Annotated in this window: 46 protein-coding genes, 1 tRNA gene and 1 pseudogene (1 of these 48 running past the window's edge); 28 read left to right on the top strand and 20 right to left on the bottom strand. The window is 67.3% G+C overall.

Translation table 11 applies throughout. The features are described from left to right. Both AC3WXD_RS00240 and AC3WXD_RS00235 read right to left on the bottom strand, forming a co-directional pair. Positions 1 to 148, bottom strand: the beginning of a protein-coding gene (locus AC3WXD_RS00240) for an efflux RND transporter periplasmic adaptor subunit (protein ID WP_492322740.1). Its footprint begins 1109 nt before the window's first position; the window shows 148 of its 1257 coding nt (coding positions 1–148); the start codon lies at positions 146 to 148; the stop codon falls past the left edge of the window. After that, complete coding sequence (locus AC3WXD_RS00235; RefSeq protein WP_492322739.1) at positions 145 to 3414, bottom strand: efflux RND transporter permease subunit; 3270 nt, start codon at positions 3412 to 3414, stop codon at positions 145 to 147. Before AC3WXD_RS00235 ends, AC3WXD_RS00240 begins: the two co-directional genes overlap by 4 nt. 193 nt (positions 3415 to 3607) lie before the next feature. Here AC3WXD_RS00235 and AC3WXD_RS00230 point away from each other — a divergent pair, with 193 nt between their 5' ends. After that, positions 3608 to 4282: a heavy metal response regulator transcription factor gene (locus AC3WXD_RS00230; protein WP_020204896.1), complete on the top strand. Its 675-nt coding sequence runs from the start codon at positions 3608 to 3610 to the stop codon at positions 4280 to 4282. Continuing rightward, positions 4282 to 5700: a heavy metal sensor histidine kinase gene (locus tag AC3WXD_RS00225; RefSeq protein ID WP_020204895.1), complete on the top strand. Its 1419-nt coding sequence runs from the start codon at positions 4282 to 4284 to the stop codon at positions 5698 to 5700. Before AC3WXD_RS00230 ends, AC3WXD_RS00225 begins: the two co-directional genes overlap by 1 nt. Before the next feature lie 152 nt (positions 5701 to 5852). Here AC3WXD_RS00225 and AC3WXD_RS00220 read toward each other — a convergent pair whose 3' ends face one another. Further along, positions 5853 to 7256, bottom strand: coding sequence for an aminotransferase-like domain-containing protein (locus AC3WXD_RS00220; protein ID WP_020204894.1), 1404 nt, complete (start codon positions 7254 to 7256; stop codon positions 5853 to 5855). 401 nt (positions 7257 to 7657) lie between these two features. Here AC3WXD_RS00220 and AC3WXD_RS00215 point away from each other — a divergent pair, with 401 nt between their 5' ends. Both AC3WXD_RS00215 and dapA read left to right on the top strand, forming a co-directional pair. Continuing rightward, positions 7658 to 8905 (top strand): acetylornithine/succinyldiaminopimelate transaminase, encoded by a 1248-nt coding sequence (locus AC3WXD_RS00215; RefSeq protein ID WP_059415268.1) that lies wholly within the window; start codon positions 7658 to 7660, stop codon positions 8903 to 8905. Between the two features lies 1 nt (position 8906). Then, positions 8907 to 9833 (top strand): 4-hydroxy-tetrahydrodipicolinate synthase, encoded by a 927-nt coding sequence (dapA, locus tag AC3WXD_RS00210; protein WP_492322738.1) that lies wholly within the window; start codon positions 8907 to 8909, stop codon positions 9831 to 9833. 60 nt (positions 9834 to 9893) lie between these two features. On the opposite strand, the gene AC3WXD_RS00205 is transcribed toward dapA, so the two are convergent. Then, entirely contained in the window at positions 9894 to 10874 is a 981-nt protein-coding gene (locus AC3WXD_RS00205; RefSeq protein ID WP_020204891.1) for a carbon-nitrogen hydrolase family protein, read from the bottom strand. Positions 10875 to 11318: 444 nt separating this feature from the next. Between AC3WXD_RS00205 and cyoA the strand changes: the two genes are divergently transcribed. Genes cyoA through cyoE form a run of 5 tightly spaced genes read left to right on the top strand, consistent with a single transcriptional unit; the run spans position 11319 to position 16152 of the window. Next, on the top strand, positions 11319 to 12257 hold the full coding sequence (gene cyoA, locus AC3WXD_RS00200) for a ubiquinol oxidase subunit II (protein WP_492322737.1): 939 nt from the start codon (positions 11319 to 11321) through the stop codon (positions 12255 to 12257). A 7-nt stretch (positions 12258 to 12264) separates the two neighbouring features. Then, a complete protein-coding gene (gene cyoB / locus AC3WXD_RS00195) occupies positions 12265 to 14241 on the top strand; it encodes a cytochrome o ubiquinol oxidase subunit I (RefSeq protein ID WP_492322736.1) in 1977 nt (658 codons plus the stop codon). A 2-nt stretch (positions 14242 to 14243) separates the two neighbouring features. After that, positions 14244 to 14891 (top strand): cytochrome o ubiquinol oxidase subunit III, encoded by a 648-nt coding sequence (gene cyoC / locus AC3WXD_RS00190; protein ID WP_020204888.1) that lies wholly within the window; start codon positions 14244 to 14246, stop codon positions 14889 to 14891. Between the two features lie 2 nt (positions 14892 to 14893). After that, complete coding sequence (gene cyoD / locus AC3WXD_RS00185; RefSeq protein ID WP_029044009.1) at positions 14894 to 15226, top strand: cytochrome o ubiquinol oxidase subunit IV; 333 nt, start codon at positions 14894 to 14896, stop codon at positions 15224 to 15226. 38 nt (positions 15227 to 15264) lie between these two features. After that, on the top strand, positions 15265 to 16152 hold the full coding sequence (gene cyoE, locus AC3WXD_RS00180; RefSeq protein WP_492322735.1) for a heme o synthase: 888 nt from the start codon (positions 15265 to 15267) through the stop codon (positions 16150 to 16152). Here cyoE and AC3WXD_RS00175 read toward each other — a convergent pair. Genes AC3WXD_RS00175 through AC3WXD_RS00165 form a run of 3 tightly spaced genes read right to left on the bottom strand, consistent with a single transcriptional unit; the run spans position 16113 to position 18748 of the window. Continuing rightward, entirely contained in the window at positions 16113 to 16754 is a 642-nt protein-coding gene (locus tag AC3WXD_RS00175; RefSeq protein ID WP_492322734.1) for a DUF6436 domain-containing protein, read from the bottom strand. The two genes, cyoE and AC3WXD_RS00175, sit on opposite strands and share 40 nt — an antisense overlap. A gap of 27 nt (positions 16755 to 16781) precedes the next feature. Next, positions 16782 to 17117 (bottom strand): hypothetical protein, encoded by a 336-nt coding sequence (locus tag AC3WXD_RS00170; RefSeq protein ID WP_492322733.1) that lies wholly within the window; start codon positions 17115 to 17117, stop codon positions 16782 to 16784. Positions 17118 to 17143: 26 nt separating this feature from the next. Beyond that, positions 17144 to 18748 carry a methyl-accepting chemotaxis protein gene (locus AC3WXD_RS00165; RefSeq protein WP_020204883.1) on the bottom strand — a complete coding sequence of 535 codons (1605 nt, stop codon included), beginning with the start codon at positions 18746 to 18748 and terminating at the stop codon, positions 17144 to 17146. A gap of 662 nt (positions 18749 to 19410) precedes the next feature. On the opposite strand from AC3WXD_RS00165, the gene fdnG reads away from it, so the two are divergent. From fdnG to AC3WXD_RS00115, 10 genes are all read left to right on the top strand, one after another. After that, positions 19411 to 22506, top strand: a complete 3096-nt coding sequence (gene fdnG / locus AC3WXD_RS00160) for a formate dehydrogenase-N subunit alpha (protein WP_492322732.1) — start codon at positions 19411 to 19413, stop codon at positions 22504 to 22506. A 5-nt stretch (positions 22507 to 22511) separates the two neighbouring features. Continuing rightward, positions 22512 to 23435, top strand: a complete 924-nt coding sequence (fdxH, locus tag AC3WXD_RS00155) for a formate dehydrogenase subunit beta (RefSeq protein ID WP_020204881.1) — start codon at positions 22512 to 22514, stop codon at positions 23433 to 23435. A 4-nt stretch (positions 23436 to 23439) separates the two neighbouring features. After that, complete coding sequence (locus tag AC3WXD_RS00150) at positions 23440 to 24090, top strand: formate dehydrogenase subunit gamma (RefSeq protein ID WP_492322731.1); 651 nt, start codon at positions 23440 to 23442, stop codon at positions 24088 to 24090. Continuing rightward, positions 24087 to 25004 (top strand): formate dehydrogenase accessory protein FdhE, encoded by a 918-nt coding sequence (gene fdhE / locus AC3WXD_RS00145; RefSeq protein WP_492322730.1) that lies wholly within the window; start codon positions 24087 to 24089, stop codon positions 25002 to 25004. Before AC3WXD_RS00150 ends, fdhE begins: the two co-directional genes overlap by 4 nt. A 703-nt stretch (positions 25005 to 25707) precedes the next feature. Then, on the top strand, positions 25708 to 25938 hold the full coding sequence (locus AC3WXD_RS00140) for an HVO_A0114 family putative DNA-binding protein (protein WP_492322729.1): 231 nt from the start codon (positions 25708 to 25710) through the stop codon (positions 25936 to 25938). Continuing rightward, positions 25935 to 27125 (top strand): DUF6361 family protein, encoded by a 1191-nt coding sequence (locus AC3WXD_RS00135; protein WP_492322728.1) that lies wholly within the window; start codon positions 25935 to 25937, stop codon positions 27123 to 27125. Before AC3WXD_RS00140 ends, AC3WXD_RS00135 begins: the two co-directional genes overlap by 4 nt. 2 nt (positions 27126 to 27127) lie before the next feature. Beyond that, on the top strand, positions 27128 to 28939 hold the full coding sequence (locus AC3WXD_RS00130) for a phospholipase D-like domain-containing protein (protein ID WP_492322727.1): 1812 nt from the start codon (positions 27128 to 27130) through the stop codon (positions 28937 to 28939). Continuing rightward, positions 28936 to 32082, top strand: coding sequence for a DEAD/DEAH box helicase family protein (locus AC3WXD_RS00125; protein WP_492322726.1), 3147 nt, complete (start codon positions 28936 to 28938; stop codon positions 32080 to 32082). Before AC3WXD_RS00130 ends, AC3WXD_RS00125 begins: the two co-directional genes overlap by 4 nt. Before the next feature lie 22 nt (positions 32083 to 32104). Further along, positions 32105 to 32587 carry an AlbA family DNA-binding domain-containing protein gene (locus tag AC3WXD_RS00120; protein ID WP_492323342.1) on the top strand — a complete coding sequence of 161 codons (483 nt, stop codon included), beginning with the start codon at positions 32105 to 32107 and terminating at the stop codon, positions 32585 to 32587. Then, positions 32556 to 33008 carry a hypothetical protein gene (locus AC3WXD_RS00115; protein WP_492322725.1) on the top strand — a complete coding sequence of 151 codons (453 nt, stop codon included), beginning with the start codon at positions 32556 to 32558 and terminating at the stop codon, positions 33006 to 33008. The genes AC3WXD_RS00120 and AC3WXD_RS00115 overlap by 32 nt, the downstream gene beginning before the upstream one ends. On the opposite strand, the pseudogene AC3WXD_RS00110 reads toward AC3WXD_RS00115, so the two are convergent. The 7 genes and pseudogenes from AC3WXD_RS00110 to AC3WXD_RS00080 form a co-directional block, all read right to left on the bottom strand. Further along, positions 33002 to 33688: pseudogene (locus tag AC3WXD_RS00110) on the bottom strand (site-specific integrase family protein); the annotation flags it as partial. The gene AC3WXD_RS00115 and the pseudogene AC3WXD_RS00110 overlap by 7 nt on opposite strands. 222 nt (positions 33689 to 33910) lie before the next feature. Beyond that, positions 33911 to 33986, bottom strand: a tRNA-Asn gene (locus AC3WXD_RS00105). 169 nt (positions 33987 to 34155) lie between these two features. Further along, positions 34156 to 37275 carry an efflux RND transporter permease subunit gene (locus tag AC3WXD_RS00100; RefSeq protein ID WP_492322724.1) on the bottom strand — a complete coding sequence of 1040 codons (3120 nt, stop codon included), beginning with the start codon at positions 37273 to 37275 and terminating at the stop codon, positions 34156 to 34158. Between the two features lie 6 nt (positions 37276 to 37281). Beyond that, positions 37282 to 38442, bottom strand: coding sequence for an efflux RND transporter periplasmic adaptor subunit (locus AC3WXD_RS00095; RefSeq protein ID WP_020204877.1), 1161 nt, complete (start codon positions 38440 to 38442; stop codon positions 37282 to 37284). Between the two features lie 2 nt (positions 38443 to 38444). After that, positions 38445 to 39791 (bottom strand): TolC family protein, encoded by a 1347-nt coding sequence (locus tag AC3WXD_RS00090; RefSeq protein WP_492322723.1) that lies wholly within the window; start codon positions 39789 to 39791, stop codon positions 38445 to 38447. 161 nt (positions 39792 to 39952) lie between these two features. Beyond that, entirely contained in the window at positions 39953 to 40399 is a 447-nt protein-coding gene (locus AC3WXD_RS00085; protein WP_492322722.1) for a cobalt-zinc-cadmium resistance protein, read from the bottom strand. Between the two features lie 284 nt (positions 40400 to 40683). Further along, on the bottom strand, positions 40684 to 41568 hold the full coding sequence (locus tag AC3WXD_RS00080) for a LysR family transcriptional regulator (protein ID WP_029044317.1): 885 nt from the start codon (positions 41566 to 41568) through the stop codon (positions 40684 to 40686). A gap of 159 nt (positions 41569 to 41727) precedes the next feature. Between AC3WXD_RS00080 and AC3WXD_RS00075 the strand changes: the two genes are divergently transcribed. The 4 genes from AC3WXD_RS00075 to AC3WXD_RS00060 all read left to right on the top strand — a co-directional run bounded on the left by AC3WXD_RS00075 (position 41728) and on the right by AC3WXD_RS00060 (position 46698). Further along, the gene (locus tag AC3WXD_RS00075) at positions 41728 to 42744 is read left to right on the top strand and encodes a TRAP transporter substrate-binding protein (protein WP_029044318.1); all 1017 of its coding nucleotides are present in this window, start codon (positions 41728 to 41730) and stop codon (positions 42742 to 42744) included. After that, on the top strand, positions 42741 to 44618 hold the full coding sequence (locus AC3WXD_RS00070) for a TRAP transporter large permease (protein WP_492322721.1): 1878 nt from the start codon (positions 42741 to 42743) through the stop codon (positions 44616 to 44618). Before AC3WXD_RS00075 ends, AC3WXD_RS00070 begins: the two co-directional genes overlap by 4 nt. 57 nt (positions 44619 to 44675) lie before the next feature. Continuing rightward, positions 44676 to 45530 (top strand): isocitrate lyase/PEP mutase family protein, encoded by an 855-nt coding sequence (locus AC3WXD_RS00065; protein WP_492322720.1) that lies wholly within the window; start codon positions 44676 to 44678, stop codon positions 45528 to 45530. Positions 45531 to 45720: 190 nt separating this feature from the next. Further along, positions 45721 to 46698: a LysR substrate-binding domain-containing protein gene (locus AC3WXD_RS00060; protein ID WP_492322719.1), complete on the top strand. Its 978-nt coding sequence runs from the start codon at positions 45721 to 45723 to the stop codon at positions 46696 to 46698. Positions 46699 to 46739: 41 nt separating this feature from the next. On the opposite strand, the gene AC3WXD_RS00055 is transcribed toward AC3WXD_RS00060, so the two are convergent. The 6 genes from AC3WXD_RS00055 to AC3WXD_RS00030 form a co-directional block, all read right to left on the bottom strand. Further along, the gene (locus tag AC3WXD_RS00055; protein WP_492322718.1) at positions 46740 to 47882 is read right to left on the bottom strand and encodes an enolase C-terminal domain-like protein; all 1143 of its coding nucleotides are present in this window, start codon (positions 47880 to 47882) and stop codon (positions 46740 to 46742) included. 2 nt (positions 47883 to 47884) lie between these two features. Next, entirely contained in the window at positions 47885 to 48886 is a 1002-nt protein-coding gene (locus AC3WXD_RS00050) for an ABC transporter substrate-binding protein (protein ID WP_020206385.1), read from the bottom strand. Positions 48887 to 48949: 63 nt separating this feature from the next. Then, positions 48950 to 50002, bottom strand: a complete 1053-nt coding sequence (locus AC3WXD_RS00045; protein WP_020206386.1) for a carbon-nitrogen hydrolase family protein — start codon at positions 50000 to 50002, stop codon at positions 48950 to 48952. A gap of 130 nt (positions 50003 to 50132) precedes the next feature. Then, the gene (locus AC3WXD_RS00040) at positions 50133 to 51125 is read right to left on the bottom strand and encodes an ABC transporter substrate-binding protein (RefSeq protein WP_492322717.1); all 993 of its coding nucleotides are present in this window, start codon (positions 51123 to 51125) and stop codon (positions 50133 to 50135) included. Positions 51126 to 51168: 43 nt separating this feature from the next. Then, a complete protein-coding gene (locus tag AC3WXD_RS00035) occupies positions 51169 to 52023 on the bottom strand; it encodes an ABC transporter permease (RefSeq protein WP_020206388.1) in 855 nt (284 codons plus the stop codon). 22 nt (positions 52024 to 52045) lie between these two features. Further along, positions 52046 to 52816 carry an ABC transporter ATP-binding protein gene (locus AC3WXD_RS00030; RefSeq protein ID WP_059415221.1) on the bottom strand — a complete coding sequence of 257 codons (771 nt, stop codon included), beginning with the start codon at positions 52814 to 52816 and terminating at the stop codon, positions 52046 to 52048. 324 nt (positions 52817 to 53140) lie between these two features. Between AC3WXD_RS00030 and AC3WXD_RS00025 the strand changes: the two genes are divergently transcribed. From AC3WXD_RS00025 to AC3WXD_RS00005, 5 genes are all read left to right on the top strand, one after another. Next, on the top strand, positions 53141 to 53614 hold the full coding sequence (locus tag AC3WXD_RS00025) for a DUF305 domain-containing protein (protein ID WP_492322716.1): 474 nt from the start codon (positions 53141 to 53143) through the stop codon (positions 53612 to 53614). Between the two features lie 16 nt (positions 53615 to 53630). Then, complete coding sequence (locus AC3WXD_RS00020) at positions 53631 to 55112, top strand: YncE family protein (protein WP_059415217.1); 1482 nt, start codon at positions 53631 to 53633, stop codon at positions 55110 to 55112. A 110-nt stretch (positions 55113 to 55222) separates the two neighbouring features. After that, entirely contained in the window at positions 55223 to 55744 is a 522-nt protein-coding gene (locus AC3WXD_RS00015; RefSeq protein ID WP_020206392.1) for a sigma-70 family RNA polymerase sigma factor, read from the top strand. After that, complete coding sequence (locus AC3WXD_RS00010) at positions 55741 to 56580, top strand: anti-sigma factor family protein (protein WP_492322715.1); 840 nt, start codon at positions 55741 to 55743, stop codon at positions 56578 to 56580. Before AC3WXD_RS00015 ends, AC3WXD_RS00010 begins: the two co-directional genes overlap by 4 nt. Before the next feature lie 147 nt (positions 56581 to 56727). Beyond that, positions 56728 to 57671: malic enzyme-like NAD(P)-binding protein (locus AC3WXD_RS00005; protein WP_492322714.1), on the top strand; the 944-nt coding region annotated here is incomplete at its 3' end.

The following is a 57671-nucleotide window of genomic DNA, read 5'->3' as shown; positions in this document are numbered from 1 at the left end:
CGGCGCGGGCCTGCAGCCGGGGCAGGATGCCGGCGGCCAGCGCCGCGCCCAGCAGCGCCAGGGCCAGCAGGCCGGCGCGCAGGCGCCGCCCGCGCCGGGCGGAGGACGCCGGCAGCGGCGCGGGATCGGATTGTGGTTTGGGGGTCATGACTGGCCTTTCTGGTCGAATTTCAGGGCGGAGGGCGCGGCGGCGGACGCGGGGGAAGACCCGCTGGCCGCGCGGCGCGCGAGCCATTGATGCAGCAGCCCGAACAGGGTCGGCACCAGCACCAGCGTCGCCACCGTGCCGAATGCCAGGCCGCCGATCACCGCGCGGCCGAGGGGCGCGTTCTGCGCGCCGGCGTCGCCGGTGCCCAGCGCCATCGGGATCATGCCGATCAGCATCGCCAGCGCCGTCATCACGACCGGGCGGAAGCGCCCGATGCCGGCCTGCAGCGCGGCCTCGAAGGGCGCCATGCCGGCGGCGCGCAGTTCGCGGGCGAGGCTGATCACCAGGATGCTGTTGGCGGTGGCGATGCCGATGCACATGATGGCGCCGGTCAGCGCCGGCACGCTGACCGTGGTCTGGCTGACGAACAGCATCCAGGCCATGCCGGCCAGCGCGCCCGGCAGGCCGCCGATGATCGCCAGCGGGTCCAGCCACGACTGGAAGTTCACCACCATCAGCAGGTAGACCAGCACCACGGCGATGGCCAGCCCGCCGAGCAGGCCCGAGAACGAGTCGCGCATGGTCTGCACCTGCCCGCGCACCACGAGCTCGGACCCCGCCGGCAGCTCGCCGCGCGCGGCGTCGACGATGCGGTGGATGTCGCCGGCCACCGCGCCCAGGTCGCGCCCGCGCACCGCGCCGAAGATGTCGATCACGGGCTGCACGTTGTAGTGCGACACCACGCCCTGCTGGGCGGTGCGCTCGATGCTGCCGAGCGAGCCGAGCAGGTCGCCGCCACCGCCGCCAGGAAAGCCGGCGCCCAGGCCGAGCGGGATGTTCGACAGCGCCTGCAGCGAGCCCATCGCGTGCTGCGGCACCGACACCATCAGCGGGTAGCTGACGCCGTTGCGCGGATTGAGCCAGAAGTTGGGCGAGGTCTGGCCGCTGCCGGACAGCGAGATCAGCAGGTTCTGCGCCACGTCGCGCTGCGACAGGCCGGCCTGCAGCGCGCGCGTGCGGTCCACGTTCACGGTCAGCGCGGGCTGGTCGTCGGGCTGCTGGATATGGACGTCCACCAGGCCCGGCACCGCGCGCAACTGCCCGGCGAGCTTGCGCGCCAGCGCGCGATTGGCGTCGAGCCGGTTCCCCACCACCTGGATGTCGATCGGGGCCGGCAGGCCGAAGTTGAGGATCTGGCTGATGATGTCGGCCGGCAGGAAGGAGAAGCTCACGCCCGGGAACGCCTGCGGCAGCAGCTTGCCGAGCTGGTCCACGTAACCGGCGCCGGGCGCGTGGCCGGGCTTGAGCGACACCAGGATCTCCGCGTCGCCGGTGCCGATGGGCAGCGCCGAATCGTAGGTCAGGTTGATGCCGCTGACCGGCAGGCCGATGTTGTCGACGATGCCGGCCACGTTGCCCGCGCCGATCACCTCGCGGATGCGGCTCTCCACGGCGTCGGCGATGCGCGCCGTTTCCTCTATGCGGGTGCCGGTGCGCGCGCGCATGTGCAGGCGGATCTCGCCGCTGTCCACGCTGGGGAAGAAGTCCTGGCCCAGGAACGGCACCAGCGTCATGGACAGCGCGCAGCACGCCAGGAAACCGGCGGCGAAGCGCCCGGGACGGCGCAGCACCGCGCCCAGCAACGCGGCGTAGCGCGCGCGCAGCCCCTCGAATGCCTGCTCGAAGCGCGCCTGCATCCCGGCGCAGGCGCGGCGCACGCCGGCGAGGCGGGCGGCGAAGCGGGCGGCAAGGCGACCGGCGGGGCGCGCCGCCTCCCGCGCGCCCTCCTCGCCGCGCATCAGGTAGTGCGCCAGCGTGGGAATCAGCGTGCGCGACAGGAAATACGAGGCGGCCATCGCGAACACCACGGCTTCGGCCATCGGCACGAACAGGTAGCGCGCCACGCCGGACAGCAGGAACATCGGCAGGAACACGATGCAGATCGACAGCGTGGACACCAGCGTGGGAACCGCGATCTGGGCCGAGCCCTCCAGGATGGCCTGTTCCAGCGGCTTGCCCAGCTCGCGGTGGTGGGTGATGTTCTCGATGGCCACGGTGGCGTCGTCGACCAGCACGCCCACCGCCAGCGCCAGGCCGCCGAGCGTCATGATGTTGATGGTCTCGCCGAGCGCGGACAGCGCCATCAGCGAAGCCAGCACCGAGAGCGGGATCGAGATGGCGATGATCAGCGTGGCGCGCCAGCTGCCCAGGAACAGCAGGATCATCAGCGCCGTCAGGCAGGCCGCCACCAGGGCTTCGTGCAGCACCCCCTGCACGGCGCCGGTGACGAACACGGACTGGTCGGACACCGGCTGCACGCGCAGCGCGGCCGGCAGGCCCGCCATCATGCGGGGCAGCATCGCCTTGACCTGCGCGATGATCGCCAGCGTGGAGGTGTTGCCGCTCTTCTCGATCTCCAGCAGCGCCGAGCGCTTGCCGTCGCGGCGCACCACGTTGGTCTGCGGCGCGTAGCCGTCGCGCACCTGCGCGACGTCGCGCACGTAGACCACGCCGTCCGGGCCGCTCCTGACCGGCAGGTCGTTGAGGCCGGCCACGGTAGCCGTGCTGCCGTTCAGGTCCACGCGGTATTCGAGCGCGCCGACCTTCGCGGTGCCGCCGGGCAGCACCAGGTTCTGCGCGTTGACCGCGTTGACCACGTCCAGCGCGGTCAGGCCGCGCGCCTGCAGCGCGCGGGCGTCGAGGTCCACCATCACCTGGCGCACCTTGCCGCCGTAGGGAAGCGGCACCGAGGCGCCCTGCACGGTGGCGAGCTGGGTGCGGATGAAGTTGTTGCCGAGGTCGTAGAGCTGCTGCTCGGGCAGCGAGTCGCTGCCCAGCGCCAGCCGCAGGATCGGCACGGTCGAGGCGCTGTAGCTCAGGATCAGCGGCGGCGTGGTGCCCGGCGGCATGCTGCGCAGCATCGACTGCGCGCCCGAGGACGTCTGCGCGATCGCGCGGTTGATGTCGGCGCCAGGGTGGAAGAACACCTTGATCACGGCCACCCCGGCGAGCGACTGCGACTCGATGTGCTCGATGTCGTCGACGCTGTTGGTCAGCGAGCGCTCGTAGCCCGTCACGATGCGCCGCGACATGTCCTCGGCGGACAGCCCGTTGTAGTTCCACACGATGCTCACCACCGGAATGTCGATGGCCGGGAAGATGTCGGTCGGCGTGCGCATCAAGACCAGCGGGCCGGCCAGCAGCAGGCACAGCGCCAGCACCACGAAGGTGTAGGGGCGGCTCAACGCGAGCCTTACTATCCACATGGCAGGATTCCTGAATCGATTGGAGCACGATGCCCATGCGCGGAAATCGCGCGATGGGCCGGATTCTAGGGAGCCGATGGGCATGCAAACGCTATCAGTTCGATTACGGATTTGTCATGTGGGGCGGGTTGCCGGGCCGGTATCATGCGAGCCATCAACCGAGGACGCTGCGCGAGCAGGAGGGACGGCGATCATGAAGATACTGGTGGTGGAGGACGAGCCCAAGACGGGGGAATACCTGCGCAAGGGGCTGGCCGAATCGGGCTTCGTGGTGGACCTGGCCGTGACCGGCGCCGACGGCCTGCACCAGGGCATGGAGGGCGAATACGACCTGATGATCCTCGACGTGATGCTGCCCGGCATGAACGGCCTGGAAGTGCTGCGCCAACTGCGCGAGCGCAAGGACACGCCGGTGCTGATCCTGACCGCGCGGGACGAGGTGGAAGACCGCGTGCGCGGGCTGGAGCTGGGCGGCGACGACTATCTCACCAAGCCCTTCGCCTTCGTCGAGCTGCTGGCGCGGGTGCGCACGCTGCTGCGCCGCGGGCCCATCCGCGAGGCCGAGCGCATCGAGGTCGACGACCTCGTGATCGACCTGATCCGCCATCGCGTGATGCGCGCCGGGCGCCGCATCGACCTGACCCAGCGCGAGTTCTCGCTGCTGCATTTCCTGGCGCGGCGCGCGGGCGAGGTATTGAGCCGCACCCAGATCGCCTCGCACGTGTGGGACATGAACTTCGACAGCGACACCAACGTGGTCGACGTGGCCGTGCGCCGGCTGCGCGCCAAGATGGACGACGAGTTCCAGCGCAAGCTGATCCACACCGTGCGCGGCATGGGCTACGTGCTGGAAAGCCGGGGCGGCTGATGCGCAGGATCTCGCTGACCGCGCGGCTGGCGCTGGCCTTCGGCGTGGCTGCGCTGCTGGTGCTGGGCGGCGTGGGCGCCTACCTGTACCGCGCGCTGGCCACCCAGGTGATCGAGCGCGACGACGCCGAGCTGCTGCGCAAGGCCGCGCGCGTGCGCGACGAGCTGGCCGACTCCGGCGCCGCGGGCGCCGAGTACTGGCGCGATGTCGGCGGCGTGGTGTCCGGCAACGAGGAATTCGCGCTGCTCGTGCGCGCGCCCGACGGCGCCCTGCTGCTCGCGGCCAACGCCACCCGGGACGCCGTTCCCGAGGTCGCGCCGCTGGCGCTCGCGGCCGCCATCGGCCCCGGCGCCATCCACGCATGGAGCACGCCCGCCGGCTATCCGGTGCGCGGCGTCACCGCGCTGGCCCGCGCCGGCAACGCGCGGGAGCCGCTGCGCTTCACCCTCTACCAGACCGCCGTGGGGCGCGTGACGCTGTTGCGCGCCTACCGCGACAAGGTGCTGGCCGCCACCGTGCTCGGCGCGCTGATCGCCGCTTGCCTGGGCTACCTGCTGCTGCGCATCGGCATGGCGCCGCTGCGCAGGATCGCCGCCGGCGCCTCGGCCGTGACCGTGACCCGCCTGCAATTGCCGCTCGATCCCGCCCGGTTGCCGCCCGAGCTGGAAGAACTGGCGTCCGCCCTGCAGCAGATGATGCAGCGGCTGCACGAAGGCTTCGAGCGGCTCTCGCAGTTCTCCGCCGACCTCGCGCACGACTTCCGCACGCCGATCGGCAATCTGCTGGGCCAGACCCAGGTGGCGCTTGGCGCCGAGCGCAGCGCCGACGAATACCAGGCGCTGCTGGCCTCGAACATCGAGGAGTACGAGCGCCTTGCCCGCATGATCGAGAACATGCTGTTCATCGCGCGCGCCGAGAATGCGCGCGTGGCGGTGAACCCGGTGACGCTGGACCTGGCGCGCGAGCTGCACGGATTGTCGGACTACTTCGAGGGGCTGGCCGAGACCGGCGGCGTGACCATCGCCGTGGCCGGCTCGGGCAGCGTATTGGCCGACCCGCTGCTGCTGCGGCGCGCCGTCAGCAACCTGGTGGCCAACGCCATCCGCTACACCCCGGCCGGGCAGACCATCACCATGCGCGGCGCGCAGACCGCCGCGGGCGCCAGCATCGAGGTCAGCAATCCGGGGCCCGGCATCGCCCCCGAGCACATGCCGAAGCTGTTCGACCGCTTCTTCCGCGGCGACGCGGCGCGCGCCAACTCGGGAGAGTCGTCGGGGGTCGGGCTGGCCATCGTCAGGTCGATCATGGACCTGCACCACGGCACGGTGGAGGTGGAGTCCGAAGTCGGGGGCGTGACGGTGTTCCGGCTGCGGTTTCCGGCGGGCGACGACACGGCCAGGACCCGCGGGAGCGCGTGAAGGCAGCCGGGCACGCCGATGCCTGAAGCCCGCGCGGCGAGCGATCGAGCCGATCCCGGCGCAGCCACGCTCGCGCGGCAGGAGGCATCCTTGCCGCCTGCCTTCCGGCATCGTGACCGGCCGAAGCCACCCCCAGCCACGCAAGACATCCGCTAGACGATAGGCCGCGCGCCGCGCCGGCGATCCTCCTGCAGCAGATTGCCGATCTGCTGCAGCGCATGGCTGAGTTCCGCCTGGCTTGCCGCGCCGCCCACGGAGATCCTCACCGCGTTGCCGGGGTCCGGCTCCGTGCTGAACGCATCCGAGCCGGCCACGGCGATGCCGCGCTGCTCCAGCGTGTCGACGAAGAGCTGCGAGTTCCACTGCGGCGGCAGGGGCAGCCAGATATGCAGCCCGGACGGATGCGCGCTGGCGGACTTCGGCAGCAGCGAGCGCGCCAGGGTCTGCCGCGCGCGCGCCTCGCGCTGGACCTCGACCAGGAGCTGCCGCGCCATGCCGGTCCGTATCCATTGCTCGGACAGCCCGAACAGCAGCGGCGAGCCGCCCATGCCGGAGGCGCGCAGATTCTCCTGCAGCGACGCGCCGTCGCCGTCCTCGGGCACCAGCACGAACGCGGTCCGCAGGCTTGGCCACAGGCATTTCGACAGCGACGCCATGTAGTACGTGCGCTGCCCGCCCGTGAACGTGGCCAGCGGCGGCGGCGCGTCGTTGAGCAGGAACCAGTACGGATCGTCCTCCATCAGCGTGATCTTCAACCTGCGCAGCACGGCGGCAACCTCCTGGCGCCGCCCCGCGGGCATGGTCCGCGTGGTGGGGTTGTGCAGGGTCGGATTCAGGTAGATGACGCCGGCGCCGGTGGCGCGATGGGCTTTCTCGATGGCATCCGGCAGGACGCCCTCGCCGTCGGAGGCCACGGCCACGACGCGCAGGTCGAGCTTGCGGGCCGCCAGCAGGAAGCCCGGGTAGGTCAGCGGGTCGCACAGCACCGTGTCGCCCCTGCGCGTGACGGACAGCAGGATGGCGAAGATCGCGGCCTGCGTCCCCGCGGACATGATCAGGTTGCCGTGCGCGAGATCGCCCAGCGCGGGCCCGAGCCATGCCTGGCCCGCCTGGATCGCCGACGAGTTGCGGCTGCCGGTGTCGTAGGCCGACAGCCGCTGGCTGCTCTGGCGCAGGAACAGTTCCTCGACGCCCGTGCGGACGAAATCGCCGAGGCTGCGCCCCGCGGGCTGGGGCGGCACGTTCATGCTGAGGTCGATCCGCACCGCGCCGGCCGCGTTGCCCGGCGTGGCGACGAACGACCCGCGGCCACCGAACGATTCGATCAGGCCGCGGTTGCGCGCCTCGGTGTAGGCCCTCGTTACCGTGGTCAGGTCGACGCCCAGCGCGGCCGCGAGCGCGCGCTGGGGCGGAACCTGGTCGCCGGGCGCGAGCTTCTCCTGCCGGACGGCCTCGCCGATGAGATCGACGATCTGCAGATAGCGGGGGCCGGCGCCCGCCACCAGCGGCCGGACCCACGCCAGCTGGTGAGACGCCTTCGACTCAAGTTCCGACATTCGCGCAGTCTCCATTGTCAAACCATACAATAAGTTCTATATTTGGCATACATTGTAAATCAAAATCCATACATAAATCAAGCGTATGGATGAAAATCGTGTCGCCCGAAGCCATGCCGCGGTCTGCGTCCGGCGGCGGCGTTGTCGTGGTGTGCGCGGACCGGGCCGGGAGGCATCGATGGCGCCGGCGATGGCACCGGCAGCGGCGTAGCGCATCGCGGGGCGGCGCATCGCGGCATGCCCGCGTCTTGGGCGGCCCCGCGTCGAAGCCGCCGAACTGGCGGCGCCCCGCCCTGCCGTGCCGGCGGACGGGATGCCCGCCCCGCCCGATTATCGCGAACTTCCGCGCGCCGGCCGCGGGCATCGAACCAGAACCTGATACGGAGCAAAGGAATCCACCAATGGCGGTTACAGTTTCACGCGACCTCTACGAGCACGTCATGGTCCCCAACTACGCGCCGGCCGCGATCATCCCGGTCGAGGGCAGGGGCGCGCGCCTGTGGGACCAGAACGGCACCGAATACATCGACTTCGCCGGCGGCATCGCCGTCAACGCGCTGGGGCATTGCCACCCGGCGCTGGTCGAGGCCCTGGCCGAACAGTCCCGGAGGCTCTGGCACGTCTCGAACATCTTCACCAACGAGCCCGCGATCCGGCTGGCGCACGCGCTCACGCAGGCCACCTTCGCCGACCGCGTCTTCTTCGCCAACTCCGGCGCCGAGGCCAACGAAGCCGCCTTCAAGCTCGCGCGGCGCCACGGCATCGGCACCGGCGGGGACGCCAGGCACGAGATCGTCGCCACGCACAACAGCTTTCACGGCCGCAGCCTGTTTACCGTGAGCGTGGCCGGGCAGCCCAAGTATTCGGACGGCTTCGGCCCGCCCATCGCGGGCATCCGGCACGTGCCGTTCAACGACATCGCGGCGCTGGAGGCCGCGGTGTCCGGGCGCACGTGCGCCGTCGTGCTAGAGCCGGTGCTCGGCGAGAGCGGCGTGCTGCCCGCCACCCACGCCTACCTGCGGCGCGCCCGCGAGTTGTGCGACGCGCATGGCGCGCTGCTGATCTTCGACGAGGTCCAGACCGGCATGGGCCGGCTGGGCACGCTGTTCGCCTATCAGCATTTCGGCGTGGTGCCGGACGTCATGACCGTGGCCAAGGCGATCGGCTGCGGCTTTCCGCTGGCCGCCATGCTCGCCACCCGCGCGGCGGCGCAGCACCTCGGCCCCGGCACGCACGGCAGCACGTTCGGCGGCAACCCGCTGGCCTGCGCGGTCGGCGAGGCTGCATTGCGCCTCATCGACCAGCCCGCGGTCCTGCGCGGCGTCGGGGAGCGGCACGCGCGCCTGGCCGGCGCGCTGGCCGCCATCGGCAGGCGCCACGCGCTGTTCGAGGCGGTGCGCGGCATAGGCCTGCTGCTGGGCTGCGTGCTGGCGCCGCCGTGGAAAGGCCGCGCGCAATACGTCGCGAGCCGCTGCCTCGAGCATGGGGTCATGGTGCTGCAGGCGGGCCCCGACGTCATCCGCCTGGCGCCGAGCCTGGTCATCGAGCGCGACGAGATCGACGATGGCCTGGCGCGCCTGGAAAGGGCCGCGGCGCAGCTCGCCGCGGAACGTCACGAACAAGAACGACTTCAATCAGAGGAGCAATGACATGGCAGGCAAAGACCTGAATATCCGCGGCAGCCTCGTCGCCCTGGTGACGCCGATGTTTCCGGACGGCGCCATCGACTGGGCGGCTTACCGCGAGCTCATCGACTGGCACATCGCGGCGCGCACCAGCGCGCTGGTCATCATGGGCTCCACGGGCGAGACCCCGACCATCGCGCCGGCCGACCACATCGCGCTCATCCGCGTGGCCGTGGCGCATGCCGCCGGCCGCATCCCGATCATCGGCGGCACCGGCGCCAACGCCACCAGCGAGGCGATCGAGCTCACCCTGGCGGCGCAGGACGCCGGCGTGGCGGCGTGCCTGTCCGTGGTGCCCTACTACAACAAGCCGACGCAGGCCGGCCTCTACGCGCATTTCCGCGCCATCGCCGAGCGCGCCGAGGTGCCGGTCATCCTGTATGACGTGCCGAGCCGGACCATCGCCAGGATGACGGTGGAGACGATCCTGGCGCTGGCCGCGATCGACGGCATCGTCGGCCTGAAGGACGCGACCGGCGACCTCGCGCGCGCCAACGAGCTGTTCCACCGGCTGCCGCCGGAATTCTCCGTGTACAGCGGCGACGATGCCACCGCCGCGGCGCTGATCCTGCTGGGCGCGCGCGGCAATATCTCGGTGACGGCCAACATCCTGCCGGTCATGATGCGCGAGCTCTGCGACGCCGCCCTCGCCGCCGACGTGCCCGCCGTGCGCCGGCTGAGCCGCCGCCTGGCCGCGATCAACCAGGCGCTGTTCGTCGAATCGAACCCGATCCCGGTCAAGTGGGCCATGCAGCGGATGGGCCTGATCCGCGAGGGCATCCGGCTCCCGCTCACGCCGTTGTCGCCCGGGCATGCCGGCAGCGTGGCGGCGGCGATGCGCGAGGCCGGCATCGTGCTGGCGGACGCGGGCGGCCCTGCCGCGCTGGCCTGAGCCATCGCGCGCCCGCGGCGCGCGCGATGCGCCGGCGCCGGCGCGTTCAGGACGCGGCGCTCACGCCGTCCCGGCGCCGCACGCCGGCGCCTGCTGCCCCGCCTCGCCAGGGAAGGAAACCGGCGCCTGGCGCGCGCGGTTGACGCTCAAGTGGAAGATGTCCGGCCGCGCGTAGTGCCCGACCACGTCGAGGTCATACTTGCCGCGCGCGATTTCGCCCAGGTCGATCTCCGCGAGGAAGATGCCCTCGCCCTCGAATGACGGCGCCACCAGGACCTTGCCGAGCGGGTCCACGATGCACGAGCCGCCGCGGATCAGCACGTCCGGCGCGGCGCCCGCCGCGCGCGCCGGATGGCCGGCGGGAAAATCCGACGACGTCATGTACTGGCACGCCGAGACGACGAAGCAGCGGCCCTCGAGCGCGATGGTCTGCATGGTCGGCAGCCAGGTATCGCGCGCGTCCACGGTGGGCGCGCAGTACACCTGCACGCCCTGCGCATACATGGCCGTGCGCAGCAGCGGCATGTAGTTCTCCCAGCAGATCACCGCGCCGATCTTGCCCAGCCCGGAATCGAGCACCGGCAGCGTCGAGCCGTCGCCGAATCCCCAGACGAGGCGCTCCAGCGCCGTGGGCATCAGCTTGCGGTGCTTGCCGAGCAGGCTGCCGTCGGGGCCGTAGAACAAGACGCTGCAATACAGCGTGCCCCCGGCGCGCTCGATCACGCCGACCACCAGATGCACGCCGTTCGCGCGCGCGGCCTCGGCAATGAGCGCACACGACGCGTCGCCCTCCTCGATCGCGCCTTCGTGGTAGCGGCGGAATTCGTCGCGCCCCTCGTCGCTGCGCGTGCCGAGCCGGGCACCGAAATCGAGCCCCTTGGGGTATCCGCCCACGAACGCTTCCGGAAAGACCACGAGCTTCGCGCCGCGGCTGGCCGCGTCGCTGGTCAGGTCGGCCAGCTTGGCCAGCGTGGCGGGCGTGTCGTAGATCAGCGATCCCGCCTGGACGACGGCGGCGCGGTACGGGGCTGGATGGGACATGGCGGGTTCTCCCTGTTGCGGTGAATAAATCCATACAAAGCAAACTATGTATGGCATGTGAAATTGTTTGTATGGTCACATCATACCCAAGCGCGGGCGCGACGCATAGTCGCAGGCAATGCCAGTCCACACCTTGCTTTGCGCCGCCGCAGCGCGGCGGCCACAGGCGCGCCGCGGCATCCGCGGCGGATGGAATGGCATCTTCGCCCCTCGACCCAGGCCATACAAAATCACAACACAAACGCATACACAATGCCATACAATACATACACTAATTAAACACAACAAACTGTATGGATCTATGTGGATCGTATGGAAAACCGCGCGCCTGCCGCTCGCCGCCGGCGCGCGGCAGCGCCTGACACCATTCCCCCGGCTCGCAAGGATCGTCCGCCCCCGTCTTGCGCCGCCCCTTGAAGCGGTTCATGGAACCGAGGTCTTGAAATGAGAGAAACCTACCGAAATTGCCTTCGTTACCCGCTGGCCGCACTGGCCTTGTCGAATCTCGGCGGCTGTAGCTGGGTGCTGTTCAACTCGAAAGGCGCCGTCGGCATCGCGCAGCGCGACCTCATCATCACCTGCATCGGCCTGATGCTGTTCGTCGTCGTGCCGGCCATCGTGCTGACGTTCGTCTTTGCCTGGAAATACCGCGCCACCAATCCGAAGGCCAAATACACGCCCGACTGGGCCCACTCGACCGGGATCGAGATCGTGGTGTGGGGCGTGCCGCTCGTCATCATCGCGACGCTGTCGGTCATCGTGTGGCGCTCGACCCATGCGCTCGACCCCTACCGCCCGCTCGACGTGCCCGGCGCGCCGATCAACGTCGAGGTCATCGCCACCGACTGGAAATGGGTCTTCGTCTATCCCGACCTCGGCATCGCCACGGTCAACGAACTGACCTTCCCCGAGCACCGCCAGGTGGCGTTCAGCATTACCTCCAACTCCACCATGAACACCTTCTTCATCCCGCAGCTGGGCGGCCAGGTGTACGCGATGGCGGGCATGCGCACCCGCCTGCACCTGATGGCCAACGAGCAGGGGCAATACCGCGGGATGTCGGGCAACTACAGCGGCCACGGCTTCTCGGACATGAAGTTCGTCGCCACGGCCACCACGGAGGAAGGCTTCCAGCGCTGGGTGGCCCAGGTCAGGAGCTCGCCGCTGACGCTGGACCTCGACACCTTCCTCAAGCTGGCCAGGCCCAGCCAGCGCAACAGCGTCGTGCACTTCTCGCAGGTCCAGCCCGGCCTGTTCAAGAAGGTGATCGACCAGTTCGTCGGCGCCGGCGCGAACACCAGCGCCAGCGCCATCGTGCCCGCCGCCGCGCCTACCGCGCCCGACACGCCCGCCGCGGGCACGTTGTCGGCAAACAAGGAGTAAGACATTCATGTTCGGCAAACTGACCTGGGCCGACGTGCCGCTGCACGAGCCCATCATTGCAATCACGCTGGCCGTCATCGCCATCGGCGGCCTCGCGCTGCTGGCGGCGATCACCTACTTCCGCAAGTGGAACGTGCTGTGGCGCGACTGGATCACGACGGTCGACCACAAGCGCATCGGCGTCATGTACGTGCTGGTGGCCGTGGTCATGCTGGTGCGCGGCTTTGCCGACGCGCTCATGATGCGGGCCCAGCTGGCCGTCGCCGGCCCGGGCAGCGAGGGATTCCTGCCGCCGCACCACTATGACCAGATATTCACCGCGCACGGCGTGATCATGATCTTCTTCGTCGCCACGCCGTTCATCGTCGGGCTGATGAACGTGGTGGTGCCGCTGCAGATCGGCGCGCGCGACATGGCCTATCCGTTCCTCAACGCCTTCAGCTTCTGGCTGTTCGTGGTGGGCGCGGTGCTGGTCATGCTCTCGCTGGGCGTGGGCGAGTTCGCGCAGACCGGATGGGTCGCCTATCCGCCGCTGTCCGACCTCGAGTTCAGTCCGGGCGTGGGGGTGGACTACTACATATGGGCGCTGCAGGCGTCCGGGCTCGGCACCTTGCTCACCGGCGTCAACCTGTTCGTCACCATCCTGAAGATGCGCGCGCCCGGCATGACCCTGATGAAGATGCCGATCTTCACGTGGACGGTGTTCGTCACCAGCGTCATCATCATCGCCGCGTTCCCGATCCTGACCGTGGCGCTGGCCGCGCTGACGCTGGACCGCTACCTCGACTTCCACTTCTACACCAACGCGCTGGGCGGCAACCCGACGATGTACGTCAACCTGGTGTGGGCCTGGGGCCACCCCGAGGTGTACATCCTGGTGCTGCCCTCCTTCGGCATCTTCTCGGAAGTGACCGCGACCTTCGCCCGCAAGGCGCTGTTCGGCTACAAGTCGATGGTGGGCGCCACGCTGGCCATCGGCATCCTGTCGTTCCTGGTGTGGCTGCATCACTTCTTCACGATGGGCTCGGGCGCCAACGTCAACGCCTTCTTCGGCATCATGACGATGATCATCGCCATCCCGACCGGCGTGAAGATCTTCACGTGGATGTTCACCATGTACGGCGGGCGCGTGGAGTTCACGCCGCCGATCCTGTGGACGCTGGCCTTCCTGGTGACGTTTACGATCGGCGGCATGACCGGCGTGCTGCTGGCCATCCCGGGCGCGGACTTCCTGCTGCACAACAGCCTGTTCCTGGTCGCCCACTTCCACAACACCATCATCGCCGGCGCGCTGTTCGGCTACTTCGCCGGGCTGTACTACTGGTTCCCCAAGGTGTTCGGCTTCAAGCTCAACGAGCGCCTGGGCAAGTATTCGTTCTGGTGCTGGGTCATCGGCTTCTACCTGGCCTTCATGCCGCTGTACATGCTGGGCTTCATGGGCATGACGCGCCGGCTGAACCACTATGACAACCCGGCCTGGACGCCGTACCTGCACGTCGCCTTCGTCGGCGCGCTGTTCGTGCTGGCCGGCATCGCGTTCCTGGTCCTGCAGCTGATCGTCAGCATCCGCGACCGCAGGCACAACCGCGACCTCACTGGCGACCCGTGGAACGCGCGCACGCTGGAATGGGCCACGTCCTCGCCGCCGCCGTTCTACAACTTCGCGGTGGTGCCGCAGGTCGACGCGATCGATGCCTTCCACGTCGCCAAGAAGCGCGGCCTGCCGCCGCCGCCCGCGCACTACGAGCCGATCCACATGCCGCGCAACACGGGCGTGCCGTTCATCGTCAACGTGTTCATCCTGCTGCTGTGCTTCGCGCTGATCTGGCATATCTGGTGGCTGGCGTCGGCCGGCGCGATCGCCACCGTCGCCGCGCTGATCGTGCGCTCCTACGACGACGACACCGACTACTACGTCAGCGCCGAGGAAGTGGCGCGCATCGAGCATGCGCACGTCTCCACCCTGGCGCGCAAGGCTGCCTGACCATGACCACTCACATCCTGAACCACGCCGCCAAGGCGCACGCCCGCGGGCAAGAACACGGGCACGAGCACGAGCACGGGCAGGACGGCCACGCCCACGGCTCGGCCAAGGTCCTCGGACTCTGGGTCTACCTGATGTCCGACTGCATCCTGTTCGGCTCGCTGTTCGCCTCCTACGTGGTGCTCAGCGGCGCCTACGCGGGCGGCCCGACGCAGAAGGACCTGTTCGAGCTGCCCTTCGTGCTGGCCGAGACCTTCGTGCTGCTGTTCTCCAGCATCACCTACGGCTACGCCATGCTCGCCGTGCACCGCCGCGACAAGGCCGGCGTGCTGCGCTGGCTGGGCCTGACCTTCGCGCTGGGCGCGGTCTTCGTCGGCATGGAGCTGCACGAGTTCCATCACCTGATCGCGGCCGGCCACGGCCCGAGCCGCAGCGCGTTCCTGTCGGGCTTCTTCGCGCTGGTGGGCACGCACGGGCTGCACGTCGCGGCCGGGCTGGTGTGGATGGCCGTGCTGCTGCACCAGGTCGCCACGCGCGGCCTGACGCCCACCAGCGTGACCCGCCTGTCCTGCCTGAGCCTGTTCTGGCATTTCCTGGACCTGGTCTGGATCTGCGTCTTCACCATCGTCTACCTGTTCGGAGCATTTTGATCATGGCCAACCATGCGACTACCCGCGCCGGCGAGAGCCACGGCAGCGCGCGCTCCTACAACATCGGCTTCGCGCTGTCGGCCATCCTCACCGTGATCCCGTTCGCGCTGATCATGCACCCGGTGCTGTCGCGCCCGGCCACGCTGCTGCTGGCGGTGGCGTTCGCGGTCGCGCAGCTCGTGGTACAGCTGGTCTTCTTCCTGCACATGAACCGCTCGTCCGAAGGCGGCTGGAACCTGATCAGCTTCGTGTTCACCCTGGTCATCCTCTTCATCATCGTGGCGCTGTCGGTCTGGATCATCTGGAGCATGCACTACAACATGATGATCAACTGAGGCCACGACCCGCGCCGCGCCCCCCGCATCCCGAAACCATGTATCGCCCCTATCTTCAACTCACCAAGCCCGGCATCGTGATGGGCAACATGATCTCCGTGACGGGCGGCTTCCTGCTCGCCTCGCGGGGAGACATCAACTGGACCAGGGGCTGCCTCGTGGCGCTGGGCGTCGCGCTGGTGATTGCCTCGGGCTGCGTGGTCAACAACATCGTCGACCGCGACATCGACGGCCTGATGGCGCGCACCCGCAACCGCCCGATGGTCACCGGCGCGGTGCCCATGCCGCTGGCCCTGCTCTATGCGTGCGTGCTGGGGCTGGCGGGCGCCGGCCTGCTCTACGCGGCCACCCGGCAGGTCATGCCGGTGGCGCTCGTGACGATCGGCTACGCGGTCTACGTGGGCGCGTACACGCTCTGCCTCAAGCGCAGCTCCGTGCACGGCACGCTGGTGGGCAGCATCTCGGGGGCGATGCCGCCGGTGGTGGGCTATTGCGCGGCAAGCGGGCGCTTCGACGCGGCCGCGCTGACGCTGCTGGTGATGTTCAGCCTGTGGCAGATGCCGCATTCCTACGCCATCGCCATCTTCCGCGCCGCCGACTACCGCGCCGCGGCGATCCCGGTGCTGCCGGTGGTCAGGGGCCTGCCCGCGGCCAGGCGGCACATCGTCGCCTACATCGCCGCGTTCACCGGCGCCACGCTGATGCTCGGCGTCCTGGGCTATACCGGATGGCTGTACATGCTCGCCGCGCTGGCGAGCGGCATCTACTGGTTCAGGCTGGGGCTGGCGGGCCGCACCGCCGGCGACCAGCGGCGGTGGGCGCGCAAGCTGTTCTTCGCCTCCATCGCCATCATCACCGTGCTGAGCTTCGCGATGTCGGTGGACTTCTACCGGGCGCCGTCCGGCGTCACGCTCCAGGGACAGTAACACCCGACCGCCAGCATCGAGAACGGCTCGACCCGCTGCCCGGCGACGAGCTTGTCGAGGATCGGCTCGACGAAGCTGTTGGCCGAGCTGCACACCAGCCCCTGGCTGTAGGGCCCGGCATACGCCAGCCGGCCATCGGCCGCCCAGATCGCCATCGACGGGCTGGCCGGCAGCCGCTCCATGCCTTCGATGCGCGCCAGCGGCCTGAGCTTGCCTTGCAGGAACGGCGCCAGCGCGCCATGCGTGCCCGGCTTCTGCACGCTGTAGAAGTCGACCTTGGCGTTGCGGTACATCTGCGTCAGGTAGTTCAGGTGCGCGTCGGTCTCCTTGTTGCAGGTGGTGCAGTCCGGGTCCCAGAAATGCACCACCCGGATGCGGCCGGTGTTGCCGGCCAGTTCCGGCGGCAGGCGCAGGTCGGCATCGCCGAACACCACGGCGCGATCGGCGTAGGTGCGCAGGCCGCCCACGCCGAAGTAGCGCCACAAGCCGGCCCCGGTCGCGGTGAGGATGGCGACCGCGACGCACAGGAACACCACCACCGCCCGGCGGCGCAGGAAAGGAAGCGCCGGCTGGCTGCCGGCGTCCGCTGAAGAAAGGGACATGCGAATACGCTCCACCGGCGCGCGCAGTCAGGGCGCGCGCCGGAACTTGCTGCGGAACTGCTTTTCCATCTCCCGGCAGGCTTCCGCCTGGAAGCTGCGGGAGGCCGGCGACGCCGCCGCCTGGCTGCGGCGCCAGCACTGCGCGACGGCGTGGCGCTCGGCCGCCTCGGCCGCCGCGGTCTGCGGGCGCGAGACGCCGAAGACGAAGGCGCCCAGCAGCAGCGCGACGAAGACGCCGCCGGCGGCCATGACCAAGGCGAACCTGCGCCGCTGCGCCGGAGACGGCGGCTCGTCGCCGGCGCGCAGGTCCGCGGACTGGCCGGCGGCGGGCACGCGGGAAACCGCATCGGCAGGCGTCGTCATGGCTGCGGACCCGTGCTGCGCGGCCACTACGCCGCCGCCAGGGCCGGCGCCGGCGCCCGGCCGCCGAGCTTGAACACGCTCACGACCTGCGCCAGATGCGCCGCCTGGTGCCTGAGCCCGTCGACCGCGCTGGCGCTCTGCTCGACCAGCACCGCGTTCTCCTGCGTCACCTGATCGAGCTGGGTGACGGCGTCGCTGACCTGCGCGATGCCCTCGGTCTGCTCGCTGGTCGCGGCGCTGATCTCCGCGATCAGCGCGGCAACCCGCTGGACCTGGCTCACGATGTCGGCCATCGTCGTGCCGGTGGCGCCGACCAGGCTGGAGCCGGCCTCGACCCTGGAGACGCTGGCGTCGATCTGCGTCTTGATCTCCCTGGCCGCGCCCGCGCAGCGCTGCGCGAGCCGCCGCACCTCGCCCGCGACCACGGCGAATCCGCGCCCCTGCTCGCCCGCGCGCGCCGCTTCCACCGCCGCGTTCAGCGCGAGCAGGTTGGTCTGGAAGGCGATTTCGTCGATCACGCCGATGATGTCCGCGATCTTCTTCGAGCTCGCCGCGATCTCGCTCATGGTCGAGACGACCTGCCCGACCGCCGCGCCGCCCTTCTGCGCCGCCTCGTTGGCGGCAACGGCGAGCTGGGCCGCCTGGCGGGCGGACTCCGCGTTGTTGCGGACGATGCCCGTCATCTGGCTCATCGACGCGGCGGTCTGCTGCAGGCTGGCGGCCTGCGCCTCGGTGCGGCGCATCAGGCCGCTGTTGCCTTCCACGATGCCGGTCGAATCGGTGGCCAGCACGTCCGATGCCGAGCGCACGTCGCCGACCACGCCGGCCAGGCTTTCGCGCATGACCGACAGCGACGCCAGCACGCTGCCCGGCGGCGCCTGCCGGCCATCGGCATAGGGGCTGAGGTCGCCTTCCGAGACATTCCTGGCGACTTCGGCCAGCGCGCTCGGCTCCGCGCCCAGCTGCTGCAGGATGCTGCGCGATACCCGCCACGCCACCAGCGCGCTGATGACCAGTGCGAGCGCCAGCGCGGTCAGCATCAGGTTCAGGAAACCGCCGGCCTCGGACAATGCCGTGTCATTTTCCTGGCGAATGCGCTTTTCCTCGAAATCGATAAGCCGGTTGATGGTGGCCAGCCATTGCTCGTATTGCGGTTTTGCGCGCTCCCACAATAATTCGCGGATAGCCGGCTGCGAAAGCGCATCGGCGGCGGTTCCCGCGATGATCGCATTGGTGGTGGCCACCGCGGCAGCCTCGGCCGCGCGAATGTCGCGATACAGCGCCAGCACCTCCTGCGAGGTCCGGGTGGAGGCCAGCAGCGACTCGATGCCCGCGGTCGAGTCGGCGTAGAAGCGAGCCCTGGCCGCGATGAAATCGACCTGCTTCTGGCGCTCGGCGGGCGTTGCGGCCAAGACCACGTCGCGCACCGCGATCGAGCGGTCATGCGCGGAACCGCGGAAATTGATCGCATAGCGCTGGATCACCGCATGGCGCTCGCTGTTCGCATGCAGCGCGCTCTTGATGACGTCTACCTTGACCATCGCCACCGCGGTCACCGCGACGAGCACGGCGAAGATCAGGCCAAATCCGGCGTAAAGCCGCGCGCTTACCCGCATTCTGGAAAACAGCATATCGAACCCCTTGTAATCTGGTTATTTTTTTCAATTATTTCATGGGCCAATTTTTGCGCGATGAAAAATAACTTTTATCCCAATAGGCCAAATCAATTCCATTCCGGATTAATTGCGACATTTAGACGCATCCGCGCGCACCGGGTCGCCCGGCGTTGTGCCCCGCACCCATGCACACGCATCGCGCACGGCAGGCGCCCGCGTCGGAGCCGCGCAGGCCCGGCGCTACAGGCAATGCCCGCGGTAATGCGCGCGAGGCGGCCGCCGGAGGTGCCAGATGGCTATCGGCGCGGACCGGCGCGGTGGATGTCCAAGGTATATCCAATGCAGATCCATACAATATCAATACGTATGGAAAATACGCTATCAAAGCATAGCATGACATGAACTGCATGGACATAAAACGACTAGATGACTTGACAAAGCCAGCAAAGCGCCACTCGGCTTTCCCCGCGTAAGGCGGGATCGATAAAAGTCGCTTTGGCTTCGCTAATATGTCTTTTATCTCATATTTGCTGCCAAGACACGTCAAATATGTGACTTTTTAGCCATCGAGTTATGTTCACAAGGACCTGTCTCTGGCAATCCGTGGAAATTTCATCTACAGTTCGCGTAACTTTTATAGATCCATACATACGAATTTCTGTATGGATACAATTCAAATGCAAAGTGAAGCCCCCAAAACACGCGCGAACACACGCGCGAACCTGCATTTCGGTCGAAGGCAGTTTCTGAAGTTATGCGGCGCAGGGGCGGCCACCGCCACGGCAACGGCCCTCGGGTTCGCGCCCAGCCCGGCAAGGGCGGCCGACATCCGGCAGTACAAGCTGCTGCGCGCCAGGGAAACCCGCAACAACTGCACCTATTGCTCGGTCGGCTGCGGCCTCCTGATGTACAGCACGGGAGACGGCGCCAAGAACGCCAAGGCCAGCATCTTCCACATCGAAGGCGATCCCGACCATCCGGTCAGCCGCGGCTCGCTCTGCCCCAAGGGCGCCGGCCTGGTCGATTTCATTCATAGCGAGAACCGCCTGAAATACCCGGAATACCGGGCGCCCGGCTCCAACGAATGGAAGCGCATCAGCTGGGACGAGGCCACCACGCGCATCGCCCGCCTGCTCAAGGACGACCGCGACAAGAACTTCATCGCGCGCAACGAGAAGGGCGAGCTGGTCAACCGCTGGCTGTCGAGCGGCATGCTGGCCTCGTCGGCGGCCAGCAACGAGACCGGCATCCTCGACTTCAAGTTCGCGCGGGCGCTGGGCATCCTCGGCCTGGACTGCCAGGCCCGCGTGTGCCACGCGCCCACCGTGTCGGCGCTGGCGCCGACGTTCGGCCGCGGCTCGATGACCAACAACTGGGTCGACATCAAGAACGCCAACGTCATCCTCATCATGGGCGGCAACCCCGCCGAGGCGCACCCGGTCGGCTTCAAGTGGGTCATCGAGGCCAAGATCCGCAACGGCGCCAAGGTGATCGTGGTGGACCCGCGCTTCAACCGCAGCGCGTCGGTCGCGGACATCTACGCACCGATCCGGGCCGGCTCGGACGTGGCCTTCCTGATGGGCATGGTCAAGTACCTGCTCGACCACGACAAGATCCAGCACGAGTACGTCAAGGCCTATACCAACGCCAGCCTGATCGTCAGCGAGGGCTACCGCTTCGACGAAGGCCTGTTCAGCGGCTTCGACAGCGCCGCCGGCAAGTACGACAACCGCACCTGGCTCTACGAGCTGGACGCCAACGGCCACGCGCTGCAGGACCCGACGCTCACGCATCCCCGCTGCGTCTTCAACCTGCTCAAGGCGCACGTCGCGCGCTACACGCCGGAAATGGTCTCGACCATCTGCGGCACGCCGCAGGAAGACTTCCTGCGGATCTGCGAGATCATGGCCTCGACCAGCGCGCCCAACCGCACCGCGACGTTCCTCTACGCGCTGGGCTGGACGCACCACAGCAGCGGCGCGCAGATCATCCGCGGCTCGGGGATGATCCAGCTGCTGCTCGGCAATATCGGCATGGCCGGCGGCGGCGTGAACGCGCTGCGCGGGCACTCGAACATCCAGGGCTACACCGACCTGGGCCTGCTGTCGCTGCGCCTGCCGGGCTACCTCAACCTGCCCTCGGACAGCCAGCAGACGCTGAAGCAGTACCTGGACGCCAGCACGCCCGCCGAGCAGTTGCCCGGCCAGGTGAACTACTACAAGAACACGCCCAAGTTCTTCGTCAGCCTGATGAAGAGCCTCTACGGCGAGCACGCCACGCGCGCCAACGACTGGGGCTACGACTGGCTGCCCAAGTGGGACAAGAGCTACGACATGCTGGCCTTCTTCGACCGCATGTACGAAGGCAAGGTCAACGGCTACATCGCGCAGGGCTTCAACCCCATCGCCGCGATGCCGGACTCGAACAAGATCCGCGCCTCGCTGGCCAAGCTCAAGTTCCTCGTCATCATCGACCCGCTGCAGACCGAGACCTCGACGTTCTGGCGCAACCACGGCGAGTTCAACGACGTCGACCCGGCCGCGATCCAGACCGAGGTGTTCCGCCTGCCCTCCTCCTGCTTCGCCGAGGAAAACGGCGCGATCGTCAATTCCGGCCGCTGGCTGCAGTGGCATTTCGCCGGCGCCGAGCCGCCCGCCGAAGCGCGCCACGACGGCCGCATCCTCGGCGGCATCTTCATGAAGATGCGCGAGCTCTATGCGAAGGAAGGCGGCGCCTGCCCCGAGCAGGTGCTGAACATGACGTGGGACTACCAGGACCCGTACAACCCGGAGCCGGAGGAAGTCGCCAAGGAAGCCAACGGCTACGCGCTCGAAGACCTGCGCGACGACCAGGGCCAGATCTTCGCGCGCAAGGGCGAGCTGCTGTCCGAATTCGGGCAGTTGCGCGACGACGGCTCGACCGCCAGCTTCAACTGGATCTTCTGCGGCTCCTGGACCCAGGCCGGCAACCAGATGGCCCGGCGCGACAACACCGACACCGGCCACGGCGCCACGCCCGGCTGGGCCTGGGCCTGGCCGGCCAACCGCCGCATCCTGTACAACCGCGCCTCGCTCGACCCGATGGGCAAGCCGTGGGACCCCGAGCGCATCATCGTGTCGTGGGATGGCCGGCGCTGGTCCGGCAGCGACGTGCCCGACTACCCCGCGACGGCGGCGCCGGGCAGCGGCGTGAGCCCGTTCATCATGCTGCCCGAAGGCGTGGGACGCCTGTTCTCGGTCGGCGGCATGGTCGACGGCCCGTTCCCCGAGCACTACGAGCCGATCGAGAGCCCGCTGGTGAGCAACCCGCTGCATCCGGCGGTGACGTACAACCCGACCGCGCGCGTCCTCCCCAATGACCGCAAGCGCATGGGCACGCGCGACGAGTTCCCGTACGTGGCCACCACCTACGGCCTGACGGAGCTGTTCCGCCACTGGACCAAGCACTCCCGCCTGAACGCCATCATGCAGCCGGAGCAGTTCGTGGAGATCGGCACCGCGCTCGCGGCCCGCAAGGGCATCGCCCACGGCGACATGGTCAAGATCACGACCAAGCGCGGGTACATCAAGGCCAAGGCCGTGGTCACCAAGCGGGTGAAGACGCTGAAGGTCGCCGGCCAGGATCTCGAGCAGATCGGCATTCCCTGCAACTGGGGCTACGAGGGCGCGACGCGCAAGGGCTTCCTCGCCAACACGCTCAGCCCGAGCGTGGGCGACGCCAATTCGCAAACCCCCGAATACAAAGCCTTCCTGGTCAACATCGAGAAAGCCTGACCGCCATGTCCATGCAATCCCAGAACATCATCCGGCGCTCGGCGACCAGCAACTTCACGCCGGCGCCGCGCGCCCGCGAGCACCAGACCGAGGTGGCCAAGCTCATCGACGTGTCCGTGTGCATCGGCTGCAAGGCCTGCCAGGTGGCCTGCTCCGAGTGGAACGACCTGCGCGACGAGGTCGGCCACAACGTCGGCGTCTACGACAACCCGGCCGACCTCAGCCCGCAGACCTGGACGCTGATGCGCTTCGACGAGGTCGAGCACGAGAACGGCAAGCTGGAATGGCTGATCCGCAAGGACGGCTGCATGCACTGCGAGGACCCGGGCTGCCTGAAGGCGTGCCCGAGCCCCGGCGCGATCGTCCAGTACGCCAACGGCATCGTCGACTTCCAGTCGGAACACTGCATCGGCTGCGGCTACTGCGTGGCGGGCTGCCCGTTCGACGTGCCGCGCATCAGCAAGCAGGACAACAAGGCCTACAAGTGCACGCTGTGCTCCGACCGCGTCGGCGTGGGACAGGAACCGTCGTGCGTGAAGACCTGCCCCACCGGCGCCATCAGCTTCGGCAGCAAGGAAGACATGAAGGTGCTCGGCGCGAGCCGCGTCGAGGAACTGAAGACGCGCGGCTACGACGGCGCCGGGCTCTATGACCCGCAAGGCGTCGGCGGCACCCACGTCATGTACGTGCTCCAGCACGCGGACAAGCCCGAGCTGTACCACAAGCTGCCGCGCGACCCGAAGATCAGCGCGATGGTCCGGGGCTGGAAGGACTGGCTCAAGCCCGTGGCCGGCCTGGCCTTCGCCGCGACCGTGGCGGGCTTCCTCACCCACTACGTGGGCGTGGGGCCCAACGTCCCCAAGGCGCCGGACGACGAGCCGGACGACCCGCAGGCGGCCAGCCGCAAGACCGCGGCGACGGAGGAGTGACGCCATGACCGAAAAAGAACCGATCCTGCGCACCGGGTTCGCCGAGCGCCTGTGCCACTGGCTGATGGTGGCCTGCTTCATTCCCGTGGCGCTGTCCGGCCTGTCGTGGTTCTTCCCCAGCCTGAGCTGGCTGTCGGGCGTGCTCGGCACGCCGCAGCTCGCGCGCGTGCTGCACCCGTTCCTGGGCGTCCTGGTGTTCATCCTGCTCGCCTTCATGTTCGCGCGCTTCGCCCATCACAACGTGCTGGTCAAGAGCGACCGCCTCTGGTTCCGCAACGTGAAGGCGGTGGTGCTCAACACGCCCGGCGCGCACAAGCTGCGCATCGGCAAGTACAACGCCGGCCAGAAGGTGCTGTTCTGGCTCATCATGCTGGCCATCGCCGCGCTGCTGGCCAGCGGCCTGGTCATCTGGCGCCGCTACTTCTCCGGGTACTTCCCGATCCCCGTGATCCGCCTGGCGCTGCTGCTGCATGCGATGGCGGGCATCGGGCTGGTGCTCCTGATCGCCGGCCACGTCTACCTGGCGATCTGGGTGCGCGGCTCGATCTCCGGCATGCTGACCGGCTACGTGTCGCGCGCCTGGGCGCGGCATCACCACGACCGCTGGTACGACGAGATCGCCGGCGCCGGCAAGTCCGACGGGCACCGGCGATGAACCGGCCCGTCACGGACACCGTCGCGCTGGACAAGCGCAGCCCCGGCGTCAAGGACATCGAGCCGCTGCTGCGGCCGAAACTGGACGTGCTCTACGCGCACCGCTCCGCCCGCCTGCGGCACCTGGCCGCGGACCATCCGGAAGCCGGCTACCTGCTCTTCATCGCGGCGCTGGTCGACCGGCAGCGCGAGCTGCTTCTCGGCGAGCCGCTGCCGCGGCCGGCAACCACCGGCCCGCGCGACGGCGCGAGCGGCCCGCTGCGCGCCGGCCTGGACGAAGAGCCCGCGCGGTCGTACTGGATGGCCGCGCTCGGCCAGCTGCTCGACCACGCGCGCGCGACCGCGCCGCAGAGCGTGCTCGACGCGCTCGAGCCGCTGCGCCGCGCCGACGACGCGGCGCGGGCGCAGATGGCGGCGAAGCTGCTCGACGGCAAGTCCGGCGAGATCGGCGCGGGCGCCGCGCTGTTCCTCTGGACCGCGCTGTCGCTCACCGCGGCGCAGTACGCCGATTTCGTCCTGGCCGAACCCCAGGCGCCGGCCCCGCGACAGGAAAGCAGCCTCTGCCCGCTGTGCGGCTGCGCGCCGGCCGGCAGCCTCATCATGAATGGCGACCGCGCCGGCCTGCGCTATCTCCACTGCCCGCTGTGCGAGACCCGCTGGCACATGGTGCGCTCGAAGTGCTCCAACTGCGGCAGCGCCGCGAAGCTGGACTACTGGAGCCTCGACGACCTCGAGGCGCCGGTCAAGGCCGAGAGCTGCGGCGACTGCCACGGCTACCTCAAGGCCTTCTACCGCGAGCGCGACGAACACGTGGAAGTCTGCGCGGACGACCTCGCCACGCTCGCGCTCGACGCCGCCGTCGCGCAGGAGGGCTACGGGCGGACCGGCGTCAGCCCGTTCGCCTTCGAGGCCTGAACGCGGGTCCGTCCCCGGCCGGGACGGACCGCGGCGCGCATCCGGAAATGAAAAATGTCTTTTGTCGAGAATTTCCTGCAGCTCGATCGCGCGAAAAAACGTAACCAACACAATAACTTAGGCTGAGATCCAGCGTTTGAGTGTCGATGGCAGCTGACGGGCTGAGAGCCACATGGGTGCAATGCAAAGGCAAGCGTGGGGGTGATCCAGCAGGTGCTACGCGGTGCTCGATGACAGTATGGCTTCTCGCGGGTGAAGTGGAAGCGGGTGATCGAACAACGACGGCGCGAACTGGCGTAGCGCCTGATGCCGCCATATCGCCCCCATCGCGCGGCTGCTGGTCGTCAGAGTAAATCGGCGCAGGCCAGCAAATTCTCCGCCATGCTGCAATGAGTCATGGCGGCGGCCATGTGTCGTTCCAGTCCCAGCAGCGCCAAAGTCCGTTCGATTTCATCATGGGGAAGCCGGACACAGCATCACATGCGGGCGCTGCACCACTCTTGCTGAAACAGTCCCCTTCGGTGGACAACGTTGTTCTGCTTGTATGCCCGCCTGATAAACTGGCGTTCATTTTCCATCCGCCTGACCATCTGCGATGAAACGCTGCATCGTTGGTATCCGCCACCCCGAGGAACGGAGCCCTCCGGCGACTGGCCGGGGCCAGCCTTCAGTTTGGTTTCCGTCTATATCAACGATGGCGGCAGTGCTGTCCGAGGACAACCGGGCGCTGCTGCGCTTGATCCGCGACCAGCGGCCCAAGTCGCTGACGGAACTCGCGGCACTCTCCGGGCGGCGCGTGCCCAACCTGTCGCGCTCGCTGCGGATGGTGGAGGGCTACGGCTTGGTCAAGCTCAAGCGCGACGGTCACGGCGTGGAGCCGGTGGCGACAAAATTCATGGTCGTGCTGAATGACCCAAAGGGTTCCAAAGCATGATTGGGTGGGCTCTGTTCTCACGCAAAGACGTTGCCGCAGCGGAGCAGGCGCTGCGTGCTGACGAGCAAGGTGTGCGCGATGAGATTGGCTTTCTCGCCCTGCATCAAGCATTGGCCGACCGATTCTTCCCCGGCACTTCAGTGCTGCACACCCGCTTGCGCTATGCCCTTTTCGTGCCTTGGCTGATGCTTCACGCTGAAGGCAACCAGAAGCGTCTGCGCGAATCGTCATTGCTCCTGACACAGCAACTGGCAGCAGCCAACCAAAGCGGCGTCATTGGTCAGCGTATTCTGCCGCGTGAGCCAGCACAAACCCCGGCGATGATCTACTGGAGTGCGCTGGGGCGCTGGGACATCTTGCAGCCTCGTATTGACGGCATTGTGCCTACGCGAGCTCAGGTGATGAAGCGCATTGCGCTTGCCGCGAAGAACTCGACCTTGAACAGACTCGAAATAGACGGTGAGCGGATTGCAGACGCGGAGACTTTGCCGTTTGTGCGCCTGCCCGACCCGCCTGCTGGGTTCCCGCGAAACGCGGATATGAATTTCACCCTATTGAAAAGGGAACAAGATTTCCTGCGAGACAAACTCATGGCAGCTCTACGTGAAGACAAAAAACAGAGCTTGTTGGGACGATTGGCTGCGAAGAGTGTTGACGTAGGCGAGGCGGATGCCGCATGGCATGACATCATCCTGCAAGCCGCCGACGATGAGGACAGGCACTATTTGAAGCTGGCGCAGCAGGCCTCGTCATTGGCTGGCATTGGTCGCGCCGTTTATGCGGCATTGGTGGAGCAAGCCAAGAATCAAGATGAGGGCGCGAAGAACCATGAATATCGGAATTACCTGGGTACGATGTGCGATGAACACAGACAGCAGGCACTCGCGCTGGATTTTCAGGCATTGCAAACAGCGTTGCCGAATCTTCCATCAAGTCTCCTGAGTGTCTTGGGCAGGACCAAAGAGTGGCTTGGTGGCCAGAGAAAGAGCCTGAACGGCCTTGGAGAGATCTATTGCAGCGCGGAAGTTCAGCGTAAAGGAAGAAAAGCAAGGCTTGGCCCCAGTGAGGGAGCCAAGCGCCGCCGTGCTGAATGGAATACGCCCCAGATGTCCTATCCCCAAGCGGAGCCGCTGCACTATCGTTGGTTTCGGGTTCGTCAACTGCTCAATGACTTGAACGGGAAATGACCATGCCATTTCCCCATCTACCTTATCTCGACGAGCTTCGACCTGAACCCGGCTGGCGCACGGAGCGTGCGGTGGTGTCCACCTATTCGGCGCAACTTCCCGTGGTGGCGGCAACGCTGCTGGCGTTGGCTGGTGAAGTGGATGAGAAAGGCTCAGGCTCGCGCGTGGGATTGGTGCGTGCATTGCGCGAACTGCGTGGAAAAGTGCATTTCTTAATGCAATCAGGTCGCCTGACGCAAGGGCGGCATGACACAGCAATTTCGGCGCTGTTCGATCAATTTCTCTTGCAGGTTCCTTGGGATGAGGATGCACAGGGCAACGGCAAGTCGTGGCACGCCAAGTTCGCACTTGCAAGACAAGTGAAGGAAGACGGTTCAAGTGGAGAACGCTGGGTTTTTCTGCTGAGCAGTCGAAATCTCACGATGGATACCTCTTGGGATATTGGGCTGTCACTGGTGGGTGGCGACTCGTCACGCGACCGAAAAGAGCATATCCAACAGCCCATCAAGGGAATCGGCGAGCTTGCGCAAAATCTGGCAACCACATTCCCTGAGCTTTCTTCGTGGGCTGGCTTGGGCAAGGCACTGGAAAAAGTGTCGTGGTGGGTTCCCAAAGGATGGTCTATTTCCGATTTGCGGCTGATGTTGCCGGATCAACAAGGCCGCACATTGCCTAGGTCACCTGATGACTTGAAGCGGGTGGTAGCGGTTTCGCCGTTTCTGGATAAGGGCGCGGTGGATGAAATCCTGAAATGGCCTGCCGGCGGACATGAATTGCTTTCCACGCATAGTGAGCTGGATCGTGTATTGGGCGGCGCAACTCTGACTACAACCACAAAGCTGCTGGCCTTGGCCGAGACAATATTTGATGAACCCGCAACCCAACCCGAGGATGGCAGCGCGTATGAAACCGATCAGATTGGCCTGCACGCGAAGATGATCTACGCGGAATACGGCAAGGCTTCGTCCTCGCTTTGGTTGGGCAGCCCAAACCTGACGAAGCGGGCGTGGATGCGCAATGCAGAAGCGTTCGCACAGATTGACAGCAACAGCAAGCAAGGTCTGGAAGCGCTGCGCAGCGGCGTACAGGATTTGCTGGATCGAGCAATTTCTGTCAAGAACCCCAAAGCGACCTTCAGTGAGAAAACCGTCGAAGAGCGTTTGGCACAGGCGCGCAATCAAGTCGCCGCAAACCTTCTGGAGGCAAAGCAGAAGCGCGGTACTAATGGGCAGCTTTCGATTTCCTGCAAGGTATCCCCGTGTCCTGATGATGCGGAAATCACGCTGCAATGCAGTCAGATTCGAGGTTCGCTTGCCGAATGGGAACGCAGCTCGAAGGATTTCACCTTCGCAAGCGTAACGGCGGCTGTGGATTCCAGCTTTGTGCATTGCCGCCTCAACTTGAAAGATGCCTCGGTCGCATGGGTGCAGCTCATTCCCTTTGACCCGCCACTGGACATTGAGAAGCGGGACGCGCGAGTGTTGAGTGAGTATCTCGGTTCAGCCCAAATGCTGAACTGGATTCACAGCATTCTCAGTGGCTATCCCGATGGTGATGAAGGCGGGGCTTGGGATGCCGAACGAACAACGGGATGGCATACGGACAGGGCCGCGATGCGGCTTGAACTACCCACCTTGGAACAGGCTTTGCGAATGTGGTTGAAAGACACTGCGCGTCTGGACGAGGTGGATCGCATCGTGGCACTTCGAAGGAAAGTCCATACAGATGACAACGATTCCGCCAAGGTGGACTTGGAGCAATTTATTTCCACATGGACAGTTGTCCGTCAGGCATTGAAGGGCAAGCGGAGATGAGCATCAAGCCGCAGCCATTCCAGCAAGCAACGATTGATGCCGCGCTGAAAACCTTGACCTGCAAGCAAGGCGCGCGCCGCTTCCTTGTTGCCGATGAAGTTGGCTTGGGCAAGACCGTGGTTGCCGGCGGCGTGATTCAGAAGTTGGTCGAGAAGAAAGCGAAGAAGGCCCAAGGCCCATTGTGCGTTCTGTATGTCTGCTCGAACTTGGCTATTGCTAGGCAGAATATGCAACGACTGCTGTCATTCCTGCCGACTGAAGCGGAGCGTAAGACGGCAATCGGCTTGATTGATCGCCCCAGCCTTCTGCCAACGCAGGAACGCCCAACGCACGCATCGGTCAATGTTTACCAGCTTACACCCGCCACCGCCGTCCCGACTCGCGCGGGGCAGTCACGCGATGGCCGCAAGGAGGAGCGCGCGTTGGCTTTGGTGCTTCTTCGTCAAATTCTTCCCGACAAATACTCTGATGGGCGAACGACTTCGGCAAAAAAGCTGCGCGAGGCTTTTCAACGAAACGCGGGGGAGTCATTTGAAGATCTCGTGCAGCATTATGCAAACGTGGCGCAACAATACAATGAACTCGGCGGCGTGGGCTTTCGTGATGGCTTTCGGCAAGCTCTGCGTGGACTGTTCGATCTGGATGCTGGTGCGCACCTTCCGCCACTCGTGAATCAATGGTTGACTGATGGCAAGTATCAAGACCTTGTTGCTTTGGCACGCACCGCACTTGCAATTGCCGCGTTACGCGATATCAGCCCCGCCCTAGTCATCTTTGATGAATTTCAACGCTTCCGCGATCTCACCGAAGATGCTGATGAATCGGATTCTGAATTGGAAGATCGTGAACGGGCTGCCAGCCGAGTGATGAATGCGATTCATGGTGACGGCGGCAAAGATTCCCCCGCATTGCTGTTACTATCGGCCACGCCATACACACCGTATCGGAGCCACCACGAGAAGGATACCGACGGCAAAGGGGACAACCAAAGCTCAGACTTCTTTGATCTGGTGGCTTTTCTTGCCAATGACAAGAAGAAGCGCGACGAGCAGCAGCATATTTCTGCTCAAGCCAAGGCGTTGTTTCGCAAACTGCAAGATGAACTTCGCAAAAGCGATATTCATTCAGACACTGCAAGAAAATCACGAAAAAAATTGATGGAATTGCTGTCGCCGCTGATGTCTCGCACCGAGCGCACCAGCATCAACTCGGTGGCGACGCAAGCGGTCATTGAAATTTTCGATGAAGAAGTTTTGAATCCTGGTGACTTACGGCCATTTACGCAAATGGATGAATGCTTCAGCAATGAGCATCCTCATGACCGTGAATGGGTCGTTCCGCTATGGCAATCCGTTCCCATGCCACTGCAAACTCTTGGCAGCAAATATCTGGCATGGAAGCGCAAAGACAAGATGCCTGATGCTAAGGAACTCGATTTCACGCGAGATGCCCGTAATGCCTATCGTGCACCGAAGACTTGGCCCCATCCTCGCTTGCGCAAGCTGCTTGCAATGACATCGCAGCCGCAGATGGTCATGCCATGGTTGCGCCCTTCGTTGCCGTGGTGGCCGTTGTCAGGTGGCTGGAAAGCAGCAGATGCAAATTCCGATGACCACGGAAAAGTTCTCGTTTTCAGCCGATTCCGCGCCGTTCCTCCGGCGCTTTCGAGCGTGTTGAGTTTTTCTGCTGAACAACTTGCAAACCAACAATCTGGAAAGCGCGCCAACTATGAACAGCTTGGCAAACGCAAGCATTGGTTGAAGCCACGGGCGGAGCTTCTGCCGACGTTCCATCCGTCCCCCTTGTTGGCTCAACTGGAACCCCCATGCGCGCAAATGGGAGATTTGCGTCCAACGATGGTTCAGCAACTGCGAGCAGTGTTGGAAAGTCTTGGCATTCGTATCGTCAGAAACACCAATCAGCGCCGAAAGCCTTGGGAATTGGTTGCTGCATTGGAGTGCAAGGCCGGGCTATGGGAAGCGTCATGGACAGGCTGGAAAGGAATTGCTGATACGGAGAGCGAATTTGGCTCAACCTTGACAAGGTGGAACGAGGTAACACGAAATTCGGGAATTACGGAAATTTCGACAAAGGAATTGGGTGAACTGGCGATGTTAGCGCTGGATTCTCCCGGCGTTGTTTTCCTTCGCGCATTGAAACGCCATTGGAATGATGCTGGCGATGCAAAGACCTTACCAAGTATTGTGGAAACGGTCTGGAATGGTCTCCGCAACTATCTCAATCAACCGTGGTTTGCTGCCGCACTGACAGACCGCAAGAACAAGAATTATCCGACTGCTTTGCGAAAGGCGGTGGTTGATGGCGGATTTGAGTCGGTGCTGGATGAACACTTCTGGAACCTTTCGCGGGACTACTCGGAGGATTTGCAGGGCGCACTTTCCGAGATGGAGGGCGCGTTCCGGTTGCGCGATATCAACGCGAAATTTCACGAAGGCATGGGTGACGATGGGACGTTCACGCTTCGCTGTCATTTGGCTGTTCCGCTCAGTGATGCGAAAGCCAGCACCCAAGACGAACCGGAAAATGAACGGCCATTGCGCCCGGATGAAGTGCGGCGCGCCTTCAACAGCCCGTTCTGGCCTCGCGTTCTGGTGACGACTTCCATCGGCCAAGAGGGTTTGGATCTGCATCCGTGGTGCGATTCGATGGTCCACTGGGATCTCGCGCCCAGCCCGGTCGCGCTGGAGCAGCGCGAGGGGCGCATCACGCGATTTGCGGGATTGTCTGTGCGCCGCGCCATCGCCAAGAAATTGGGCAGCCAATCAACCAGCGGCAGTTTTGGCGTCAGTCCGTGGAAACGACTGGCGCAAATGGCCGAACAACCTGAACGAAATCTTGCGGATGCCTCCGGGTTGGCTCCATGGTGGAATGTGGATGGGGCGGTCTGCCGCAGCCACGTTTTCTCAACCAGCAGCAGCGAGCAACGCAGGAAGCACGAATCCTTGAAGCAGGAGCGTGCTTTGTATCGGCTGGTGCTTGGAATGCCGAATCAAGACGACCTGATGAGCATATTGAAAATCAGGTTGCACGATAAGGGCGAAGCGGACGTGCGTTCCGCGTGTCTGGATTTGTGTGCATACAACTTGGTTACAAATGCGGCTGATGGAGAGATTGGCCGATGACGATCACGAACAATAAGCTCCCATCAACCTCGACGATCTGCTGCGTCAGCGCACGGTCGAAGGCGAGCGCATCGAGTGCAAGACCGGATGGAACCCGGATGCGATCATCCGCACGCTGTGCGCCTTCGCCAACGACTTCGAGAACCTAGGCGGTGGCTACGTGGTGATCGGGCAGGACTGCGACGCCAACGGCCAGCCCATCTTGCCGCCGGTCGGCCTGCCCGACAGCCAGTTCGACAAAATCCAGCGCGAGCTGCTGGCGCACTGCCAGTTGATCCAGCCGCCGTATTTCCCAGTGTTGAGCATCGAAGTGGTCGAGGGCCGCAACCTGATCGTGCTGCAAGCACCGGGCGGGCAGACGCGTCCCTACAAAGCGCCGGAAGCGGTCACGGCCAGCAAGAAAACGTGGCGCTACTACATCCGCCGCTACAGCACCACGGTCGAGGCCAAGGGCGGACACCGAACAGGAGTTGTTGAGCCTGGCGGCCAAGGTTCCGTTCGATGACCGCTTCAACCCATTCGCGCGTGTCGATAATCTCTTCAAGCCCTTGATGCAGGACTTCTTGCAGGAAGTCGGGCGCGCACTGGCGACGGATGCGCCGGGGCTTTCCGTCGAGGCGCTGGGGCAGCAGATGAACGTGGTGGGTGGCCCCAGCGAATCGCCGTGGCCCAAGAACGTGGGCCTGCTGTTCTTCAACGAAACGTCGGAGCGGTTCTTCCCCGGCGTGCAGATAGACGTGGTCTGGTTCCCCGAAGGCGCGGGCGGCGACCGCTTCGACGAGAAAGTCTTCAAGGGGCCGCTGGCGCTGATGACGCGAGAGGCATTGAGCTACATCCAGCGCAACTTCCTGCACGAAACGGTCATCAAGTACCCGGATCGCGCGGAAGCCACGCGGCTCTGGAACTTCCTCTATGCCGCCATGTAGTGCTCCAGCCCTTCCGCTTCCATGCGCTCCAGATGACGGAACAACTTACTCATGTCTTCGTCGCTGATGAGGTGGGTGACCTTGCCGTCGGGGTACACCGGGACATGGCGGCAAGGGTCGGTCCCGTCGGGGCGGTAGCCCCATACTTCGGCCAGGTTGAACATGCGGCGCATGACGCTGAATGTACGGTTCGCATCGGCGGGCTTGTGGGCCATCTTCTTCATCGCTGCGGCAACGTCGGAACGCTTCACGTCCTGCACCTTCATGCGGCCCAGCAGCGGAATGATGTTGCGGTCGATGACGCTCTGATAGCCTTCCTGCGTGCTGGGCTTGTTGCGCTGTTTGGAGTAGTCCTCCATGAACTTGCCGCACAGTTCCTTGACCGTGGGGGCGGAACGGGCGGCAGCCTTGGCCGCGCTGGGATCGCCTCCCCGCCGTACCTCGGCCATCCATTCCTGTGCCAGTGCGCGGGCCTGCTCCACGGTGAGTTCACCGTACAGGCCCAAGGCGGGTTTGCGGCGTTCGCCCGCGTTGGTGCGGTACTGGAGCATGAACACCTTGCGGCCCGCTGGGGTAATCTTGCACATGAAGCCGGGTACGACGGTATCCCGCAACTCAATGGCCTGCGCCTGGGGTTGCGCTGCATCGACGGCAGACTTGGTGAGCTTGATCTTTGCCATGATGACTCCTCGGAAAGCCCCGTTTCCCAAGAGCCTCATAGGGGCCAGCAAAGAGGGAAGCGGGTCAGGTTTCGGAATGCACCGGCATATGCTGAACTCGCCTAAGTAATTGATAAACCTGCCACATCTGGCTTCGGCGCAGCCCAGCGAAGTGCCAGGCTGGAGTCATCGTGAAATGAAAAAAGGGCCTGCAGCGGCAACGCTGCAGGCCCTCGAATTTCTTGGCTCCCCGACCTGGGCTCGAACCAGGGACCTACGGATTAACAGTCCGGCGCTCTACCGACTGAGCTATCGGGGAACAACGACCGATGCAGCGGCAACCGATGGAAACCGATGCAGACGAAGGCCCGGATTGTACAACAACCGCGGCGATTGTCCAGTGATTTTGCGCGGGCCACCGACTCCGCCACACGAGGCGGCCCGCGCATGCCAAGCACGGCAGGCCGCCGCCGGCGGCCCGCACGGCCTCACACCGACACGTCCTTGCGCGGCGCCGGCTCGCGGTTGTCGAACCAGCGGTACAGCGTCGGCACCATCACCAGCGTGAGCAGCGTCGAGGTGATCAGCCCGCCGATCACCACCACCGCCAGCGGGCGCTGCACCTCCGAGCCCGGCCCCGTGGAGAACAGGAACGGCACCAGCCCCAGCATGGCGATGGTGGCGGTCATCATGACCGGGCGGAAGCGCTGGGCCGCGCCCTGCACCACCGCGTCGTCGAGCGGCAGGCCCGAGTCGCGCAGCGTGCGGATGTAGGACACCAGCACCACGCCGTTGAGCACGGCCATGCCCCACAGCGCGATGAAGCCCACCGAGGCCGGCACCGACAGGTATTCGCCGGTGACGAACAGGCCGATGATGCCGCCGATGGAGGCGAACGGCAGCACGGTGATGATGAGCGTGGCGAAGCGCAGCGAGTTGAACAGCAGGAACAGCAGGAAGAAGATCGCCGCCACCGTGACCGGCACGATGATCTTCAGGTGGCCCATCGCGCGTTCCATGTTCTGGAACTGGCCGCCCCACTCGAGGTAATAGCCCTCGGGCAGCTTGACCTTGCTGTCGGCCGCCTGCTGCAGCTCGGCGACGAAGCCGCCCAGGTCGCGGTCCTTGACGTTGATCATCACCACCACGCGGCGCTTGGCCATCTCGCGGCTGATCTGCGCCGGGCCGTCCGTCACCTCGATCTTCGCCACGCTCTGCAGCGGCACCTGGACGCCGTTGGGCGTGGCCACCAGCAGCTGGCGGATGGCCTGCACGTTGTCGCGGAAGTCCGCGGGCAGGCGCACCGCCGCGGCGAAGCGGCGCTCGCCCTCGAAGATGTCGGTGGCGCGCTTGCCGCCGATGGCGATCTCGATGATGTCGTGGATGTCGGACACGTTCAGGCCGTAGCGCGCGATTGCCTGGCGGTCGATCTCGATGGACAGGTACTGCTGCCCGGAGATGCGCTCGATGCGCACGTCCTGCGAGCCCGGGATGCCGGCGGCCACGCGCGCGATCTCGCCGGCGAGGTCGCGCAGCTTGTCGAGGTCGTCGCCGAACACCTTCACCGCCACGTCCGAGCGCACGCCGCTGACCATCTCGTCGACGCGGTCGGAGATCGGCTGCGCCATCACGATCTGCACGCCGGGGATGGCCTTGAGCTTCTCGCGGATGCCGTTGGCGATGTCGTCCTGGGTCCAGCCGTCGGGCCACTCGTCGCGGCCCTTGAGGCTGGCGATGGGCGTGGACTCGTTCTGGCCCTGCGGGTCGGCCGGGCTTTCGCCGCGGCCCACGCCGGACACCACCGACTTCACGCCCGGCACCGACAGCACCAGCTTGTTGGCCGCCATCTCCAGCTTGATGGATTCCTCCAGCGAGATGTTGGGCACGCGGTCGAGCGCGGGCACGATCGAGCCTTCCTTCATCTCGGGGATGAAGGACGTGCCCAGCAGCGGCACGATCGCGAGGGTGGCGCCGAACGCCGCCACCGCGCCGATCACGGTCTTGCGGCTGTTGGCCAGCGCCCAGCGCAGCATGCGCAGGTAATGGCGCTTCATGAACGCGATCAGGCGCGTGTCGTGCTCGGAGCCGCCCTTGAGCAGGTAGGACGCCAGCACCGGCGAGAGCGTGAGCGACAGCAGCAGCGAGATCGCCAGCGCGATCGAGATGGTGAACGCCAGCGGCGCGAACATCTTGCCTTCCATGCCCTTGAGCGTCATCAGCGGCAGGAACACCAGGATGATGATGCCCACGCCCACGATCACCGGCGTGGCCACCTCCTGCACCGCCTTGACCAGGATCTCGGTCTTGCTCAGGCGCGATTTCTCGCGGTAGCCGAGCCGCTCGAAGGCGTTCTCCACCACCACCACCGAGCCGTCCACCATCAGGCCGATGGCGATGGCCAGCCCGCCCAGCGACATCAGGTTGGCCGACAGCCCCACCTGGTTCATCACCATGAAGGTCAGCAGCGGCGTGAGCACCAGCGTGGCCAGCACGATCACCGACGAGCGCACGTCGCCGAGGAACAGGAACAGCACGATCACCACCAGCACCACGCCTTCGAGCAGCACCTTGGTCACGGTCCACAAGGCGGAGTCCACCAGTTCGCTGCGGTCGTAGTACGGCACGATCTGCAGCTTGCCGGGCAGCATGCCGCGCTCGTTGATCTCGGCCACGCGGGCCTTGACGCGGCTCACCACTTCCTTGGCGTTGCCGCCGCGCATCATCATCACGATGCCGCCCACGGCCTCGGTCTCGCCGTTCTTGACCAGCGCGCCCTGCCGCACCTCGTGCCCCACCGCCACGTCGGCCACGTCGCGCACGTACACCGGCGTGCCGGCCACCTCCTTGAGCACGATGCTGCCGATGTCGTCCACGCCCCTGGCCAGGCCCACGCCGCGGATCAGGTACTGCTCGGCGTAGTGCGGCAGCACGCCGCCGCCGGAGTTGGCGTTGTTGCGCGCCAGCGACTGGTAGACCTGCTGCAGCGTGATCTGGTAGTGGCGCATGCGCTCCGGGTTGACCAGCACCTGGTACTGCCTGACGTAGCCGCCCTGCGAGTTGATCTCGGCCACGCCGGGAATCGAGCGCAGCAGCGGGCGCACCACCCAGTCCTGGGCGATGCGGCGCTCGGAAAGCTCGTCCGTGGTCAGCGCGCGGCTGCCGTCGTCGGCGCGGTCGAGCGTGTACTGGTAGACCTCGCCCAGGCCGGTGGAGACCGGGCCCAGCACCGGCGTCACGCCCTCGGGCATGCGCCCGCCCACTTCGATCAGGCGCTCCATCACCAGCTGGCGGGCAAAGTACACGTCGGTCGCGTCGGTGAAGACCAGCGTGATCAGCGACAGGCCCGCCTTGTTGAGCGAGCGCATCTCCTCCAGGCCGGGCAGGCCCGTCATGGCCATCTCGATCGGCACGGTGACGAAGCGCTCCACCTCCTCCGGCGAGCGGCCGGTGGCCTCGGTGGCGATCTGCACCTGCACGTTGGTCACGTCGGGAAACGCATCCACCGACAACTTGGTGGCCGCGCGCAGGCCGAAGAAGAACAGCACCACCGCCAGCACGCACACCACCAGCCGCTGCTTGATGGCGGCTTCCACAAGGGATTTCATCATGGCCGCTTATCCCTGTTCCAGGCGCTTGCGCTCGTTGTCCAGATGGAAGGCGCCATCCACCACCACGCGGTCGCCGGCCTTCACGCCGCTGTGGACCACGCGCATGCCGTCGCTCTCCGCGCCCAGCCGGACCTTGGCCAGGCGGTACTGGCCGCCGGGCAGCTCCACGTAGACCTGCTCGTCGTTGCCGTCGCGCACGATGGCGGACTCGGGGATCACCAGCTGCTCGGTCGGCGCGCTGTTGATCAGCATGCTGGCCAGCATGGCGGGCTTGAGGCGGCCCTCCTTGTTCTCCAGCTCGGTGCGCACCAGCACCGTGCGCGTCTGCGGGTTCACCGTGCGGCCCACGTAGATCAGCTTGCCGGTGATCTGCTTGCGGCCGGCGCCGTTGCCCAGCGAAGGCACCTCGATGTCCACGCTCTGGCCCTCGGCCACCAGCGCGGCCTGCTGCTCGGGCACCTCCGCCACCACCCACACGCGCGACAGGTCGGCCACGGTGTAGAGCGCGTCGGCCGGCTGCACCACCTGGCCCTGCGCCACGTTGCGCTCCACCACCGTGCCGCTGATGCTGGAGAACACCGGCGAATACGAATCGATGCTGCCGCTCCTGGCCAGTTGCGCCACCGCCGCGGCCGACATGCCCAGCACGCGCAGCTGGTCGCGGTAGGCGCGCATCTCGGCCGAGGCGATCGCCAGCTCGCTCTCGCGCCGCTGCAGCTCGCCGCGGCCGATCACGTCGGCGGCGAACAGCTGGCGCGCGCGCTCGGCGTTGCGGGCCTGCAGATCGGTCTGCGACTCGGCCTTGAGGAAGGCCAGCTGCGCCGTGCCCAGCTCGCTGCTGTGCAGGCGCGCCAGCACCTGCCCGGCCTTGACCTCCTGGCCGAGGATGCCGTAGAGATCGGTCACGCGGCCGGTCACGCTGGCGCCGATGCGCGCCACGCGCTGCTCGTCGAAATCGATGCGGCCGGCCACGCGCAGCACCTCGCTGAAGGCGCTGGTGGCCACCGGCGCCACCTTGAGCGTCTGCTGCAGGGCCGGCTCGGGCCTGACCACGCCCGGCGGCAGCTTGGGCGCCTCGGCGGCGGGCGCGGGATCGTCGGAGCAGCCGGCCAGGGAAAACAGCAGGGCTGCGGTTGCCGTCAGGGAAAGAAGGAAATGGGGACGCATGCTTAGTTGGGTTCCGTAGGTGCCGTGGAAGCGGGAGACGCTGCGGGGGGTGACGCCAGAGGTGACGCCACGGATGGCGCGAGAGCCGGCGCCGCCGCGGCATCGCCGGGCACGCTCGACAGCAGCTTCTCGATCTGGATGGTGGCGGTCTGCAATTCGTACTGGGCCGCGATCAGGTCGCTGCGCGCGCCGCGCAGCACGCGCTGGGCGTCCAGGTAATCGAGGATGCCGCGCTCGCCGAAGCGGTAGGCCGACTCGGCCACCGCCAGCGCCGACTCCGCCTGGCGCACGATGCCGCCCTCCAGCGCGCCGACCTGCGCCTGCGTGATCTCGTACTGGCGGTAGGCGGTTTCCAGTTCCTGCCGCAGCTCGAACTCGCGCAGCTCCAGCGCGGTGCGGGCCTGGATCGCCTGCGCGGTGGCCTCGCCCACCGGGCCCGTGCGGCGGTCCCACAGCGGAATGGTCAGGGTCAGGCCGACCTGCGAGACGGTGTTGTCCGGCTCGCGCGCGGCGCTGGCGCGCACGGCCAGCTCGGGCAGCCGCAGCGAGCGCTGGTAGTCCACCGCCAGGCTGGCGCGGTCCGCCTCGAGGCGGCGCTGGGCCAGCTCGGCATTGCTGCCGCCCAGGGTGTCGCGCAGCACCGGCAAGGCCGGCAGCGGCGCCTGCTGGCTCAGGCTGCCGGCCACCGCGTAGTCGGCCGGCATGGCGCCGCCGACCTGCTGGCGCAGCGCCGCCTTGGCCTGCTTGACGCGCAGGTGCGCGCTCTGCAGCGTCTTCTGCGCGCTCAGCAATTCGGTCTCGGCCTTGATCAGCTCGTAGCGCGGCGCCTCGCCCACCGCCACGCGCAGGCGCGCGCGGTCGTGGATCTGCCGCATCATGGCCAGGTCGTCCTGCGCCGCGGCCTGCTCGGTCTCGCGGCGCAGCACCTCGAAATACGCGGTCTTGACGCGCGCGGCCAGCTCGGCCCGGAACGCCTGGCGGCCCGCCTCGGTGGCCTCCAGGCTGCGCCCGGCCATGTCGGCGCGCAGCCGGCGCTGCTGCGGATAGTCCAGCTTCTGGGTGATCGCCACGGTCGGCGCGGGACCGCCGGCCACGCCGGCGCTGCGCGGCGACAGCCGACCGTACAGCACCTCCACCTGCGGATTGGGATAGGCCCGCGCGCTGGTCACGGCGGCACTGGCGGCGTCGACGCCGGCCTGGGCCGCCTCGACGCCCTTGTTGGTGGACTGCGACAAGGACAGCAGCTCGGGCAAGGTGAACGTCTGCGCCGCCAGCGCCGGCAAGGCGCCGAGCGGCAGCAACGCCACCACGGAATACATCGTGATCTGTCTGATCTGTTTGATCTGCATGACGAAAGGGGGCAGGCAAGACGGCTGCGCGCCCGCCACCGGCGCGCGCACGGCGCGCGGCGGCAGTCAGTCCGCGCGCGCGGTGGCGAGCGGACCGGGGCGCCCAGGCAATGGGAACGCATCCCGGGCGCGCGCGATGCGCGCCGGGATTGCCGGGGCTGTCAGATCAGGGAGATGGGCGGCTTGAAGAACGCCGCCGGCAACGGTGCCGGAGGTGCGGGGAACGGCCGCGCGCGCGCGATGGGCGGCGGCGAAACGCGCACGGCGGGCAGCGCGAACAGCGCGCTGGATTCCTCGATCTCGTCGAGCAGGTCGAGCGGATCGAGCAGGTCGGCGGACCAGATCTCGCAGTAGCCGGGCGGCTCGTCCTCCGCCACCGCCACCGCTTCGGGCTCCGCCTCGGCCATCAGGCCGTCGTCGCCGGGCGCCACCACGTGGCCGGGGTCGGCGATGCCGTCCAGCCCGTCGAGCGCGCGCGGCACCGCCGCGGCGAACGCCTCCGCGCGCGCCGCCTCGGGCTGCGCGCCGCCGGCATGCACGTTCGCCGCCGTCCCGAAGGACAGCAGAGACAGGCACAAGGCGGTGAGCAGGAACAGCAGGGATCGCATCGGTCTGGGGGCGAAGACGAGGGTAAAAACAGGGGCGGTCCAGGTGGCGCGGCAACCGCTTGATGCAAGCGGCGCATGGATGGTGCGCGGCAGCATTGTAGCGTGGATGCTCAACATAGACAGGGAAAGGCACCCGGCGTTCCGTTGGAAACGGACAAGAATCCGGTGCGCTCCGGACATGGCCGCCGGGGGCGCCGGCGCGCCACCCGCGTGTTCCCGGTTCCCCTCCACGGAGGGCCGGCCCTCCGAGGGGATCGCAGATCATCGGGACGGCGGCTGCCCGCTCACGCCGCCGCGGCCTTGCCGCGCTCGCGCACCTGCCGGATGAACGCGCGCACCGCCGGCGCCTTCTCGTGGCGCCGGTGCGCCACCGCGATCTCGGTCGGCACCACGCCGCCGTGGATCTCGCGGTAGACCACGTCGGGAATCACGATGTGGTCGACCACCGAATGCGGCACCACCGCCACGCCCGACCCCAGCGACACCATCGTCACCACCGCCACGAGGCGACCCGGGCGCGTCACGATCTGCGGATGGAACTGGCCGCGCCGGCCGATCTCCAGCGTGCCCGATTCCTGCTCCGGCAGGATGAAGCGCTCGTCGCGCAACTGCGCCGGGTGCACCACGTCGAGCCGGGCCAGCGGCGACTCCGCGTGCAGCGCGAGCACGAAGCGCTCCCGCGCGATCACGATGCCGTCGATGCCGACCGGATAGGTCACGGGCGGGCGCAGGAACGCCACGTCCAGCGTGCCCGCCTCGATCAGTTGCGGCAGCCGCGCGAGCGCGCCTTCGCGCAGGTTGACCTCGAGGTCGGGATAGTGCTTGCGATAGATCGACAGTTCCGCCTGGAGCACGCCGGAGTACGCCGTCGAGGCGATGTAGCCCACTTCGATGCGCCCGATCTCGCCGCGCCCGGCGCGGCGCACGGATTCCTCGGCCTGGGCGAACTGCTCCAGCGCGCGCCGCGCCTCGACCTGGAACACCTCGCCGGCCGAGGTCAGCGACACCGAGCGCGTGGTCCGGTGGAACAGCCGCACGCCGAGCATGCGCTCGGCTTCCTGGATCTGCTTGGTCAGTGCCGGCGGCGAGATGTGCAGCAACTCCGCCGCGCGCACGAAATGCAGGCAATCCGCCACGGCCATGAAGCAACGAAAATGGCGCAATTCCATGATTTACAAGGGATTTATCTATTAACCAGGTGGAAATTATTTAACGACACAATGATAATAGCTGCCGTGTTCCGACAGTCTAGACTTGCAACGCTGAGGCACGCGGGCATGGCCCGGGCGCCTCGCATTTCAACGAGACCAAGCGAGAGACAGACCGTCATGACGACACGGAGAACCTTCCTCAAGACCGCGGCTGTAGCCACTACCGCACTTTCCCCGGTAGCTTACATCCGCAGCGCGAATGCCGCGCCGGAATTCAAGCTGCGCTTCGGCAGCTACCAGCCCCCTTCCCACCCGGTGAATATTCGCGCCAAGGAAATGGCCGAGAAGATCCGCACCGAATCGGGCGGGCGCGTCGACTTCCAGGTCTACCCGAACTCGCAGCTTGGCAGCGACACCGACATGCTGTCGCAATTGCGCGCCGGCTCCATCGACTTTCTCGCGCTGTCGCCGCTGACGCTCGGCACGCTGCTGCCGGTGGTGCAGATCAGCGGCATCGGCTTTGCCTTCAAGGACTATGCGGCGGTGTGGGCGGCGATGGACGGCGAGCTCGGCGCCCACCTGCGCAACGAGATCGGCAAGACCTCGCTGTTCGCCTTCGAGCGGATCTGGGACAACGGCTACCGTCAGATCACCACCAGCAGCCGCCCGATCGCCACCCCGGACGACCTCAAGGGCCTGAAGATGCGCGTGCCGCCGGCGCCGATCTGGACCTCGATGTTCAAGGCGTTCAACGCCTCGCCCACCACCATCAGCATGCAGGACGTGTACACCTCGCTGCAGACCAAGGTGGTCGACGGCCAGGAAAATCCGCTGGTGCTCATCGAGGCGTCCAAGATCTACGAGGTGCAGAAGTTCTGCTCGCTGACCAACCACATGTGGGACGGCTTCTGGTTCCTCGGCAACAAGGCCAAGTTCGGCAAGCTGCCGGCCGACCTGCAGCAGGTCGTCACGCGCAACGTCAACGAAGCCGCGCTGAAGCAGCGCGCCGACACCAGGAAGACCAACGACGCGCTGGTCGACGACCTGCGCGGGCGCGGCCTCAAGTTCAACAGCGTGGAGCAGGAAGCCTTCCGCGCCAGGCTCCGCACCGCCGGCTTCTACGCCGAATGGCACCGCCGCTTCGGCGACGAGGCCTGGAGCCTGCTCGAGAAGTTCGGAGGAAAGATCTCGTGATCGAGCGGCCCCTGATCCCGGCCGCCGCGCTGCATCCTTCGGCCACGCCCCTGCTCGGCGCGCACCGGCTGCTGATGCGCTGCGTGGGCGCGCTGGCCGCGTGCCTGGTGTTGGCGGATACCTGCATCCTGCTGGCCGGCGTGGTGTCCCGCTACGTGTTCGACAACCCCCTGGACTGGACCGACGAGCTGGCCTCCACGCTGTTCATCTGGCTCACCATGCTGGGCGCGGTGCTGGCGCTCGACAAGGGCGAGCACATGCGCCTGACGGCGCTGGTGAACCGCCTGTCGCCGCGCTGGCAGGCGTGGCTGCAGACCATGTCGGCGCTGGTGGTGTGCGCCTTCGTGATGCTCATCATCGTGCCCGCCATCGGCCACGCGCACGACGAGATGGAAATCACCACGCCCGCGCTGGGCATGCCGGCCGGCTACCGCGCCGCCGCGCTACCCGCCGGCGCTGTGCTGATGGCGCTGACCTCGCTCGCGGGCCTGCTCAAGCGCGCCTCGCTGCGCGACGCGCTGCAGGCGCTGGCCGTGCTCGCGGCCGTGGCCGGGCTGCTGTGGCTGGCCGGGCCGCTGCTGCTGTCGATCGGCAACTACAACCTGCTGATCTTCTTCGTGCTGCTGCTGGGCGCGGCCATCGCCGCCGGCCAGCCGATCGCCTTCGCGTTCGGCGTGGCCACGCTGGCCTATATCGGGCTGGTCACGGACTCGCCGTACTCGGTGGTGGTGAGCCGCATCGACGAAGGCATGTCGCACATGATCCTGCTGTCGGTGCCGCTGTTCGTGCTGCTCGGCGCGCTGCTGGAAATCAGCGGCATGGCCAGGTCGCTGATCGACTTCATGGCCGCGCTGATCGGCCACACGCGCGGCGGGCTGCAGTTCACGCTGCTCGGCGCCATGTTCCTGGTCTCGGGCATCTCGGGCTCCAAGGTGGCCGACATGGCCGCCATCGCGCCGGCGCTGTTCCCGGAGATGAAGAAGCGGGGCTGCAAGCCGGAAGACCTCGTGGCGCTGCTCTCGTCCACCGGCGCGATGACCGAGACCATCCCGCCCAGCATCGTGCTGATCACCATCGGCGCCGTGTGCAGCGTCTCCATCACGGCGCTGTTCACGGGAGGGCTGATGCCCGCCGTGGTCGCCACGCTGGCCATCGCCGTGGTGTGCTGGGCGCGCGCGCGCCGCGAGCCGGCGCCGGGACTGGCGCGCGCGCCGCTGCGCGTGGTGCTGCGCACGCTGCTGTTCGCCGTGCCGGCGCTGGCGCTGCCAGTGCTGATCCGCTACGCGGTGGTCATGGGCGCGGCCACCGCGACCGAGGTGGCCACCGTGGGCGTGGCCTACATCGTGCTGGTCGGCATGATCGGCTGCTTCCTCTACCGCAACATCGACCTGCGCCAGCTCTATCCGACGCTGGTCGAGACCGCCACGCTGTCCGGCGCGATCCTGCTCACCATCGGCATGGCCACGGCGATGTCGTGGGCGCTGACCCAGTCGGGCTTCTCCGCCGACGTGGTGGACCTGATGGTGCGCGCCTCCGGCGGCGCGCCGGGCTTCCTGCTCATCACCATCCTGGCCTTCGTCATCCTCGGCAGCGTGCTGGAGGGCATTCCGGCGATCGTGCTGTTCGCGCCGCTGCTGTTCCCGGTGGCCAAGACGCTCGGCATCAACGAGGTGCACTACTCGATGGTGGTGATCCTGGCGATGGGCATGGGCATGTTCTCGCCGCCGTTCGGCGTGGGCTTCTATGCCGCCTGCTCGATCGGGCGCGTCTCCGCGGATGCCGTGTTCGGGCGCGTGTGGGGCTACCTGGGCGCGCTGCTGCTGGCGCTGCTGGTGGTGGCCTTCGTGCCGTGGCTGTCGGTCGGCTTTCTCTGACCTCGCACCGGGGCCCCGCGCGGCGGCCCCGGGCTTCTCTCCTTCAGATCCATTCCCATGACTTCCAAAGCAGAACTGCGCCTGCGCTTCAAGGCGCTCTTCGAAACCGGCGCCACCGTTCCCGCGGTGGGCGCCTTCGATCCGCTCAGCGCGTTGCTGGTGCAAAAGGCGGGCTTTCCCGTGGTCTACGTCGGCAGCTACGGCGTGGCTTCCTCGCGCGGCATGCCGGACGTCGGCCTGCTCACGCTGGACGAGCTGGTGGCCGCGGTCCGCTCGGTGGCGGACGCGGTCGACCTGCCGGTCGTCGCCGATGCCGAGAACGGCTTCTACAACCCCGCCAACATCTGGCGCGCCGTGCGCCTGTACGAGAACGCGGGCGCCAGCGCGATCCACATCGACGACCATGAAAGCGGCAAGCACTCCGACCTGCCGCGCCGCCTGCTGCCGCTCGACGAGATGCTCGCGCGGCTGCGCGCCGCGCGGGACGCGCGGGACGACCCGAACTTCACCATCATCGCGCGCACGGACGCGGCCTGGGCCACCGGCAACATCGAGGACGCCGTCGCGCGCATGACCGCGTTCGCCGGGGCCGGCGCGGAAGTGGTGTTCGCCACCGGCATCAACGCCACGCAGCTGGCGGCGGTGCGCGAGCGCATCCCGGCCCACGTGGTGCTGGTCAACACGCCGCCCGAGACGCTGGCCCAGGAGCGCGCGGCGCGCGTGCAGATGGTCATCTATCACAACTTCTGCCTGAACGCCGCGACCCACGGCGTGGCGCGCGCGCTGGCACAGTTCCATGCGGCGCTCGACGTCACGGCGGCGGCGGACCTGATGGACAAGGTGGACGACGTCGAGGCGCTGCTGGACTACCAGGGCTACAACCAGCGCGGCGCCCACTACGGCATGCGCTAGCCGCCGGCGCGGCACCTCGCCCTGGCCGTCCCGGCGCGACGACACCGTGCCGGGACGGGACGGCCGGCGCGCGCGGCCGGGCACCTGCGCGATGGTTTCCGGTGGCTTGCGGCACGCTTTCTGGCCGTTGCGGCACGCTTCTTGCTAGTTACCGGAAGCCTTTCCACCGCCCGCCTTTGCGCGCTTCTCCGTGTCGACCATCTCCTCCCGCCTGCCGCCGATCCACTGCCTGCTCGCATTCGAGGCCAGGGCGCGCCTCAAGAGCGGCGTGCTGGTGGCGCAGGAGCTGGCCATCACGCCGAGCGCGGTCAGCCACCGCATCCGCCAACTGGAAGATTTCACGCGGCTGACGCTGTTTACCAAGGTCAACGGCGAGATCATCCTCACGCCCGACGGCCAGTCGTATCTCGAAACGGTGCGCAGCGCGCTGTATGCGCTGAGCTACTTTCCGTCCTCGCGCGGCAGGACGATCAAGCCGCGCGCCAAGCTGCGGCTGAGTTCGCCGCCGACCTTCGCCACCCAGATCCTGCTGCCGCGCCTGGGCCTGATCAAGGAGCACTTCCCGCAACTGGAGATCGACATCCAGCTCTCGGTGCCGCTGATCGGCGCCAAGGCCGAGCCGGCCGACATCGAGATCCGCTTCGGCGACGGGCGCTACACCGGGCGCAAGGTGGTGCGCATCCTCGACGAGCAGGTCATGGCCGCGTGCAGCCCCGCCTATGCCGAGCGGCACGGGCCGTTCACGACGTTCCCGGACCTGCTGCGCGCGGACCTGCTGCGCTGCTCGATCGAGCCGTGGCGCCCCTGGTTCCAGGCCGCCGGCCTCGACTGGGAAGAGCCGAACAGCATGTTCCAGTTTTCCGACGTGGGCCTGTTCGTCGACGCGGCGGCCCACGGCATGGGCATCGCGCTGGCCCGCCCCACCCTGATCCAGTCCCATCTGGCGAGCGGGCGCCTGATCACGCTCTACCCGGCCACCACCGCCACGCCCTACTACGCTTATTACGCCACCTGCCCGCCGGAAGCCTACGAGCGCCCCGAGGTGGAAGGCTTCATCGAGTGGCTGGAGAAGGAGCTGAACATCAGCACGCCCGGCGCCTACGGCGGCGCGCGCGCGGGCAAGCCCAGGCAGCGGCGCGGCGCGCCGGCGGAGGAGTTCGCGCGGTAGTTCGCACGACAGTTCGCACAACGAGGCCGGCACGGATTCCGTCACGCCAGGTACCTGCGCACCTGTTCTTCGTTCCACGCCATGCCGTGGCCGGGCCGGCGCGGCACGCGCACATGGCCGTGCACGACCTCGACCGGCTCCATCAGGATGGGCTCGGCCATGCGGAAATACTCGAGCAGGTGCGCGCCCGGCGTGACCGTCATCAGGTGCGCGCTGACCTCCTGGTAGAAATGATTGGAGACCGGTACGTTGCGCGCGCCGCACAGGCTGGTTGCATCCAGCCAGCCGCTCACGCCGCCCACCTTGCCGAGGTCCGGCATCATCAGGTCGGAGGCGCCGGCGCGCAGGCTCTCGCCGATCTGCGCCGGGCCCCACAGGTTCTCGCCCAGCTGGATCGGCGTGTCGACGGCGGCGGCGATCTGCGCGTGTCCGTGCAGGTCGTCGTAGCGCGTGGGCTCCTCGATCCAGGCCAGGCCATAGCCGTCCAGCGCCTTGCAGCGCACCACCGCCTCGGCCACGGACAGGCTCTGGTTGTAGTCCACCAGCAGCGCCGCGCGGCCCTGCATCGCCGCCAGCGCGGCCTCGACGATCTCCAGGTCGGTGGCCAGCGACGCATGGCCGATCTTGATCTTGACGAAACCGAAGCCCTGCTCGAGCGCCTCGCCCACGTGCCGCACGATCTGCTCGCGGTCTTCCATGCCGTAGCTGGCATAGGCGCGCACGCGGTCGTTCGCCGACAGGTCCGCGCCGAGCAGCGCCGCCAGCGGCTGGCCGAGGAACTTCGCCCAGGCGTCCCACAGCGCCATGTCGATGGCGGACAGCACCATGTCGAGCAGGCCGACGCTGCCGAGCAGCCTGAACCGGGCGCGCAGGCCGGCCATGACCTGGCGCGGCGCCAGCGCGGCGCCGGCGAGCTGCGCCGTCACGTCCTCGCACAGCGCGGCCACGGCGCGCAGCGCGGTGGGCGTGTAGGTGAACAGGTAGGCGTGGCCGGTCACGCCGGCGCTGGTGTGCAGGTCGAGCAGGATCATCGGCGCGGCCGGCATCGTGCCGCTGGCCGTGCGCAGCGGCTGCGCGAACGGCACCACGAGCTGGCGCACGCGGCAGGCCCGGATCGTCGGCAGGTCCGCGCCGCGCGCCGCCGCGCGCTCGCCCATGATGGCTCCCCAGAAGGCATCGGCCATGATCAGTTCCCGAGCGCGGCCTGGATGTACTTGCGCGAGACCACCTTGGCGTAGTCCGGCATGGCCTTGAGGTTGCCGAGCTCGACCTGCGTCGCCATCGCGTTCTCGAACGCCTTGGGCGAGATGTCGACCGAGGTCGAGTATATCTTGCCCTCGATCATGCGGCGCACGGCGGCGTCGATGACCTTGGGATCGAGCGAGGGGAACTCGGTCCTGGCGATGGCGATGGTGCCGTCCACGTCCTTCTGCATGTAGACCACGGCCTGCTGCAGCGCCTTGACGAAACGCGTCGCCGTGTCCGGGTCCACGCCGCGGCGGGTGCTGATGGCGGCCACCGTGTACTCGCTGGCCATGCTGGAGAAGCCGTACACCACCTTCATGCCCTTGGCCGCGACCTGGTCGAGCCCGGGCTGGTACAGCACGCCGAACCTGGCCTGCCCGGCCAGCAGCGGGCCCGGCTCGGAGCCGATCTGGACCTGCGAGATCTTGACGTCCTTGCCGGGCGTGAGGCCGTTCTGCCGCAGCAGCTTCATGAACAGCGAGGTGCTGGTGGTGGGCATCTGGCCCGCCACCACGGTCTGGCCCTTGAGGTCGGCAACCGAGTCGAACTTCGCGTCGGGCGCGGCGGCGATCCAGAACGACGGCCGGCTCACCACGCTGGCGATCACCTGCACGTCGGCGCCCTTCTCCGCGGCGATCGCGCTCCATTCGGGGCCGTGCAGCGAGAAGTCGGCCGCGCCGGCCAGCAGCGCGGACAGCGCCGCGTTGGCCGAGCCGGCGGTCTGCTTGGTCACGGTCAGGCCCTGCTTGTCGAAGAAGCCGCCGTCGATGGCCACGTAGACCGGCAGCAGCTGGATGGACTGGAACAGTTGCGACAGCACCACCGTCTTGTTCTCGGCGAGCGCGAGCTGGCTCGCGCCCAGCAGGCAGGCCGCGGCGGCGAGGCGGGGCAGGAAATGCTGGAAGCGCTGGAAGCACTGGATGCGCTTGAGGCTGGAAATCATGATGCGGCTCCGGATGGCGGATGACTGGGCGGGCGGCGGCGCGCGGCGCCGCCGCGTGCTGTTTCAGTTGACGGCTTCGGCCTCGGGCACGCCCTTCCAGGCGCGCTCGCCGTATTCGCCGTCGCCGGCGCCGTCCGCGCCGTCGCCGCCGAAGCTCGCCGGCGCGTGCGCGTGGCGGTGCACGCGCAGGTCGAACACGTCGAAGCGGTTGTAGTAGCCGACCACGTCCTGGAACTGCTTGGGCACCACGCAGCGCGCGATGTCGATGTCCGCGTAGGCGATGCCTTCCTCGTCGCGCAGCACCTCGCTGATGGGCGCGCCGTCCGGGCCGAGGATCATCGACACGCTGCGGGACGCTTCGTCGATCACGCGGTGCACGGCCGGATTGCCGCGCGCGATCATGTCGATCACGGCGGGCTGCAGATAGCTCGACGACACCACGTTGAACAGCTTGCCCTCGAAGGCGTGGGCGCCAGCGCGCAGCTTGATCGACGCTTCCAGGTCATAGGCGGGCTGCCCGGCCGGATGCGTGGGAAAGCGCGGCGAGAAGCTGGAGACGTGCACGTTCTCGCCCTGCGACATCAGCGCGAAGCGCGCCAGCGAATTGGTGTTCTCGCCGCAGATCAGCGCGCCGATGCGGCCGATGCGGGTATCCACCACGCGCAGGCCGCTGCCGTCGCCCATCGCCCACACCAGCTTCTCGTAGTAGGTCGGCATCAGCTTGCGGTGGCGGTTGAGGATGCTGCCGTCGTCGCCGATCAGCACGTTGGTGTCCCACACGCAGCCGACGCTGTTGGGCGTCGACTCGTTGATGCCGATCGAGACGAACACGCCGTGCTCCTTGGCGGCGCGGCGGATGCGGGCCATCTCGGGGCCGTCGATGGTCACGGAGGAAGCGGCCAGCTTGACGAAGAACTCGTGGGTCTCCACCGGCGCCCACACGCCGGCCCAGACCGGGAAGGCCGAGATGAAGGCCTCGGGAAACGCGACCAGCGAGGCGCCGTTGCGCGCGGCTTCGGCGATCCAGTCGCAGGCCTTGTCGACGCAGGCGTCGCTGTCGAAGAAGACCGAGGAGATATGGCAGGCCGCGGCCTTGAAGGAGGGATAGGTTCTCATGATCGTGTGTGCAGGCAACAGAGGGGTAGGCGATGGTGTCCGGCACCATCGCAGCTGGAAACGGAAAAAGGGAAACAGGTAAGGCGGTGAAGCGGCGCAGCGGCGCGGCGGTGAGGCAGGCCGCGCCGGCCTAGCGGGCGGCGTCCACGCGCGCGATGCCGCCTTCGATCAGCTTGCGGGCGACCAGCGTGTCGTAGTCGGGCTGGCTTTTCAGGTTGCCCAGCGCGATCTGCGTGTCCATCGCGATGCGCAGCGCGTCGGGCGAGATGGCCACGGTGGTGGCGTAGACCTGCTCGGCCAGCATGCGCTTGACGGCGGCCTCGACCACGGCGGGATCGATCGAGGGGAACTCCGTCCTGGCGATGGCGACGGCCTCGGCCGGGTGGGTGTTCATGAAGCGCAGCGCGGACTCCATCGCCGCGATGAAGCGCCGGGCGGTGTCGGCATCCACGGACTTGCGCGCGGTGATGGCCGACAGCAGGTAGGGGCCGTACTGGCGCGGAAAGCTGTGCACGACCTTGAAGCCCTTGGCCACCGCCTGCTCCAGCGCCGGCTGGTAGAACACGCCCACGCTCGCCTGGCCGGCCAGCAGCGGGCCCAGCTCGGCGCCGGCCTGGACCTGCTTGACGGTGATGCCGGCGGCGGCCGGGTCGATCTTGTTGTCGCGCAGCAGCTTGGAGAACAGCGAGGTGCTGGCGATCGGCATCATGCCGGTCGACACGGTCTGCCCGGCGAAGTCCTTCGGCCCGGTGTACTTCAGGTCCGGCGCCGCGGCGATCCAGACCGCGGCGCGGTTGACCACGCCGGCGATGACCTGCACGTCGGCGCCCTTGGAGGCGGCGATGGCGGTCCACTCGGGGCCGTGCAACGAGAACTCCGCGCTGCCCGCGATCACCGCCGACAGCGATGCATTGGGCGAGCCCGAGGTCTGCTTGGTCACGTCCAGCCCCTGCTGCGCGAAGAAGCCGTGGTCGAGCGCCACGTAGAGCGGCAGGAACATCACCGACTGGAACAACTGCGACACCACCACCTTCTTCGGTGCCTGGGCCGAGGCGGGCGCGGCGGCCACCAGGGCCGCGGCCAGGCCCAGCATGCATGCGGTTCGCTTGAGTAGGGTTTTCATGAAAGGCTCACGTGGAATGGACGATATGGGGAAAAGGCGCGCGTCAGACATTGAGGCTGGCGTGGTGCACGTCGTCTTTCCAGGGCAGCAGCTTGCGCTCGATGTAGTCGATGACGAAATACAGCCCGAAGCCGATCACCATCAGCGTGAACAGGCCGGCCCACACCGTATTCAGGTCGTAGAGCCCGGACGCGGTGAAGATCATGTGGCCCAGGCCGTGCTCGGACGAGATGAACTCGCCCACCACCGCGCCCACCAGGCCGAAGCCGATGTTGATGCGGAAGGTGGAGATCATGGCCGGCAGCGAGGACGGCACGATCACCTTGAAGAACACGTCGTGCTTCTCCGCGCCCAGCGTCACCAGCAGCGTCTGGAAATCGACGTCGGCGTCCTTGGCCGCCTGGTACGCCGCGATCAGCGCCACGATGGCGGTCAGCGAGACGGCCAGCGCGACCTTCGACACCAGGCCCGTGCCGAACCACAGGATCACGATCGGGCCGAAGGCGATCTTGGGAATGCTGTTGACCGCGATGATGAACGGCTCGGTCAGGCGCGCGATGAACGGCGAATACCACAGCGCCAGCCCCAGGACGGAGCCCACCAGCGTGCCGATCACGAAGCCCAGGATCGACTCCATCAGCGTGTAGCCGCTGTCGCGCAGCAGGTCGCCGCTGGCCATGCCGCGCGCCAGCGCCTTGTAGATCTCGGCCGGCGAGCCGACCATGAAGGACGACACCCAGCCGATGTCGGCGCCGAGCTGCCAGACCCACAGGAACAGTACCAGGGCCGCGACCTGGATGGCCGAGCGCCCCCAGCCGTTGTCCAGGACATGCGTTTTCTTCTTGCGGCGCGCGCGCGCCGGGGCAACCGGCGGCGCGCCGGAAATAGCGTGGCTCATGTTCACTCCCGTTCTTGGAAAATCAGTGCTGGCGCGTCTGGATGTCCAGCTCGGCGCATAGCTGGTGGAAATAGCCCGAGAAATGCGGATGGCTGCGCGCCCCGATCGGCGACTTCTCGCCGATGTCGATGTCGTAGACCTGCTTGACGTGCGAGGGCTTGCCCGCCAGCACCACCACCCGCTTGGACAGCGCGACCGCTTCGTCGATGTCGTGCGTGACCAGGATCACCGTCTTCTTGAAGGTATCGACCGCCTCCAGCAGCACGCCCTCCAGATACAGGCGGGTCTGGTAGTCGAGCGCCGAGAACGGCTCGTCGAGCAGCAGCACGTCCGGGTCCGAGATCAGCGTGCGGATCAGCGCCACGCGCTGGCGCATGCCGCCCGAGAGGGTCTTGGGGTAGTTGTTCTCGAAGCCGCCGAGCCCGAAGGTGTTGAGGTATTCGAGCGCGTTGTCGCGCGCCTCCGCGGCGGGCATCCGCTTGAGCTCGGGCGCCAGCATGACGTTCTCGAGCACGGTGCGCCACGGGAACAGCAGGTCGCGCTGCATCATGTAGCCGACCTTGCCGCGCAGGCCCGTGACCTGCTGGCCGCGATAGCTGATCTCGCCGGTATCGGGGTCGAGCAGCCCGGCGATGATGTTGAAGATGGTGGTCTTGCCGCAGCCGCTGGGGCCGATGATGCTGACGAAATCCTGCTCGTTCACGTCGAAGGTCAGGCCGCCGAGTACGTCGACCGTCTTTCCCTTGGTCGGGAAGGATTTCTTGACACCTTTGAGGCTCAGTAACTTGTGCATGATGTTGGATCCGGAAATGGCGATGGCGCGGGGTATCGGGATTTGCGGACGAAGGCGTTTCAAACCGACGGGCCCATCTTCAGGGTTCGCGGCCACTTTGGAAATTGAAAGAGACAACCTCGGGGATGCAGTATTTTTCAATGCCCCCGGAACGCGCATGCCGGCGCGCGCCGCGCACGGATGCGGTGCCTGGGCGCAAGTGTTCCTTGCGCCTCCCCCGGGCGCGCCCCGAAAAAATTCGCGCGGCGGCGGAATAAGCGCGGGCGGCCCGCGTCTACCCCATCAGCGGCCCCATCGGGGCCTCATGACGACAAGGGGAAAAGGATGGCGATCCTGCACGCTTCACCGCGCCGGCTGGCCCGCGCCGGCGCTGGCCTGATGCTGGCGCTCGCGCTGTGCGCGTCGGCAGCCGCGGCCACCGCCGCCACGGGCGGCTCGGACGAAGAGAAATTCATGGCCGAAAACGACGCCGCCATGACGAAGATGATGGACGGCATGGCGGTCAAGCCCAGCGGCGACATCGACGCGGACTTCGCCGCGATGATGATTCCGCACCACCAGGGTGCCATCGACATGGCGATGTCCGAGCTGCGCTACGGCCACAACGAGCAGTTGCGGCGCATCGCGCAGGAAATCATCGTCGACCAGCTGCAGGAAATCGCCGCGATGCGGCTGGCGCTCGGCCAGCCGCTGCCCCCGTCCGAACCGGCGCCGACGCAGGCCGGCCCCGGCCAGCCGGCTACCCTGACCGCCCCGGCCGAACCGGCCGCCCACAACCACGCCATGCACGCACACTGACACCAAGGCCCACACCATGACCCGAAATCCCTTCAGGAAGACCGCCTCCCTCGCCCTGCCCCTCGCGCTCGCGCTCGGCATGGGCGCCGCCTGCGCCGGGCAGGCGCCCGGCGCGCTCGGCGCCGCCGACATCCCGGTCAGCCACCGCGACCGCATCTACGCCGCCGAGCAGTTCTCCAACACCGTCTCGGTCACGGACCCCGCGGACAACAAGCTGCTGGGCGTGATCCGCCTCGGCGACCCGGCGCCGGGCAATTTCAGCCCGCTGTACCGCGGCCAGGTGCTGGTGCACGGCATGGGCTTCTCGCCCGACCACCGCACGCTGGCGGTGGTGTCGATCGGCTCGAACTCGGTCTCGTTCATCGACACCGCGACCAACGCGGTCAAGCACGTCACCTACGTGGGCCGCTCGCCGCACGAGGCGTTCTACACGCCGGACGGCAAGGAAGTGTGGGTCACGGTGCGCGGCGAGAACTACATCGCCGTGCTCGACGCCGCGACCTTCGAGGAAAAGACCCGCATCACCGTCGCCGGCGGGCCCGGCATGCAGATCTTCTCGCCGGACGGCAAGTACGGCTACATCTGCTCGTCGTTCAACCCGGACACGGCCGTGGTCACGGTGGCCGACCACAAGATCGTCGGCCACGTGAAGCAGGAAAGCCCGTTCTGCCCCAACATCGCCGCCACGCCCGACGGCAAGCAGGTGTGGTTCACGCTCAAGGACGTGGGCCGCACCCAGGTCTTCGAGGCGCTGCCGCCGTTCCGCCCGCTCAAGACCATCGAAACCGGCCCGATCACCAACCACGTCAATTTCGCGCGCACGGCGGGCGGCACCTTCGCCTACGTCAGCGTCGGCGGCCTGAACCAGGTCAAGGTGTTCCGCACCGACGACTTCTCCCAGGTGGCGACCATTCCGGTGGGCAGCCTGCCGCACGGCGTGTGGCCGTCCGGCGACGGCACGCGCATCTACGTCGGCCTGGAGAACGCCGACCAGCTCGCGGCCATCGACACGGCCAGCAACAAGGTGGTCGCCAACGTGCCGGTCGGCCAGGCCCCGCAGGCGATCAACTACGTGCCCGACGCGGTGCCCGAAGGCGCCGGCACGGACGGCCTGCAGCAGCTCGGCGTGGCCGGCCAGACCACGCAGCTGAAGCTGCTGCGCGTCGCCGACGGCAAGCCGGTCGCCGCGGACAACGCGCCGACCAGCGTCACGCTGTTCGACCAGGGCCTGCTCCAGGTGCTGCAGGCTTCGGCCACCGGACTGCAGCCGAAGCAGCCCTACGTGCTCGCGCTGGCCAGCCAGGCCGACGGCACGGGCATACTGGAGCCGCTCGCGTCGTTCATGACCAATCCGGCGGGCTCGGCCATCGTCAACGCCATCGGCCCGATCCGCCAGGTGGTGCAGGGCGGCGACGGCGCGCAGGCGCGGCGCTACCTCGTCATCGCGCCGGCCGCGAACGGCAAGCCGGCCGCGCCGGTCCAGGTGCAGGCGCTGTAGGGGAAACGGCAGCCGGAAGGCGGCAACCGCGCCAGCCGGCGGACCGCCGGCTGGCTGTGGCATGATGCCGCGCGGCCGGGTGTACCAGGGAGGACATCGCAGTGAAAGACATGTTGCATCAAGTCGAGCCGCTGATACCGGCGCTGCGCCGCTATGCGCGCGCGCTGCTGCGCGAGCAGGCGGCCGCCGACGATCTGGTGCAGGACTGCCTGGAGAAGGTCATCACCTACTGGGACAGCCGCCGCAGCAACGACGACACGCGCAGCTGGGTGTTCGCCATCCTGCACAACCTGGCCGTCACCGCGCTGCGCCGGCGCGCCGGCGGGCTGGGCACGCACGTCGCGCTCGAGGACGTCGACGAAGCCCTGATGGCGTCGCGCGCCACCCAGGAAGACGCGCTGCGCCACCGCGACCTGATGAACGCGCTCGACGCGCTGCCCGCGGACCAGCGCAGCATACTGCTGCTGGTCTCGGTGGAAGACATGTCCTACGCGGACGCCGCGCGCGTGCTGGACATCCCGATCGGCACCGTGATGTCGCGGCTGTCCCGCGCGCGGGAGAAACTGCTGAGGATCATGGAGACCGGCGTGGCCGGGGCGGCCACGAAGTCTGCATTGCGGAGGGTGAAATGAGCGACAACCGGAACGGCGGCTGGCACGGCAACGATGGCGGGAACGACGGCCGGCCGGTGCAGGAAGAGGAGCTGCTGGCCTACGTCGACGGCGCGCTGGACGCGGCGCGGCGCCACCAGATCGACGCATACCTGCGGCATCATCCCGACGTCGCGCGCCGCGTCGAAGGTTATGTCGCGCAACGCGCGCAACTGCGCGCCGCCTTCGCCCCCATCGCCCGCGAGCCGGTGCCGCCCGAGCTGAACCTGCGCCGCATGCTGGAGGCGCGGCGCGCGCGCACCGGCGCGCCGTGGCGGCTGGCCGCGTCGGTCTTCGTCGCGCTGTGCCTGGGCGGCATCGGCGGCTGGATCGGGCGCGCCGCCACCGAGCCCGCGGCCGGCGGCATCGCGGCGCTGGCGCGCGAGGCCACGGCGAGCTACCAGGTGTTCGCCTCCGACCCGGTGCGCCCGGTGGAGATCAGCGCCAGCGACAGCGCCGACCTGCTCAAGTGGGTCTCCACGCGGCTGCGGCGCCCGATCGCCCTGCCGGACCTCGCGCAGTCCGGCTACCGCTACATCGGCGGGCGGCTGGTGGCCACCGAGCACGGCCCGGCCGGCCTGTTCATGTACGACGACGGACACGGCACGCGCGTGGCCATGCTGGTGCGGCCGATGGCGACCGAGCAGAACATGCCGATGAAGGCCCACGCCCAGGCCGGCGTGGCCGGCTACTCGTGGGCGGCCCAGGGCCTGGGCTACAGCCTGGTGGCGGCGGACTCCACGCGGGGCCTGCATCCGCTGGCCGACGAGATGCGCCGTCAGCTCGGCGAGCAGGCGCGCAAGGCGCCGCCCGCGTAGGTCGCCACGCAGCGGATTTCAACATCGCTTGAGATCATTTCAATACCCGCGCCGGGCGTTTGCCGGATACTTGGTGCCATCGCCCGGCACCGCCGGCGGCCCGCCGGTGTTCCGCATCCGGCTATTGCCTCCTTTCCGCCTTCCGCAATGTCCGAAGAAAACCCCTCCAGCCAGAACCCCAGCCGCGACGCCTTCCGCCAGGCGGCGCTCGAATACCACGAATTTCCCACGCGCGGCAAGATTTCCGTCACGCCGACCAAGCCGATGTCCAACCAGCATGACCTGGCGCTGGCCTACTCCCCCGGCGTGGCCGCGGCCTGCGAGGAGATCGTGGTCGATCCGGCCAACTCGTTCCGCTACACCGCGCGCGGCAACCTGGTCGGCGTCATCACCAACGGCACCGCCGTGCTGGGCCTGGGCGACATCGGCCCGGCGGCCTCCAAGCCCGTCATGGAAGGCAAGGCCGGCCTGTTCAAGAAGTTCGCCGGCATCGACGTCTTCGACATCGAGATCGACGAGAAGGACCCCGAGAAGCTGGTCGAGATCATCGCCTCGCTCGAACCCACCTTCGGCGGCATCAACCTCGAGGACATCAAGGCTCCCGAGTGCTTCTACGTCGAGCGCAAGCTGCGCGAGCGCATGAATATCCCCGTCTTCCACGACGACCAGCACGGCACCGCCATCGTGGTCGGCGCGGCCGTCATCAACGGCCTCAAGGTGGTCGGCAAGGACATCGGCGAGGTCAAGCTGGTGGCCTCCGGCGCCGGCGCCGCCGCGCTGGCCTGCCTGGACCTGCTGCTCGACCTGGGCATGAAGCTCGAGAACATCTGGGTGACGGACCTGGCCGGCGTGGTCTACGAGGGCCGCACCGAGCTGATGGACCCGGAGAAGTCCCGCTTCGCGCAGAAGACCGACAAGCGCAAGCTGGGCGAGGTCATCGACGGCGCCGACATCTTCCTGGGCGTGTCCGCCGCCGGCGTGCTCAAGCAGGACATGGTGCAGCGCATGGCCGAGCGCCCGCTGGTGCTGGCGCTGGCCAACCCCAACCCGGAAATCATGCCGGAGCTGGTCAAGGAAGTGCGCCCGGACGC

It is taken from the genome of Cupriavidus sp. FW216-B1 (assembly GCF_058789195.1).
This window is presented reverse-complemented; position numbering and strand designations above follow the sequence as displayed.

Bases quoted from the DNA above. Each gene is read 5' to 3' on its own strand.
- AC3WXD_RS00215 (WP_059415268.1), top strand. From the start codon at position 7,658: ATGGCGGTTACAGTTTCACGCGACCTCTACGAGCACGTCATGGTCCCC.
- AC3WXD_RS00170 (WP_492322733.1), bottom strand. From the start codon at position 17,117: ATGACGACGCCTGCCGATGCGGTTTCCCGCGTGCCCGCCGCCGGCCAG.
- AC3WXD_RS00085 (WP_492322722.1), bottom strand. From the start codon at position 40,399: ATGCGATCCCTGCTGTTCCTGCTCACCGCCTTGTGCCTGTCTCTGCTG.
- AC3WXD_RS00225 (WP_020204895.1), top strand. From the start codon at position 4,282: ATGCGCAGGATCTCGCTGACCGCGCGGCTGGCGCTGGCCTTCGGCGTG.
- AC3WXD_RS00050 (WP_020206385.1), bottom strand. From the start codon at position 48,886: ATGATTTCCAGCCTCAAGCGCATCCAGTGCTTCCAGCGCTTCCAGCAT.
- AC3WXD_RS00030 (WP_059415221.1), bottom strand. From the start codon at position 52,816: ATGCACAAGTTACTGAGCCTCAAAGGTGTCAAGAAATCCTTCCCGACC.
- fdnG (WP_492322732.1), top strand. From the start codon at position 19,411: ATGCAAAGTGAAGCCCCCAAAACACGCGCGAACACACGCGCGAACCTG.
- AC3WXD_RS00015 (WP_020206392.1), top strand. From the start codon at position 55,223: ATGTTGCATCAAGTCGAGCCGCTGATACCGGCGCTGCGCCGCTATGCG.
- AC3WXD_RS00075 (WP_029044318.1), top strand. From the start codon at position 41,728: ATGACGACACGGAGAACCTTCCTCAAGACCGCGGCTGTAGCCACTACC.
- cyoB (WP_492322736.1), top strand. From the start codon at position 12,265: ATGTTCGGCAAACTGACCTGGGCCGACGTGCCGCTGCACGAGCCCATC.
- fdxH (WP_020204881.1), top strand. From the start codon at position 22,512: ATGTCCATGCAATCCCAGAACATCATCCGGCGCTCGGCGACCAGCAAC.
- AC3WXD_RS00065 (WP_492322720.1), top strand. From the start codon at position 44,676: ATGACTTCCAAAGCAGAACTGCGCCTGCGCTTCAAGGCGCTCTTCGAA.
- AC3WXD_RS00130 (WP_492322727.1), top strand. From the start codon at position 27,128: ATGCCATTTCCCCATCTACCTTATCTCGACGAGCTTCGACCTGAACCC.
- AC3WXD_RS00025 (WP_492322716.1), top strand. From the start codon at position 53,141: ATGGCGATCCTGCACGCTTCACCGCGCCGGCTGGCCCGCGCCGGCGCT.
- fdhE (WP_492322730.1), top strand. From the start codon at position 24,087: ATGAACCGGCCCGTCACGGACACCGTCGCGCTGGACAAGCGCAGCCCC.
- AC3WXD_RS00035 (WP_020206388.1), bottom strand. From the start codon at position 52,023: ATGAGCCACGCTATTTCCGGCGCGCCGCCGGTTGCCCCGGCGCGCGCG.
- dapA (WP_492322738.1), top strand. From the start codon at position 8,907: ATGGCAGGCAAAGACCTGAATATCCGCGGCAGCCTCGTCGCCCTGGTG.
- AC3WXD_RS00010 (WP_492322715.1), top strand. From the start codon at position 55,741: ATGAGCGACAACCGGAACGGCGGCTGGCACGGCAACGATGGCGGGAAC.
- AC3WXD_RS00040 (WP_492322717.1), bottom strand. From the start codon at position 51,125: ATGAAAACCCTACTCAAGCGAACCGCATGCATGCTGGGCCTGGCCGCG.
- AC3WXD_RS00235 (WP_492322739.1), bottom strand. From the start codon at position 3,414: ATGTGGATAGTAAGGCTCGCGTTGAGCCGCCCCTACACCTTCGTGGTG.
- AC3WXD_RS00020 (WP_059415217.1), top strand. From the start codon at position 53,631: ATGACCCGAAATCCCTTCAGGAAGACCGCCTCCCTCGCCCTGCCCCTC.
- AC3WXD_RS00135 (WP_492322728.1), top strand. From the start codon at position 25,935: ATGATTGGGTGGGCTCTGTTCTCACGCAAAGACGTTGCCGCAGCGGAG.
- AC3WXD_RS00090 (WP_492322723.1), bottom strand. From the start codon at position 39,791: ATGCAGATCAAACAGATCAGACAGATCACGATGTATTCCGTGGTGGCG.
- cyoA (WP_492322737.1), top strand. From the start codon at position 11,319: ATGAGAGAAACCTACCGAAATTGCCTTCGTTACCCGCTGGCCGCACTG.
- AC3WXD_RS00045 (WP_020206386.1), bottom strand. From the start codon at position 50,002: ATGAGAACCTATCCCTCCTTCAAGGCCGCGGCCTGCCATATCTCCTCG.
- AC3WXD_RS00165 (WP_020204883.1), bottom strand. From the start codon at position 18,748: ATGCTGTTTTCCAGAATGCGGGTAAGCGCGCGGCTTTACGCCGGATTT.
- cyoE (WP_492322735.1), top strand. From the start codon at position 15,265: ATGTATCGCCCCTATCTTCAACTCACCAAGCCCGGCATCGTGATGGGC.
- AC3WXD_RS00220 (WP_020204894.1), bottom strand. From the start codon at position 7,256: ATGTCGGAACTTGAGTCGAAGGCGTCTCACCAGCTGGCGTGGGTCCGG.
- AC3WXD_RS00100 (WP_492322724.1), bottom strand. From the start codon at position 37,275: ATGATGAAATCCCTTGTGGAAGCCGCCATCAAGCAGCGGCTGGTGGTG.
- AC3WXD_RS00150 (WP_492322731.1), top strand. From the start codon at position 23,440: ATGACCGAAAAAGAACCGATCCTGCGCACCGGGTTCGCCGAGCGCCTG.
- AC3WXD_RS00055 (WP_492322718.1), bottom strand. From the start codon at position 47,882: ATGGCCGATGCCTTCTGGGGAGCCATCATGGGCGAGCGCGCGGCGGCG.
- AC3WXD_RS00175 (WP_492322734.1), bottom strand. From the start codon at position 16,754: ATGTCCCTTTCTTCAGCGGACGCCGGCAGCCAGCCGGCGCTTCCTTTC.
- cyoD (WP_029044009.1), top strand. From the start codon at position 14,894: ATGGCCAACCATGCGACTACCCGCGCCGGCGAGAGCCACGGCAGCGCG.
- AC3WXD_RS00230 (WP_020204896.1), top strand. From the start codon at position 3,608: ATGAAGATACTGGTGGTGGAGGACGAGCCCAAGACGGGGGAATACCTG.
- AC3WXD_RS00095 (WP_020204877.1), bottom strand. From the start codon at position 38,442: ATGCGTCCCCATTTCCTTCTTTCCCTGACGGCAACCGCAGCCCTGCTG.
- AC3WXD_RS00205 (WP_020204891.1), bottom strand. From the start codon at position 10,874: ATGTCCCATCCAGCCCCGTACCGCGCCGCCGTCGTCCAGGCGGGATCG.
- AC3WXD_RS00125 (WP_492322726.1), top strand. From the start codon at position 28,936: ATGAGCATCAAGCCGCAGCCATTCCAGCAAGCAACGATTGATGCCGCG.
- AC3WXD_RS00080 (WP_029044317.1), bottom strand. From the start codon at position 41,568: ATGGAATTGCGCCATTTTCGTTGCTTCATGGCCGTGGCGGATTGCCTG.
- cyoC (WP_020204888.1), top strand. From the start codon at position 14,244: ATGACCACTCACATCCTGAACCACGCCGCCAAGGCGCACGCCCGCGGG.